This is a genomic window from Streptomyces liliiviolaceus (assembly GCF_018070025.1).
GTDB classification, from domain to species: domain Bacteria; phylum Actinomycetota; class Actinomycetes; order Streptomycetales; family Streptomycetaceae; genus Streptomyces; species Streptomyces liliiviolaceus.
Window position 1 is genome coordinate 230,687 of sequence record NZ_JAGPYQ010000001.1, and the last position, 56,651, is coordinate 287,337.

Annotated in this window: 49 protein-coding genes (1 of these 49 cut by a window edge); 20 read left to right on the top strand and 29 right to left on the bottom strand. The window is 70.6% G+C overall.

What is annotated here, in order from left to right; translation table 11 throughout:
- Positions 1 to 90: 90 nt before the first annotated feature.
- Entirely contained in the window at positions 91 to 804 is a 714-nt protein-coding gene (gene trhA, locus J8N05_RS00990; protein ID WP_210880603.1) for a PAQR family membrane homeostasis protein TrhA, read from the bottom strand.
- Between the two features lie 343 nt (positions 805 to 1,147).
- Between trhA and J8N05_RS00995 the strand changes: the two genes are divergently transcribed.
- A complete protein-coding gene (locus J8N05_RS00995) occupies positions 1,148 to 2,989 on the top strand; it encodes a phosphoenolpyruvate carboxykinase (GTP) (protein ID WP_210880604.1) in 1,842 nt (613 codons plus the stop codon).
- A gap of 124 nt (positions 2,990 to 3,113) precedes the next feature.
- On the opposite strand, the gene J8N05_RS01000 is transcribed toward J8N05_RS00995, so the two are convergent.
- From J8N05_RS01000 to J8N05_RS01020, 5 genes are all read right to left on the bottom strand, one after another.
- Complete coding sequence (locus J8N05_RS01000; RefSeq protein WP_210880605.1) at positions 3,114 to 5,546, bottom strand: galactose oxidase-like domain-containing protein; 2,433 nt, start codon at positions 5,544 to 5,546, stop codon at positions 3,114 to 3,116.
- On the bottom strand, positions 5,546 to 6,802 hold the full coding sequence (locus tag J8N05_RS01005; RefSeq protein WP_210880606.1) for a glycosyltransferase: 1,257 nt from the start codon (positions 6,800 to 6,802) through the stop codon (positions 5,546 to 5,548). Before J8N05_RS01005 ends, J8N05_RS01000 begins: the two co-directional genes overlap by 1 nt.
- Positions 6,799 to 8,541: an ArnT family glycosyltransferase gene (locus tag J8N05_RS01010; protein WP_210880607.1), complete on the bottom strand. Its 1,743-nt coding sequence runs from the start codon at positions 8,539 to 8,541 to the stop codon at positions 6,799 to 6,801. Before J8N05_RS01010 ends, J8N05_RS01005 begins: the two co-directional genes overlap by 4 nt.
- Positions 8,538 to 9,935 carry a glycosyltransferase gene (locus J8N05_RS01015; RefSeq protein ID WP_247706096.1) on the bottom strand — a complete coding sequence of 466 codons (1,398 nt, stop codon included), beginning with the start codon at positions 9,933 to 9,935 and terminating at the stop codon, positions 8,538 to 8,540. The genes J8N05_RS01010 and J8N05_RS01015 overlap by 4 nt, the downstream gene beginning before the upstream one ends.
- Positions 9,936 to 10,134: 199 nt before the next feature.
- Entirely contained in the window at positions 10,135 to 12,165 is a 2,031-nt protein-coding gene (locus J8N05_RS01020) for a thioredoxin domain-containing protein (protein WP_210880608.1), read from the bottom strand.
- Positions 12,166 to 12,501: 336 nt separating this feature from the next.
- On the opposite strand from J8N05_RS01020, the gene J8N05_RS01025 reads away from it, so the two are divergent.
- On the top strand, positions 12,502 to 15,705 hold the full coding sequence (locus tag J8N05_RS01025) for a tetratricopeptide repeat protein (RefSeq protein ID WP_210880609.1): 3,204 nt from the start codon (positions 12,502 to 12,504) through the stop codon (positions 15,703 to 15,705).
- Between the two features lie 127 nt (positions 15,706 to 15,832).
- On the opposite strand, the gene J8N05_RS01030 is transcribed toward J8N05_RS01025, so the two are convergent.
- Both J8N05_RS01030 and mca read right to left on the bottom strand, forming a co-directional pair.
- The gene (locus tag J8N05_RS01030; protein ID WP_247706097.1) at positions 15,833 to 16,108 is read right to left on the bottom strand and encodes a hypothetical protein; all 276 of its coding nucleotides are present in this window, start codon (positions 16,106 to 16,108) and stop codon (positions 15,833 to 15,835) included.
- A 1-nt stretch (position 16,109) separates the two neighbouring features.
- Positions 16,110 to 16,970 carry a mycothiol conjugate amidase Mca gene (gene mca, locus J8N05_RS01035; protein WP_210889937.1) on the bottom strand — a complete coding sequence of 287 codons (861 nt, stop codon included), beginning with the start codon at positions 16,968 to 16,970 and terminating at the stop codon, positions 16,110 to 16,112.
- 147 nt (positions 16,971 to 17,117) lie between these two features.
- Between mca and J8N05_RS01040 the strand changes: the two genes are divergently transcribed.
- Positions 17,118 to 17,510 (top strand): DUF4307 domain-containing protein, encoded by a 393-nt coding sequence (locus J8N05_RS01040; RefSeq protein ID WP_210880611.1) that lies wholly within the window; start codon positions 17,118 to 17,120, stop codon positions 17,508 to 17,510.
- Between the two features lie 257 nt (positions 17,511 to 17,767).
- A complete protein-coding gene (gene greA / locus J8N05_RS01045; RefSeq protein ID WP_210880612.1) occupies positions 17,768 to 18,265 on the top strand; it encodes a transcription elongation factor GreA in 498 nt (165 codons plus the stop codon).
- Positions 18,266 to 18,385: 120 nt separating this feature from the next.
- On the opposite strand, the gene J8N05_RS01050 is transcribed toward greA, so the two are convergent.
- The 3 genes from J8N05_RS01050 to ilvA all read right to left on the bottom strand — a co-directional run bounded on the left by J8N05_RS01050 (position 18,386) and on the right by ilvA (position 21,746).
- On the bottom strand, positions 18,386 to 19,243 hold the full coding sequence (locus J8N05_RS01050; RefSeq protein ID WP_210880613.1) for an ABC transporter permease: 858 nt from the start codon (positions 19,241 to 19,243) through the stop codon (positions 18,386 to 18,388).
- The gene (locus J8N05_RS01055; RefSeq protein ID WP_210880614.1) at positions 19,240 to 20,268 is read right to left on the bottom strand and encodes an ATP-binding cassette domain-containing protein; all 1,029 of its coding nucleotides are present in this window, start codon (positions 20,266 to 20,268) and stop codon (positions 19,240 to 19,242) included. Before J8N05_RS01055 ends, J8N05_RS01050 begins: the two co-directional genes overlap by 4 nt.
- Positions 20,269 to 20,516: 248 nt before the next feature.
- Positions 20,517 to 21,746: a threonine ammonia-lyase gene (gene ilvA, locus J8N05_RS01060; protein ID WP_210880615.1), complete on the bottom strand. Its 1,230-nt coding sequence runs from the start codon at positions 21,744 to 21,746 to the stop codon at positions 20,517 to 20,519.
- A gap of 167 nt (positions 21,747 to 21,913) precedes the next feature.
- Between ilvA and J8N05_RS01065 the strand changes: the two genes are divergently transcribed.
- From J8N05_RS01065 to J8N05_RS01075, 3 genes are all read left to right on the top strand, one after another.
- On the top strand, positions 21,914 to 22,414 hold the full coding sequence (locus J8N05_RS01065; RefSeq protein ID WP_210889938.1) for a MarR family winged helix-turn-helix transcriptional regulator: 501 nt from the start codon (positions 21,914 to 21,916) through the stop codon (positions 22,412 to 22,414).
- Between the two features lie 193 nt (positions 22,415 to 22,607).
- Positions 22,608 to 23,117, top strand: a complete 510-nt coding sequence (locus tag J8N05_RS01070; protein ID WP_210880616.1) for a sigma factor-like helix-turn-helix DNA-binding protein — start codon at positions 22,608 to 22,610, stop codon at positions 23,115 to 23,117.
- Complete coding sequence (locus J8N05_RS01075; RefSeq protein ID WP_210880617.1) at positions 23,114 to 23,365, top strand: hypothetical protein; 252 nt, start codon at positions 23,114 to 23,116, stop codon at positions 23,363 to 23,365. The genes J8N05_RS01070 and J8N05_RS01075 overlap by 4 nt, the downstream gene beginning before the upstream one ends.
- 77 nt (positions 23,366 to 23,442) lie before the next feature.
- Here J8N05_RS01075 and J8N05_RS01080 read toward each other — a convergent pair whose 3' ends face one another.
- Positions 23,443 to 24,597, bottom strand: a complete 1,155-nt coding sequence (locus tag J8N05_RS01080) for a cystathionine gamma-synthase (protein WP_210880618.1) — start codon at positions 24,595 to 24,597, stop codon at positions 23,443 to 23,445.
- Between the two features lie 208 nt (positions 24,598 to 24,805).
- Here J8N05_RS01080 and J8N05_RS01085 point away from each other — a divergent pair, with 208 nt between their 5' ends.
- The 3 genes from J8N05_RS01085 (at position 24,806) to J8N05_RS01095 (ending at position 27,686) form a co-directional block, all read left to right on the top strand.
- Positions 24,806 to 25,924, top strand: coding sequence for a hypothetical protein (locus J8N05_RS01085; RefSeq protein ID WP_210880619.1), 1,119 nt, complete (start codon positions 24,806 to 24,808; stop codon positions 25,922 to 25,924).
- Between the two features lie 419 nt (positions 25,925 to 26,343).
- On the top strand, positions 26,344 to 27,003 hold the full coding sequence (locus tag J8N05_RS01090) for a hypothetical protein (RefSeq protein ID WP_210880620.1): 660 nt from the start codon (positions 26,344 to 26,346) through the stop codon (positions 27,001 to 27,003).
- A gap of 17 nt (positions 27,004 to 27,020) precedes the next feature.
- Complete coding sequence (locus tag J8N05_RS01095; RefSeq protein ID WP_210880621.1) at positions 27,021 to 27,686, top strand: hypothetical protein; 666 nt, start codon at positions 27,021 to 27,023, stop codon at positions 27,684 to 27,686.
- A gap of 72 nt (positions 27,687 to 27,758) precedes the next feature.
- Here J8N05_RS01095 and J8N05_RS01100 read toward each other — a convergent pair whose 3' ends face one another.
- Positions 27,759 to 28,007, bottom strand: a complete 249-nt coding sequence (locus J8N05_RS01100; RefSeq protein WP_210880622.1) for a hypothetical protein — start codon at positions 28,005 to 28,007, stop codon at positions 27,759 to 27,761.
- Between the two features lie 497 nt (positions 28,008 to 28,504).
- Here J8N05_RS01100 and J8N05_RS01105 point away from each other — a divergent pair, with 497 nt between their 5' ends.
- Together J8N05_RS01105 and J8N05_RS01110 are read left to right on the top strand one after the other, a co-directional pair.
- Positions 28,505 to 28,798, top strand: a complete 294-nt coding sequence (locus J8N05_RS01105) for a hypothetical protein (protein WP_210880623.1) — start codon at positions 28,505 to 28,507, stop codon at positions 28,796 to 28,798.
- 6 nt (positions 28,799 to 28,804) lie between these two features.
- Positions 28,805 to 29,353 carry a hypothetical protein gene (locus tag J8N05_RS01110; protein ID WP_210880624.1) on the top strand — a complete coding sequence of 183 codons (549 nt, stop codon included), beginning with the start codon at positions 28,805 to 28,807 and terminating at the stop codon, positions 29,351 to 29,353.
- A gap of 141 nt (positions 29,354 to 29,494) precedes the next feature.
- Here J8N05_RS01110 and msrA read toward each other — a convergent pair whose 3' ends face one another.
- The 3 genes from msrA to J8N05_RS01125 all read right to left on the bottom strand — a co-directional run bounded on the left by msrA (position 29,495) and on the right by J8N05_RS01125 (position 31,782).
- Positions 29,495 to 30,007 carry a peptide-methionine (S)-S-oxide reductase MsrA gene (gene msrA / locus J8N05_RS01115; protein WP_210880625.1) on the bottom strand — a complete coding sequence of 171 codons (513 nt, stop codon included), beginning with the start codon at positions 30,005 to 30,007 and terminating at the stop codon, positions 29,495 to 29,497.
- Between the two features lie 216 nt (positions 30,008 to 30,223).
- The gene (locus J8N05_RS01120; protein WP_210880626.1) at positions 30,224 to 30,775 is read right to left on the bottom strand and encodes a DUF3455 domain-containing protein; all 552 of its coding nucleotides are present in this window, start codon (positions 30,773 to 30,775) and stop codon (positions 30,224 to 30,226) included.
- A gap of 305 nt (positions 30,776 to 31,080) precedes the next feature.
- Positions 31,081 to 31,782, bottom strand: a complete 702-nt coding sequence (locus tag J8N05_RS01125; RefSeq protein WP_210880627.1) for an NADPH-dependent F420 reductase — start codon at positions 31,780 to 31,782, stop codon at positions 31,081 to 31,083.
- Positions 31,783 to 31,924: 142 nt separating this feature from the next.
- Here J8N05_RS01125 and J8N05_RS01130 point away from each other — a divergent pair, with 142 nt between their 5' ends.
- Positions 31,925 to 32,296, top strand: a complete 372-nt coding sequence (locus tag J8N05_RS01130; RefSeq protein WP_210880628.1) for a winged helix-turn-helix transcriptional regulator — start codon at positions 31,925 to 31,927, stop codon at positions 32,294 to 32,296.
- A gap of 54 nt (positions 32,297 to 32,350) precedes the next feature.
- Here J8N05_RS01130 and J8N05_RS01135 read toward each other — a convergent pair whose 3' ends face one another.
- A complete protein-coding gene (locus tag J8N05_RS01135; RefSeq protein ID WP_210880629.1) occupies positions 32,351 to 34,462 on the bottom strand; it encodes a restriction endonuclease in 2,112 nt (703 codons plus the stop codon).
- Positions 34,463 to 34,529: 67 nt separating this feature from the next.
- Positions 34,530 to 34,919 carry a VOC family protein gene (locus J8N05_RS01140; RefSeq protein WP_210880630.1) on the bottom strand — a complete coding sequence of 130 codons (390 nt, stop codon included), beginning with the start codon at positions 34,917 to 34,919 and terminating at the stop codon, positions 34,530 to 34,532.
- A 193-nt stretch (positions 34,920 to 35,112) separates the two neighbouring features.
- Here J8N05_RS01140 and J8N05_RS01145 point away from each other — a divergent pair, with 193 nt between their 5' ends.
- Genes J8N05_RS01145 through J8N05_RS01155 form a run of 3 tightly spaced genes read left to right on the top strand, consistent with a single transcriptional unit; the run spans position 35,113 to position 38,337 of the window.
- Positions 35,113 to 36,195, top strand: a complete 1,083-nt coding sequence (locus tag J8N05_RS01145) for an ABC transporter substrate-binding protein (RefSeq protein ID WP_247706098.1) — start codon at positions 35,113 to 35,115, stop codon at positions 36,193 to 36,195.
- Between the two features lie 46 nt (positions 36,196 to 36,241).
- Positions 36,242 to 37,243 carry a FecCD family ABC transporter permease gene (locus tag J8N05_RS01150; RefSeq protein ID WP_210880631.1) on the top strand — a complete coding sequence of 334 codons (1,002 nt, stop codon included), beginning with the start codon at positions 36,242 to 36,244 and terminating at the stop codon, positions 37,241 to 37,243.
- On the top strand, positions 37,240 to 38,337 hold the full coding sequence (locus J8N05_RS01155; RefSeq protein WP_210880632.1) for a FecCD family ABC transporter permease: 1,098 nt from the start codon (positions 37,240 to 37,242) through the stop codon (positions 38,335 to 38,337). The genes J8N05_RS01150 and J8N05_RS01155 overlap by 4 nt, the downstream gene beginning before the upstream one ends.
- Before the next feature lie 91 nt (positions 38,338 to 38,428).
- On the opposite strand, the gene J8N05_RS01160 is transcribed toward J8N05_RS01155, so the two are convergent.
- Positions 38,429 to 39,469 (bottom strand): NAD(P)-dependent alcohol dehydrogenase, encoded by a 1,041-nt coding sequence (locus tag J8N05_RS01160; RefSeq protein WP_210880633.1) that lies wholly within the window; start codon positions 39,467 to 39,469, stop codon positions 38,429 to 38,431.
- Positions 39,470 to 39,652: 183 nt separating this feature from the next.
- Between J8N05_RS01160 and J8N05_RS01165 the strand changes: the two genes are divergently transcribed.
- Complete coding sequence (locus J8N05_RS01165; RefSeq protein WP_210880634.1) at positions 39,653 to 40,582, top strand: helix-turn-helix transcriptional regulator; 930 nt, start codon at positions 39,653 to 39,655, stop codon at positions 40,580 to 40,582.
- A gap of 289 nt (positions 40,583 to 40,871) precedes the next feature.
- Here J8N05_RS01165 and J8N05_RS01170 read toward each other — a convergent pair whose 3' ends face one another.
- The 6 genes from J8N05_RS01170 to J8N05_RS01195 form a co-directional block, all read right to left on the bottom strand.
- Complete coding sequence (locus J8N05_RS01170) at positions 40,872 to 41,651, bottom strand: globin domain-containing protein (RefSeq protein WP_210880635.1); 780 nt, start codon at positions 41,649 to 41,651, stop codon at positions 40,872 to 40,874.
- Positions 41,652 to 41,738: 87 nt separating this feature from the next.
- Positions 41,739 to 45,002, bottom strand: a complete 3,264-nt coding sequence (locus J8N05_RS01175; protein WP_407699960.1) for a S8 family serine peptidase — start codon at positions 45,000 to 45,002, stop codon at positions 41,739 to 41,741.
- 210 nt (positions 45,003 to 45,212) lie between these two features.
- Entirely contained in the window at positions 45,213 to 45,896 is a 684-nt protein-coding gene (locus J8N05_RS01180; RefSeq protein ID WP_210880637.1) for an ABC transporter ATP-binding protein, read from the bottom strand.
- Between the two features lie 107 nt (positions 45,897 to 46,003).
- On the bottom strand, positions 46,004 to 47,488 hold the full coding sequence (locus J8N05_RS01185; RefSeq protein WP_210880638.1) for an ABC transporter permease: 1,485 nt from the start codon (positions 47,486 to 47,488) through the stop codon (positions 46,004 to 46,006).
- A 190-nt stretch (positions 47,489 to 47,678) separates the two neighbouring features.
- Positions 47,679 to 48,950: a L,D-transpeptidase gene (locus tag J8N05_RS01190; RefSeq protein ID WP_210880639.1), complete on the bottom strand. Its 1,272-nt coding sequence runs from the start codon at positions 48,948 to 48,950 to the stop codon at positions 47,679 to 47,681.
- Between the two features lie 211 nt (positions 48,951 to 49,161).
- Complete coding sequence (locus tag J8N05_RS01195) at positions 49,162 to 49,503, bottom strand: hypothetical protein (RefSeq protein WP_210880640.1); 342 nt, start codon at positions 49,501 to 49,503, stop codon at positions 49,162 to 49,164.
- A gap of 110 nt (positions 49,504 to 49,613) precedes the next feature.
- On the opposite strand from J8N05_RS01195, the gene J8N05_RS01200 reads away from it, so the two are divergent.
- Entirely contained in the window at positions 49,614 to 49,955 is a 342-nt protein-coding gene (locus J8N05_RS01200) for an LAETG motif-containing sortase-dependent surface protein (RefSeq protein WP_247706099.1), read from the top strand.
- 79 nt (positions 49,956 to 50,034) lie between these two features.
- On the opposite strand, the gene J8N05_RS01205 is transcribed toward J8N05_RS01200, so the two are convergent.
- The 4 genes from J8N05_RS01205 to J8N05_RS01220 form a co-directional block, all read right to left on the bottom strand.
- Positions 50,035 to 51,654 carry a DEAD/DEAH box helicase gene (locus J8N05_RS01205; protein WP_210880641.1) on the bottom strand — a complete coding sequence of 540 codons (1,620 nt, stop codon included), beginning with the start codon at positions 51,652 to 51,654 and terminating at the stop codon, positions 50,035 to 50,037.
- Positions 51,655 to 51,794: 140 nt separating this feature from the next.
- Positions 51,795 to 51,998, bottom strand: a complete 204-nt coding sequence (locus tag J8N05_RS01210) for a cold-shock protein (RefSeq protein WP_003969786.1) — start codon at positions 51,996 to 51,998, stop codon at positions 51,795 to 51,797.
- 191 nt (positions 51,999 to 52,189) lie between these two features.
- Positions 52,190 to 53,728 (bottom strand): histidine ammonia-lyase, encoded by a 1,539-nt coding sequence (hutH, locus tag J8N05_RS01215; protein WP_210889941.1) that lies wholly within the window; start codon positions 53,726 to 53,728, stop codon positions 52,190 to 52,192.
- Positions 53,729 to 53,815: 87 nt separating this feature from the next.
- On the bottom strand, positions 53,816 to 54,958 hold the full coding sequence (locus J8N05_RS01220; RefSeq protein WP_247706100.1) for a GGDEF domain-containing protein: 1,143 nt from the start codon (positions 54,956 to 54,958) through the stop codon (positions 53,816 to 53,818).
- Between the two features lie 125 nt (positions 54,959 to 55,083).
- Here J8N05_RS01220 and J8N05_RS01225 point away from each other — a divergent pair, with 125 nt between their 5' ends.
- A complete protein-coding gene (locus J8N05_RS01225; RefSeq protein ID WP_210880642.1) occupies positions 55,084 to 55,932 on the top strand; it encodes an enoyl-CoA hydratase/isomerase family protein in 849 nt (282 codons plus the stop codon).
- Between the two features lie 313 nt (positions 55,933 to 56,245).
- Positions 56,246 to 56,651: the 5' portion of a hypothetical protein gene (locus J8N05_RS01230; RefSeq protein ID WP_210880643.1), read on the top strand. The gene runs 197 nt beyond the window's last position; 406 of the gene's 603 nt are visible here — the first part of the coding sequence; it begins with the start codon at positions 56,246 to 56,248; the stop codon falls past the right edge of the window.

Here is a 56,651-nt window from a genome sequence, read left to right on the forward strand (position 1 = left end):
ATTGTCGGGCATCGGCTCGGGCCCGTGCCATGTCCGGAGCCGGTGCCGTGTCCTGGCCGGGAGGGCCGCCGCCGGGGAGAGCCTCCGTGGCTATCCGTACTGGTAGGCCACCATCGAGATACCGATGTAGTGCGCGATGAACGCCGCGAGCGTGAACGAGTGGAAGACCTCGTGGAAGCCGAACCAGCGCGGTGACGGGTTGGGGCGCTTGAGTGCGTAGATCACTCCGCCGGCGCTGTAGAGGAGCCCGCCCACGATCACCAGGACCAGGACGGCGATGCCGCCGGCCCGCATGAAGTCGGGGAGGAAGAAGACGGCGGCCCAGCCCATCGCGATGTAACAGGGGGTGTAGAGCCAGCGTGGGGCGCCGATCCAGAAGACCCGGAAGGCGATGCCCGCGAGCGCCGCGATCCAGATGCCCCACAGGAGCCATTTCCCCTTGCTCTCCGGGAGCAGCAGCATCGTCAGCGGTGTGTACGAGCCCGCGATGATCAGGAAGATGTTCGCGTGGTCGAGTCTGCGCAGCACGCCGTCCATGCGCGGGCTCCAGGTGCCGCGGTGGTAGATCGCGCTGACCCCGAACAGCAGGCAGGCCGTCAGGACGAAGATCGCGCAGGCCGCACGGGCCCGGGTCGAGCCGGCGAGGGTCGTCAGGACCAGTCCGGAGACGAGGACCGCCGGGAACATTCCGGCGTGCAGCCAGCCGCGCAGTCTTGGTTTGACGGGGTGCGGCAGGGAGAGCGCTTCGGCGACACGGTCGACGACCGGCGATTCCGCTGAGGCGTCGGGGCTGGGCGCAGTCATGCGATCCATCGTACCTACGGAACCGTAAGTTACGTATCAGCCGACCGTCAGAAGTGCGCCAAGTGGCCAGCGTCTCACGCGGGTGTCCGGCGGCGAGTGGTGATGCTCACGCTGCTCAGGTGTGAGGCCCTCTGGACATATGCGCGGACCCGTCGGATGATCAAATGAGTGCGGTCGGCACCGGATGAGCGCCAGGAAGATCGATATCCACCGAAAAGATCGATAAGGGTCGGTAAAAATCCGTGACGATCGGTCACGATCAGTGAGTATCGGTTACGTGAAGCATCCGGGTCGCAGCCCCCACGGGGCACAAAAAACAAAAACCCCTCATCTAGGAGCGATCGTGGCGCGCGACATCGCGGCTCCCTCTTCTTCCGACACCGTCCCCACCCACCATCAGGAACTGATCTCGTGGGTCAACGAGATCGCCGAACTGACGCAGCCGGACAGTGTGGTCTGGTGTGACGGCTCAGAGGCCGAATACGAGCGACTGAGCGAGGAGCTCGTCCGCAAGGGCACCTTCAAGAAGCTCGACCCGATCAAGCGCCCGAACTCCTACTACGCCGCCTCCGACCCGACCGATGTCGCCCGGGTCGAGGACCGGACGTACATCTGCTCCGAGGACGAGGCGGACGCCGGCCCGACCAACCACTGGAAGGACCCCGCCGAGATGCGGGAGGTCTTCCAGGGCAAGGAGGGCAACGGGGGGATCTTCCGCGGCTCGATGCGCGGCCGGACGATGTACGTGGTGCCGTTCTGCATGGGCCCGCTCGGTTCCGACCTCTCCGCCATCGGCGTCGAGATCACCGACTCGGCGTACGTCGCCGTGTCCATGCGCACCATGACCCGGATGGGCCAGCCGGTCCTGGACGAGCTCGGCTCCGACGGTTTCTTCGTGCGTGCTGTGCACACGCTCGGGGCGCCGCTGGAGGAGGGCGAGGCGGACGTCGCGTGGCCGTGCAACTCCACGAAGTACATCTCCCACTTCCCGGAGACCCGCGAGATCTGGTCGTACGGCTCCGGGTACGGCGGCAACGCGCTGCTCGGCAAGAAGTGCTACGCGCTGCGTATCGCCTCCGTCATGGCCCGGGACGAGGGCTGGCTCGCCGAGCACATGCTCATCCTGAAACTCACGCCGCCGCAGGGGGAGTCGAAGTACGTCGCCGCCGCGTTCCCGAGCGCCTGCGGCAAGACGAACCTCGCGATGCTGGAGCCGACGGTCCGCGGCTGGACCGTCGAGACCATCGGCGACGACATCGCGTGGATGCGCTTCGGCGAGGACGGGCGGCTGTACGCGATCAACCCCGAGGCCGGTTTCTTCGGTGTCGCGCCCGGCACCGGTGAGCACACCAACGCCAACGCGATGAAGACGCTCTGGGGCAACTCCGTCTTCACCAACGTCGCCCTGACCGACGACAACGACATCTGGTGGGAGGGCATGACGGAGGAGACTCCGGCCCACCTCACGGACTGGAAGGGCAACGACTGGACGCCCGAGTCCGGCGTCCCGGCCGCCCACCCGAACGCCCGGTTCACCGTGCCCGCCGCGCAGTGCCCGATCATCGCGCCCGAGTGGGAGGACCCGCGGGGCGTGCCGATCTCGGCGATCCTCTTCGGTGGCCGCCGGGCCACGGCCGTGCCGCTGGTCACCGAGTCCTTCGACTGGAACCACGGTGTCTTCCTCGGGGCGAACGTGGCCTCCGAGAAGACCGCCGCCGCCGAGGGCAAGGTCGGTGAGCTGCGCCGCGACCCGTTCGCGATGCTGCCGTTCTGCGGCTACAACATGGGCGACTACATGGGCCACTGGGTCGATGTCGCCAAGGGCAAGGACCAGGCGAAGCTCCCGAAGATCTACTACGTCAACTGGTTCCGCAAGAACGACGCGGGCAAGTTCGTGTGGCCCGGCTTCGGCGAGAACAGCCGGGTCCTGAAGTGGATCGTGGACCGGCTCGACGGGCGGGCCGAGGGCGTCGAGACGCCGATCGGTGTGTTGCCGGCGAAGGGCGCGCTCGACACGGAGGGTCTCGAACTCTCCGAGTCCGACCTCGACTTCCTGCTCACGGTCGACAAGGAGGTCTGGCGTGAGGAGGCGGCGCTGGTGCCGGAGCATCTGAACACGTTCGGTGAGCACACGCCGGTTGAACTGTGGGACGAGTACCGGGCGCTGGTGAAGCGGCTGGGCTGAGGCCCGTCGTTCGTCCTTTGTCCTCAAGCGCCGGACGGGCTGCAAGATCAGCCCGTCCGGCGTCTTTTAGGGGCGCGGGGAACTGCGCGCCCAGCCACGACGCACCCGCACTCTCACTCGCACATCAGCGTCTGACGTCTCCCTTTCCGCACGCCACGCCGTCCCCGTTACGGTCCAGGCGCAGGGGATCGTCCTTGCCGTTGATCTTCAAGGGGCCGTAGTCGTTGGACTTCAGCCAGGCGCAGCGGGCCGCCGTCGTCTTCTTGACCGCGTCCGGGAAGACCGTCGGGACGCAGACGTTGGCCGAGCCGTAGTGGCGGTCGCAGCCCGCGATGGTCGGGCTGACCTTCGCGGCGGCACGCTTCTTGCCGGGCTTCACGACCTTCCCCTCCAGCGAGTCCGCGAAGGAGTGGACGTGGCCCGAGGCGGCCTCCCCCGAGGCGGCGGCCAGGGCGGACGGGCCCTGGAGGTGGACCCACTTCGCCACCGACGGCACCCCGTTCGCGTCGACCGCGAAGAGCATGTACCAGCCGGGCGGGGCGATGTTCGGGTTGCTCGTGACGTTCAGGTCGACGTTGTTGCCGTCGACGGAGAGCGGCAGGTCCACGAAACGCTGGTTCGGGTCGGAGGAGTGGGTCACCGCGGCCGGGCGGATCAGTTCGGCCCGGGCGATGGGCCGGTCGACCGTGATGCGTTGCGTGTCGCCGTACGTCCATTCGTTGTCGATGACCGAGGTGATCGCCGGACGCGGGCCCTTGAGCAGGTAGGGCGGGGTGTAGACGGACACGTTGTGGTTCCAGCTGCCGTTGCCGGGGTTGTCGCCGGTGGCCATCACGCGGCCGTCGGGGAGCAGGAACGCCGACGAGTGGTAGCCGCGGGCCTCGGGGTCGGCGGCCACCGGGTCGAAGGTGTTCGTCGCCGGGTCGTACAGCGACGACTCGTACACCGGGTCGGCGCGATTGTGCAGGGCGCCGCCGGTCTCCAGGACCTTCCCGTCGGGCAGCAGCACGGCGGAGACGTACATCTTGCCCTGGGCGCCGGTCTGCGGGACCTTGCCGTTGCCGAGGTCGACGGTGCCCTGCGGGAGCGGCGGTCCGGCGACGTACGCCGGGTCGGCGGACTTGAGGTCGATGACGTCGGTCAGCCGGTTCGCGTCGGGGTTCGAGTCGATGTTGCCGCCGCCGATGGTGAGGACCTTCTGGTCCTGGGCCGGGGGCAGCAGCACACTGGCCGACTGGTCGCGTTCGTCCTTGCGTTGCAGGCCGGGCACCTGGGTGGTGGTGTTGGCGTCGTAGTCGTAGATCGCCGAGCCCGTGCCGGGGATGTTGTTGCCGAAGGTGTGGCTGCCCGTGTAGAAGAGGCGGCCGTCCTGCATCAGGACCATCGTCGGGTACAGACCCCAGTACGACCAGGTCTGGTTGACCTGCCACAGCGGCAGCCACTTGTTCTCGGCGTCCGACCAGCGCTCGGCCGTGACGGAGCCGGTCGAGTCCTCCTTCAGCCCGCCGAAGGAGAGCACGTCGCCGTTGCCGAGGATCGTCGCCGACGGATACCAGTGCCCGTCGTTCATGTCGTTGGTCTTGTTGTACGTCTCGGTGACGGGGTCGAAGAGGTACGAGTCCTTGTAGCCCTGGTAGCCGATCGTGCCGTCGGCGGACGGATAGCCCTTGTTGCCGCTCATGACGAGGACACGGCCGTCGTCGAGCTGCACATGGCCCGCGCAGAACATGTCCTTGGGCGTGGGGATCTGCTTGTACGTGCCGTTCACCGGGTTGTAGACCGCGCTGGTGAACGTGCCCGCCTCGAACATCTCCTCGCTGTTGCCGGAGCCCGCGATGAGCAGCACCTTGCCGTTGTTGAGGACGACGGAGTGCATGGAGCGGACCGGGTTCTGCGTGGGCAGCACGTCCCAGCGGCCGTTGGCGCACTGCTCGGCCGTGCCGGTGCACACCGGGTCGGGGATCGGGTCGGCGACCTGGTCCATCGTGTAGTCGTCGGTGGTCACGGAGCCGGTGCCGTAGACGGAGACACCCCAGCTGATGCGGTCGGTGCCCGTGGGGACCTCGGGGGTGCGGACCGTCGCCTCGGACCAGTTGGCGCTGATCGGGAGCGTCTTGAGGTCGGTCCAGTACTGCCAGCCGGCGGTCGTGTCGTGCCGGAAGAGCGTGAGGGAGGTGTCCGGGGTGGTCGACCTGTACCAGAGCCCGAGGTCGTACTGCTTCCCGACGCTCACCACCGGCGCGCATTCGGCGGACTCGGTGATCAGCGCCTTGCGGTCGCCCTCGGTACGGCGGGTCAGCTCGACCTTCATGGCCTTGGAGCCGGTGTGGGCGCCGCCGACGGTGGAGAAGGTGAAGTCGTTGTCGCCCCAGCCGGACTTCTCCCAGCAGTACGGCATGCCGTCGCCGCCCGTGCCCGCGGTCTCGAAGCCCGGGTTCTTCACGAGGTTGGCGGCGGAGGCCGGCTGCGGGACGGAGAGGAGCAGCCCCGAGGTGAGGGCTCCGACGGCGAGCAGGGTGGTGGTACGGCGTCTGTGCCGTACGGGTCGTCCGAACATCAGCTGGGTCTCCTTGCTGTGCGGCTCCTTGCGCGGCGGCTCTTCCCGTCCGCCGCTCCTCCTGTGCGCCCTCCCTTGCGTGGCAGATAGACCAGGGCCTCCGTGCCGGCGAACCGCAGGACGAAGGTCGTCACCAGGGCGAGTGCCGTGGCGGTGAGCGCGCCCAGGCCGAACCGGCCCACGAGCAGCGCGATCAGCGGGATGCGCAGTACGAGGTCGGCGTTGGCGAGGAGCGCGAACCGGCCCGCCCTGTCCCACCAGTGCCGGTGCCGCCGCCGGTCCCGGAAGCAGAGATGCTCGATGAGCAGGAAGTTCCAGGCGACGCCGAACTGGTTGGCGACGATCTCGGCGGGCAGGTAGTGCATCCCGGCGGCCGTCAGCGCCCACAGGCCGAGGAGGTTGGGCAGGAAGCCCGTCGCGCCGATCAGCCCGAAGACCACCATCCGGGCCACCGGCGAGGCCGTGCGCAGTCCGGCGAGGTGCCGCAGGAAGCGGATGCCCTCCCGCGCGGTCGACTTGGACTCCCCCGCGAACCGGTCCTGGAAGACGAACGGCACCTCGGTGACCTGGCGGGGCCGGGCCCGTACCGCCATTTCGAGCAGGATCTTGTAGCCGAGGGGCTTCAGCACGTCCGCGGTGACCGCGCTGCGGCGGATCGCGAAGAAGCCGCTCATCGGGTCGCTGATGCCGCGCAGCCGGTGCGGGAACAGTGTCTTCGTCAGCCAGGTGGCGCCGCGTGAGACGGCGACGCGGTAGCCGCCCGCGAGTCCCTCGCGGCTGCCGCCCTTGATGTAGCGGGAGGCGACGACGAGTCCGGCGGGGGCGCGTTCGCCCGCGGCCACCAACTCGGGTACGAGGGAGGGTGGATGCTGCAGGTCGCCGTCCATGACGACGATCCAGTCGGAGGTCGCCGCCCGGATGCCCTCGACGACGGCCCCGCCGAGCCCGCCGACGGGCTGTTCGCGATGCAGCACTGTCACCGGGTACGGGCAGTCGCGGGCGGCCTCGCGGATCACCTCGGGGGTGTCGTCGGTGGAGTCGTCCACGAAGACGACCTCGCAGGGCAGCCGCGCGGGCACGGAGGCGGTGATCTGCCGCAGCAGCTCGCGGATGTTGGCGGACTCGTTGAAGGTCGGCACGACGACGGTGACCGCGCCCGGCTCGGGGAGCGGGGAGGCCGAGCGCAGTGCCGGGTCGCTCAACTCCCCCGGCAGCTCCCCCGGGACGATGGACCCGTCGATGGACTCGTACGTCATCGGTCGCCGCCTTCCGTGACCGTCGCGCCCGTGGAGCCGGCCGCGTCCGCGGAGCCGGCCGCGTCCGTGGAGCCCGCCGTACTCTCCCTGCTCGCCCGGCTCTCCTCGCCGCCGTTCTCGATCCTTCGGATCTCGATGCGGTCCGGGCCCTCGCCGAAGGTGGCGACGGGTGTCGAGTGCTTCATCGCCTGCTTGACGTTGGGCAGGTCGACGGCGTCGCGCCGTACGGTCGGGGAGGCGACGACGTAGTCGAGGTCGCGCCAGCCGCGCGGCATCGTCTTCGTCACCGCGGGGTCGAGGTCGGCCTTGTAGAACCAGATGACGCCGAGGCCGGGCTGGTAGCCGGCGTGCACGAGGTCGAGCCAGAGCGCGTCGTCGACCAGGACGCGGGTGTCCCGGGGGTCGTCGACCTCGGTGGCCAGCCACTTCGAGGCGGCCCGGTAGGGGGCGTTGGCGTCGGTGGTGGCGGCGGTGCGGGCGCCGTCGTACCAGCGCGGCACGACGTACACGGCCGAGACCGCGACGAGCAGCGCCGCTAGCGCGTACCGGCCGCGGGTGACGTACGGGCTCTCGTCGGCGGTACGCCGTCTGCGCAGCACGCCGTGGGCGACGCTCGCCGCGCCTCCGGCGAGGACCAGTGCGAGGAACGGCAGGGCCTGGATGACGTACATCGCGGGCAGGTAGCCGTTCGGGCGCAGGGCGACCAGGGCGAGGACGGCGACGGTCAGGGCGGGTCCGGCGAGCGCCCGCGCGGTGACCGACCAGCGCCAGGTGACCAGGAGGAGCAGTGCTCCGGCCAGGCCGCCCAGCGGCAGGATGCGGTCGTAGTAGAGCCAGGACCGCAGGACCTCGTACGAGCCGGAGCCCGTGTCGAGGATGAAGCCCGAACCGGGCCTGGTCAGCTGGTATTCGAGGCCGTCCCAGAGCGAGACGTGTCCGGCGCCGGGGAACAGCTCGCCCTTGAGGAGGGCGAAGAGCGGGTACGACATGCCGATCAGGACGCAGGCCGTGACGGCGCCGGTGAGGGCGAACTTGCGGGTGTCGCGGTGGCTGTGGCGCCACATGGTGACGAGCACGGCGGGCAGGACGAAGATCATGGTCTCTTTGGTGAGGACCGCCGCCGCCGCGGCGAGTCCCGCGCCGAAGTGGTGCCAGAGATGGCGGCTCGGGGAGGCGGCGAGGCAGAACGCGAGCAGCGTCCACATCACCGCGATGTTGTCGAGGAAGATCTCGCGCTGGAGGACGACGGACAGCGGCGAGAGCCCGAACAGCAGCAGCGCGAGCGCGGCGGCCCAGCGGGGCAGGGACAGACGGCGGGCCAGTACGTAGACGAGGACCGCGCTCACCGCGCTGACCAGGAGCATCACGATCCGCATCGAGCCGACCGTCATCGACTCGGGGCTGAGCAGGGCCGGGATCCAGGTCAGTACGGCTATCTGTATCCAGCCCAGGGGCGGGTGGTCGTACCAGTACGTGTAGTGGGCGAGGCCGTCGCCCTGCTGCACGGACCAGGCCTGGGCGAGGTAGGTGCCCTCGTCGTCGCTGAGGGTCGGGTAGTCGGCGATGTTCCAGCCCTGCACGGCCATGACGGCCACGAGGAGGACGCCGCACAGGATCAGGTCGGCCTTCGAACGGCGCAGCCGGGGCGGGGCCGTTCGAGGTGTCGAACCGGTTTTGGGGACAGGTGTGCGCTGCGCGGGGACCTCGGTAGCGGTCGCCGCGGGGAGGGTGGAGGTCACGCAGGGACGTCCTCTCGGGACCCGCGGGTCACGGCCGCGGCTTCGGTGGCGGCAGCGGTGTCGGCGCCGGGTGCGGTGGCGGTGACCTCGATGGCGGTGGCGATGTCGGCGCCCTTGCCGAGGTCGTCGCCGAAGTCGTGGCCGCGCTCATGGCCGGTGTCGGTGAGGTGCGCTCCGACGTGGCTGGTCAGCTCCCAGTCGTTGCGGCCCCGCTGCTCGCGCCAGACGGCCCGGACGGCCGCTCCGGCGAGGAGCACCTGGTAGAAGGGGCCGCCGACGACGAGCTTGAGGTAGTGGACGAAGCGGACGCGCAGCCCGTACTGCTTGCCGAAGTCGTGCAGTCCGACGAGTTCGAAGACGAAGGTGACGAACGCGGTGACGGCCGGCAGGAAGGTGATGAAGGCGATGCCGACGGGGACGTCGAGGAAGAGCGCGACGGCCACGTTGAGCGGGATGATCACGCCGGAGATCGCCTGGAGGTACGGGGTCATCAGGGTGTAGCGGGCGAGCAGGCGCTGGCCGAAGCCGGGCAGCTGTTTCCAGTCCTTCTTGCGGTAGACCTGGAGGAATCCCTGGTTCCACCGGGTGCGCTGCTTGAGGAGCGACATCAGGCTGCCGGGTGTCTCCTCCTTGGTCACCATGTCGGAGTCGTACGCGACGACGACCTTCTTGCCGACGCTGGAGAGCCGTACTCCCAGGTCGCAGTCCTCGGCGAGGCAGTCGGGGTCCCAGCCGTCGGCCTCCCACAGGACGTCCGTGCGGACGAAGACGGTGTTGCCGCCCAGCGGGATGAAACCTTTCTGCGCATGGAGGTGGAGCCGCGAGCGGAACCAGAAGAAGTACTCCAGGCAGTTGCGCAGGCTGTACCAGCTGGAGTGGAAGTTGATGAGCTGGACGCCGCCCTGGACGACGTCCGCGCCGGTGGTGCGGAAGGCGTGGTCGACGTGCGCGAGCAGCTCCGGGTGGACCTGGTCCTCGGCGTCGAAGACTCCGACGACGTCGCCGCGGCAGTGCGGCAGCGCCGTGTTCATGGCCTTCGGCTTGTTCTTCTTCTCGTGGGTGTCGACGACCACGCGCACCCGCGGGTCACGGGCCTCGGCGCGCCGGGCCACCTCGGTGGTGTCCGGGTCGTCGTGGCCGACGATCACGATGATCTCGAAGTCGGTGTGGCTGGATTCCAGCAGGCGCTGGATCGTGTGGTCGAGGACGGCCTGTTCGTGTCGCGCGGGCAGCAGCAGCGAGAAGGACACGTGCTCGCCCCCGTCCGGACTGCTGAACCGGGTGGAGGCGAGCACCTCGGGCGTGCGCCACGCGTGCATCTGCCACCACAGGGTGAAAGCAGCCATCCAGAAAAGGGCGAGCGAAACGACAGCGATGAAGACGGACGCCAGCAAAAGATCCCCCCAGATCCCCAGAACCCCCTGTCACGACAGCGCGTTACTCCTGTCGTGTCCGGGACAGAGACTATGGGGATTCTGTGAAGTCCGGGAGGTGTTCTGATAAATAGCGTGTTTCGGAATGCTCGGTGGACTAGTAGGACGTATCCGAACACCTGCGCACATCAACCCTCGGCGTGGCGGGTGTCTCCCCTGCTCAGCGCCCCAGTGCCGCCCGGAGGCGGTCGACGTCGGTCGTCGGGGCGTCACAGGTGAAGTTACGGCAGACATACGCCGTCGGTTCATTGTCGACAAGTGACCGGTGTGCGAGGAGGGGCAGTTCGTCACTGTCCGCAGTGCCCACGGCGACGACCGCGCCGGGTGCGGTGGCGAGCAGGGCGGCGCGGTGCAGTTCCCGGGTGGCCGGATCGTCACCCGGTCCGACGACGGCGACCTCGCGCGGCCCGTCCAACTGGGCCTCGGCGGTGGCCAGTCCCCAGCCGATGAACCGCGGGGCGCGCGGCCCGAGCGCCTTGACCACGCCCAACGCCCGCTCGGCGGCGGTCCGGTGGGGCTCCGAGCCGGTCTGGGCCGCGTAGCTCAGCAGGGCGCCGGCCGCCGCGCTCCAGCCGGAGGGCGTGGCGTTGTCGGTCGGGTCCTGCGGGCGCCGGATGAGCTTCTCGGCGTCGGCCGCCGTGTCGTACAGGGCTCCTGACTTGTCGTCGGTGAACTGCACGAGGACGTGGTCGAGCAGGAAACCGGCGAATTCGAGCCAGACGCCCTCGCCGGTGACCGAGGCCAGCGCGAGGAACCCCTCCGCGACGTCCGCGTAGTCCTCCAGCACCCCCGCGTGCGCGCCGACGCGCCCGTCCTTGCTGGTACGGGCGAGCCGCGCGTGCTCGTCCAGATGGAGCCGTACGAGCAGGTCGGCCGCCGCGAGCGCCGCGTCGACGAGGTCGGGCCTCTCGAAGTACGCGCCGGTCTCGGCCAGCGCGGCGATCGCGAGCCCGTTCCACGCGGCGACGACCTTGTCGTCGCGGCCGGGGGCGGGACGGCCGTCGCGCGCCTCCTTCAGGCGGGCCTTGACGGACTCGATCCGTGCGGCGTCGAACACGCCCTCGCTCTGCGGCAGTTGCAGGACGGAGGCGCCCTCCTCGAAGGTGCCCTCCTCCGTCACGCCGAAGTGGACGGCGGCCAGGCGCGCGTCCTCGTCGCCCAGCACGTCACGCAACTGCTGCGGCGTCCACGCGTAGTACGCGCCCTCGACGTGCTTCCCCGTGCCGTCGTCGCTGTCGGCGTCGAGCGCGGACGCGAACCCGCCCTCGTTCGTGCGCAGTTCGCGGACCATGAAGTCGGCGGTCTCCAGGGCGACCCGGCGGGCCAGGTCCGACCCGGTGGTCCGCCACAGATGCGCGTACACGCGGCACAGCAGCGCGTTGTCGTACAGCATCTTCTCGAAATGGGGCACGACCCACGCCCGGTCGACGGAGTAGCGGGCGAAGCCGCCGCCGAGCTGGTCGTAGATGCCGCCGCGGGCCATGTGCTCGCAGGTGTCGGCGGCCATCTGGAGCGCGCCCTCGGACCCGGTGCGGGCGTGGTGGCGCAGCAGGAACTCGACCGCCATGGACGGCGGGAACTTGGGCGCCCCGCCGAAACCGCCGTGGGTGGCGTCGTACTCGCGGGTGAGCCCGAGCAGCGCCTGCGCGAGCTCGCCCTCGCCGGGCAGTTGCGCGTCGCCGAAGCCGATCTCGCGGCCGGCGAGATCGCGCACGATCTTCCGGGCGACCTCGTCGACCTCGTCCCGCCGTTCGGTCCACGCGCCGCGCACCCCTTCGAGGACCTGCCGGAAGGAGGGGCTGCCGTGGCGGGGCTCGGGCGGGAAGTAGGTGCCGAAGTAGAACGGCTCGGCGTCGGGCGTCAGGAAGACGGTCATGGGCCAGCCGCCCTGGCCGGTCGCGGCCTGCACGGCCTCCATGTACACGGCGTCGACGTCGGGGCGCTCCTCGCGGTCGACCTTGACGTTCACGAAGTGCGTGTTGAGGTAGTCGGCGGTCCGCTCGTCCTCGAACGACTCGTGCGCCATGACATGACACCAGTGGCAACTGCTGTAACCGACGCTCAGCAGTACCGGTTTCCCCGTCCGACGCGCCTCCTCGAAGGCCTCGCCCGACCAGGGCCACCAGTCGACGGGATTGTCGGCATGCTGCAGAAGATAGGGGGACGTCTCGTGGGCCAGTCGGTTCGCCATGGGGTCCATCCTGCCGCAGGGGGTGGGGGGCGGCGGGGATCGGAGGGGGCGCGCGGCGGGCGCGGTGGTGCCGGGGGGGCGGCGGGCGCGACGCGAGCACGCCGGACGCCACAGGCGCCCCGCAGGGGCGCGGGGAACTGCGCGACCAGCCCCCACCGCGCCGCAGCCACACCGCAACCCGCGGATCATCCGGTTGCTCCGGGGGTAGGTACTGGGTTCGGCCTGCCCGGATGGGCGTGCGCATGCCAGGGAACACGTCAGTGGGTCCCTCGCCTTCCCCGCTCATCCGCAGGACACTTGACCAGGAAAGCCGTTGTCGGCGGAGGGGGACGCGAAATGCGGGACAGCCATCGGGCGGAGGCCGAACGGCTGTTGGTGCGGGCCGTGGAGGAGGAGGTCCGGCGCTCCGGCGGGCGGGTCGACGGGAGCGTACTGCTGTCACGGGCGCGCGGCTCGCTGGACACGATGGCTCAGTCGGCCACCGAGGAGTACGAGGCCTACACGAAGGCGACGGACGAGGCCGAGGCGGGCCGGCTGACCTTCGGACAGCGCTACGCGCGCGAGGGCGCCGGAACTCCCCTGCTGGTGGCGGCCGTCGCGGCGCTCACGGCCGTGGTCGCGGACCTGGCGCTGGGCGCCGGCACGGGCACAGCGGTCGGCGCGGGCGCGGTCGTCGGCGTCGTGGGCGCCGCGACCACGGTGGCGAAGGTGACGGCCTCCCATCTGCCGGCCGCGAGCCGCCGGGCGGGCGCCCTCGGCCAGCCCGGCGGCCCCGAACAGCTGCGGCTGACCTGGCTGACCGCCCTGGAGGTCCGCGGAATCCGGCCCTTCTTCGACCAGCAGCGCGTGTTCAACGCCGCCACCGGGGCGAAGAAGGGCGCGCCCCAGCTACGGCGTACGGACAAGAGCGCGGCGGCACGGCGGCGCAACGTCCTGGAGCAGTCGTTCGGGCAACTCCCCGAGCCGGTCGGGCCGTTCGCGGGCCGCCGCCAGGAGCTGCTGCGGATCGCGCAGTGGGTGCACGCGGCCCGCGCGAGCACCGAGACCCGGCCGACGGTGGTCGTCCTGCACGGCGCGCCGGGTTCCGGCCGCAGCACCCTCGCGGTCCGCGCGGCGCACGAGCTGAAGGACCAGTTCCGCGGCGCGTGCGTGGTGGACCTGCGGGGCGACAGCGCGGAGGAGTCGCCGCTGAGCACCCGCGACGCGCTGCTGCACCTGCTGAACCGGCTGGGCGCGCCCCGTGAACAGCTCCTGTTCCGTGAGCGTTCCTCGCAGGACCAGCAGGTCAGACGGCTCGCCGAGCTGTACCACCAGCATCTGACCGGCCTGCCGGTGACGATCGTGCTGAACGACGCCAGCGATCTGGAGCAGGTGCGCACGCTCGTGCCGGAGCGCTCCGACAGCCTGGTCGTCGTCACCGCCCGCAAGCCCCTGGACCTGCCCGCCGACCTGCCGGCCTGGGTGCACCAGCTCGCGGTGGAACCACTGGCCGCGCCGGGCGCCGAGGAACTTCTGAAGGCGTCCGCCCAGGACGCCTCGGCCCCGTACGACGCCGAAGCCGCCGACGAGATCAGGGAGTTGTGCGGCGGGCTGCCCCTGGCGCTGCACATCGCCGGCTCGTCCCTCGGCCCGCGCACACCCCGCCGGCTCGCCACCGACCTGGCGGCGTACGGCCCGGTCGAGCCGGTCGAACGCGTGCTGTGGCTGCGCTACACGGACCAGCCGGACCCGGCGCGGCGGCTGCTGCGGCGGCTCGCCCTGGCGGGCCGCGCCTCGCTGGGGGCCGCCGCCGCGGCAGCCCTGCTCGCGACGGACGAGGCGGAGGCGACCCGCCATCTGGAGGCCCTGTCCCGCGCGGGTCTGATCGACCACGTCCGCGGCAGCCGTTACCGCCTGCACGATCTCGTACGGGCCTTCGCGCAGGCCCGCCTCCTCGACGAGGAGGAACCGGCCGAGCGCACGGCCGCGCAGGAACGTCTCATCGTGAACTACGGCGAGCTGGCCGACTCGGTGATCCGCCTGGTCGACGGCAAGACGTCCACGCGCGCCGACCAGTTCGGGCCGCACGGGTTCACCTCGCTGGACGCCGCCCTGCGCTGGCTGGACGACGAGTCGAGCTTCATCACGGCGGCGCTGCGGCACGCGGAGGGCGTGAACCAGGCGGCGGTGCTCAACCTTCTGGGCGCGCTGTGCGACTACTGCCTGCTGCGCGGCGACCTCTACCGGCTGGGCGAGATCAGCGAGTTGACGCAGGCCGTCGACCAGGGACTGCTGGTGCGCTCGGTCCAGTGGCGCACGGGCATCGCGGCCCGTCAGCTCGGCGAGCTCGACAAGGCCCGTACGACCCTGACGTCGGTGGTCGACCTCTACTTCGAGGCCCATCACGACGCGGGCGCGGCACGGGCGTTGTGTTCGCTCGGGATCACCCTCCACCACCAGGGCAATCTCACCGAGGCCGCGCTGAAGCTCCAGGAGGCCCTGGACCTGCAGGCCTCCCCCGCCCTCGCGGCGGACCGCGCCTGGACGATGCACGCGCTGGCGGCCGTGGAGCGCGACCGGGCGAGGCTGCGCGAGGCGCTCGACCTGCTCACGCGGGCCCTGGACCTGCACCGCGAGGGCGAGTCCGTGCACGGCGAGGCCTGGGCGCACTACCAGCTCGGCCAACTGGGCCTGCGCATGGGCGACGTACCGCGCGCCGAGTCCGAACTGCGCGACGCCCTCGACCTGTACGGCCGTACGCGCGACGCCCGCGGCGAGGCCTGGGCGCTGACCCAGCTGGCCCGGGCCCGGCTGGTCGACGGCGACCCGTCCCCCGCCGTGGACGGTCTGCGCCAGGCGGCCTCCCGCCACCGCGAGAACGAGGACGCCCGGGGCGAGGCCTGGACGGTGTACTACCTCGGCCAGTCGCTGGAGGAGACGGGCAACCTCGACCAGGCCGTGCGCGAGCTGGAACGGTCCCGCACGATGTTCTCGCGCATCCGCGACGTCTACGGTCTGGCCTGCGCCCGCCACCACTCGGCACGGGTGACCCGCGACCAGCGCGCCGCGCAGACCGGCTCGCTGCGCAACTCCGGCTTCGCCCGCCAGCTCCTGGTGGACGCGCGCGCCGACTTCCAGCGGATCGGCGTCGCCCACGGGGAGGCGTGGACGTGCCTGGAACTGGCGGTGGTCGACGCGGGCAACGCCCGTACGCAGTCGGCGCTGGCCCTGTGCGACGAGGCGACCGCGCTCTTCGCCTCCTACGGCGACCGCCGCGGCGAGGACTGGGCCCGCTTCCTGCGCTGCACGCTCCTGCCGTACGCCTCACCCGGCGGAGTCGAGGTGGGCACGGCCGTCGCCCAGGAGGAGCTGTCCCAGCTCTCCCGCACCGGCCACCCGTCCCGCGACGGAAAACTGGACGACTACATCGAGGCGTACCAGCTCCTCCTGGAACGGGGAGCCGACCTGGAGTCCGGCTGGCAGGCCTGGCGCCTGGGCATGGTCCCGAACCGGCACGCGCGGGAGGTCATGGGGGTGGTGGTGTCGGCGGAGCGGGCGTGACAGCGCCGTGCACCGCGGCGACCCACGGATGTGGCTGATCCGGCGATGCCTCCCGGGCATCACCGGATCAGGACGCCGACGCGGTCACGGTCGCGGTCGTGATGGCGGTCGCGGTCGCGTCCGGGGCTCAGCCCTTCGCGGGCGAAGCCGTCCCCCCGGAACCCGAACCGCTGCCGGAGCCGGTGGAGCCGGACGTCGCCTTCCCGGAGGGTTCCGCCTTCGGGTCGGCGTCCTCCTTGAAGTCGACCCTCGTCAGCTGCCGGTTCATGCTCTTCATCAGGCCCCATACCGCCAGGGCCATCACCGCGAAGACGATGAAGCCGAGGACACCGGGGGTGACCTTGTTCTCGTCGACCTCCTTGGCGAGGGGGACGAGGTGCGTCAGTGCCAGGCTTGCGCTCATATCAGGCATTGTCGCGGATGCCCGCGAAGAGGTCGTCCTCGGGGAGGGATGTGTCGACGAGGGACTTCGCCAGCTCGTACTCCTCTGTCGGCCAGACCTCCTTCTGGAGCTCCATCGGGACGCGGAACCAGCCGCCCTCGGGGTCGATCTGCGTGGCGTGCGCGATGAGGGCCTTGTCGCGGATCTCGTAGAAGTCCGCGCACGGCACGTGCGTCGTCAGCGTGCGCTCGGCGCGCTCGAACTCGTCCCACCGCTTGAGCCAGTCCGCGTACGGCGACTCCAGGCCGCGGTCCAGCATGGCGTGGTGCAGCGCTTCGGTGCGCGGGCGGTTGAAGCCCTGGTTGTAGTAGAGCTTCTGCGACTGGAACGCCGGGCCGAACTCGGACTCCGGGTACTTCTCGGTGTCGGCCGCGCCCTCGAACGCCACCATCGAGATCTTGTGGGTCATGATGTGGTCGGGGTGCGGGTAGCCGCCGTTCTCGTCGTAGGTGGTGATCACCTGCGGACGGAACGAGCGGATCTTGCGGACCAGCTCGCCGGCGGCCTTGTCGACGTCCTCCAGGGCGAAGCACCCCTCGGGCAGCGGCGGCAGCGGGTCGCCCTCGGGCAGACCCGAGTCCACGAAGCCCAGCCATTCCTGCTTGACGCCGAGGATCTCGCGGGCCTCGTCCATCTCCTTCTTGCGCACCTCGTGGATGTGCTCCTCGACGTACTTGTCGCCCTGCAGCTTGGGGTTGAGAATGGAGCCGCGCTCCCCGCCCGTGCAGGTCACGACCAGCACGTCCACCCCCTCGGACACGTACTTCGCCATGGTGGCCGCGCCCTTCGACGACTCGTCGTCGGGGTGGGCGTGCACGGCCATCAGTCGCAGCTGGTCAGTCAAGACTCAATCCTCAGTAAGTCGGCGCCCCAGTGTGAAACGGCGCGATCGGCCCTCCTATAGTGACCGAACCGGCGGGCGAAAAATTCCGGGCCCCGGACCGGCGGACCCGCCCCGGAAAGGACGATCATGAGTACGGTGCAGCTGCCCGAGGGCCGTTACGGCCGCTCCGCGGACGAGCGCGCCGACCGCAAACTCAAGGTCATCGGTTCCGTGCTCGGAGTGGCACTGCTCGCACTGATCGGCTATTTCGCCTTCCACTACGTGGCCGGCAACAAGATCAGCGCCGAGGTCATCAGTTTCGACGCCTCGGAATCCGCCGTGAAGGTGCATCTTGAGGTCCGCAAGGACTCGGGTGTGACGGGCTACTGCACGATCCGCTCCCAGGCCGAGGACGGCGCCGAGGTCGGCCGCGCGGACTTCCGGTTCGACCAGGACGCGACCCGCGTCGACAAGGTCCTCACGCTGCGCACGACGGCCCCCGGAACCACCGCGGAACTCCTCGGCTGCCACGCGGACTGAGCCGCGGGACGCGTTCACCGCGGGCACTGCCGCACCGTGCGCGCCGTACGGCTCCGTGGCCACACCGGACCACACGCGACACTGACGGATGTCACTCCCGGCACCTCCGCACTGACCTGCGTGGACGTAATTCTGATGGCTTATGTCCTCCCCCTTCGGCCCGTGAATTGTTAGGCTCGTGGTTTCGCCCACCCGAGAAGGAACATTCTTCTGGGTAGGGCGATGCTTTGTATTCCCAGTACCTACGAGGAGCACCTGTGACCCAGACCAGCGAGAACGTCACCTGGCTGACCCAGGAGGCGTACAACCAGCTCAAGGCCGAGCTGGAGCACCTGTCTGGTCCTGCGCGCGCGGAGATCACGGCCAAGATCGCGGCCGCGCGCGAGGAGGGCGATCTGCGTGAGAACGGCGGGTACCACGCGGCCAAGGAGGAGCAGGGCAAGCAGGAGCTCCGGGTGCGCCAGCTGACCCAGCTCCTGGAGAACGCCAAGGTGGGCGAGGCTCCGTCGGCCGGTGGTGCGGTCGCGCCCGGCATGGTCGTCACCATCGCCTTCGACGGCGACGAGGACGACACGCTCACCTTCCTGCTCGCCTCGCGCGAATACGCGAGCTCCGAGATCGAGACGTACTCGCCGCAGTCCCCGCTGGGCTCCGGTGTGAACGGCAAGAAGATCGGCGAGGACGCCCAGTACGAGCTGCCCAACGGCAAGCTCGCCTCGGTGAAGGTCCTCGAAGCCAAGCCGTACGCGGCATAACCCCATCCACGGCGTCGCCCTGGCGAGCCCCCGGTGCCTGCGCGCCGGGGGCTTCTCCGTGCCCGGGCACCGGGGGGCCCGGGCACCGGGGCTCCCCCGCGCCTGCCCGACCGGGGCCGGTCAGCCGTCCGCCTTGCGGTACTTGCGTACCGACAGGGTGCGGAAGACGACGATGATCAGTACGGACCAGATCACCGAGGCCCAGACCGGATGCTGCATGGGCCAGGCGCCGGACTCCACCACGCCCGGGTTGCCGAACAGCACACGGCAGGCCTGCACCGTGGCACTGAACGGGTTCCACTCGGCGATGTGCCGCAGCCAGGGGGTCATCTGGCTGGAGTCCACGAAGGCGTTCGAGATGAACGTCACCGGGAACAGCCAGATGATCCCGCCCGAGGTCGCCGCCTCGGGCGTACGGACGGACAGGCCGATCAGTGCGCCGATCCAGGTGAAGGCGTATCCCAGGAGGAGCAGCAGGGCGAAGGCGGCCGCGACCCTGGCCGCGTTGGTCGGCTCCGCGGAACCGGTGCGCCAGCCGACGAGCAGCGCGACGACCGCGAGGACGAGCAGGGTGATGGACGTCTGCACGAGGTCGGCGACGGTCCGGCCGGTCAGCACCGCGCCGCGGGCCATCGGCAGGGAGCGGAAGCGGTCGACGAGCCCCTTCTGCATGTCGTCCGCGATACCGGCGGCCGATCCCGCGGTGGCGAACGTGACGGTCTGCGCGAAGATGCCTGCCATCAGGAAGTTCTTGTAGACGTCCGGGTCGGTGGTGCTCCCGATCTGCATCGAGCCGCCGAAGACGTACGTGAACATGACCACGAACATCACCGGCTGGATGATCCCGAACAGGATCATCTCGGGGATCCTGGTCATGCGGATCAGGTTGCGCTTGGCGACGACCAGGGAGTCCCGGACGGACTGCCCGAGGGAGCCTCCCGGGGCCACGGTCCGCACGGCGTCGGTGACGGCACTCACTTCGCGGCCTCCTTCTTGCGCTTGGATCCCCTGGACCCCTTGGGTCCCTCGGTGTCGGCGCTCTCGCCGTTCTCCGTGTCCTTCTGCTCGGCGAGGTGGCCGGTCAGGGACAGGAACACGTCGTCGAGCGTGGGGCGGCGCAGACCGATGTCGTCGATCTCGATGCCGCGGGCGTCCAGCTCACGGATGACCTCCGCGAGGAGCTTCGCGCCGCCGGAGACGGGCACGGTGAGCCGGCGGGTGTGGTCCTCGACGGTGGTCTCGCCCTTGCCGAAGCCCCGCAGGACCTCGGTGGCGGTCGCGATGTGCTCGCGGTCGTGCACCACGACCTCCACGCGCTCGCCGCCGGTACGGGCCTTGAGCTGGTCGGAGGTGCCGCGGGCGATGACCTTGCCGTGGTCGACGACGCAGATGTCGTGCGCGAGGTGGTCGGCCTCTTCGAGGTACTGGGTGGTCAGCAGCAGCGTCGTACCACCGGAGACCAGTTGTTTGATGACCTCCCACAGCTGCTGGCGGTTGCGCGGGTCGAGGCCGGTCGTCGGTTCGTCCATGAACATGACCGGCGGCGAGACGACGAGCGCCGCCGCGAGGTCGAGCCGGCGGCGCATACCGCCGGAGTAGGTCTTCGCCGTCCGGTCGGCGGCCTCGGTGAGATTGAACTGCTCCAGCAGCTCGACCGCGCGGACCTTCGCCTGCTTGGACCTCATCTGGTAGAGCTGGCCGACCATGTGGAGGTTCTCACGGCCCGTCAGATACTCGTCGACCGCGGCGAACTGGCCGGACAGGCCGATCGAGCGCCGTACCTCGTTCGGGTGCTTCAGTACGTCGATGCCCGCGACGACCGCTTTGCCGCTGTCGGGCCGGAGCAGGGTGGTGAGACAGCGGACGGCGGTGGTCTTGCCCGCGCCGTTCGGCCCGAGCAGGCCGAGGACCGTGCCCTCCGGGACATCGAGATCGACGCCGTCCAGAGCCCTTACGTCGCCGAAGGTCTTCACCAGGCCTTCGGCATAGATGGCGCCTGGCATGTGAGTCTCCCAAGTGGTTGGGGATCCAGTGAAAAGTGATGGGTGAGCGACTATTTTCGCCCGCTTTGCGCCTTCGGGCGAGTGAATATCGCACCTCACCCCCGGCAGCCTGTGACGAGAGACACACCATAACGCGATGTATCGCGTTTGCTCAAGTGGTTTTCCCAGCCCGGTTCTCCGCGCGTCCCTCCGGGCGCCTTACGTGCGTCCTTCCGCGCGTCCCCCGCCGCGCGCCTCCCCGTCCGACCTCAGTCGATGACCGTGTAGCCCGCCCGCCGCAGCGCCGAGTTCACCTCGGCACAGTGCTCAGGCCCCTTCGTCTCCAGGTGCAGCTCGACCTCCACCTCCGTGAGCCCGAGCCGCGGATCGGTCCGTACGTGACTCACATCGAGGACGTTAGCGTCGACCACTGACAACACCCCGAGAAGCGTGGCCAGGGCCCCGGGCCGGTCCGTCAGCCGCAGCGTGACCGCGAGGTAGCGGCCGTTCGCGGCCATGCCGTGCCGCAGGATGCGCTGCATCAGCAGCGGATCGACGTTCCCGCCGGACAGCAGCGCGACGACCGGGCCCTCGAAGGCGTCCGGTTCGCTCATGATCGCCGCGACCGGGCTCGCGCCGGCCGGCTCGACGACCAGTTTGGCCCGCTCCAGACAGAGCAGCAGCGCGCTGGACAGCGCGTCCTCGGACACCGTACGGATCTCGTCCACCAGGTCGCCGATGATCCGGAACGGCACATCGCCCGGCCGTCCGACCTTGATCCCGTCGGCCATGGTCGCCGGATTCTCGACCGACACCGGGCGCCCGGCCGCCAGCGAGGGCGGGTACGCGGCCGCGCCCGCCGCCTGCACCCCCACGATCCGCACGTCCGGCCGCAGCGCCTTCACCGCGACCGCGACACCCGCGGCGAGCCCGCCACCGCCGATCCCCACGACGATCGTGCGCACCTCGGGGCACTGCTCCAGGATCTCCAGGCCCACCGTGCCCTGCCCGGCGATGATGTCGGGGTGGTCGAAGGGATGGATGAGGACGGCGCCCGTCTCGGCCGCGTACTCCTGCGCGGCGGCCAGCGTCTCGTCCACCACCGTGCCGTGCGTACGCACCTCGGCGCCGTAGTGCATGGTCGCCGCGACCTTCGGCAGCGGGGCGCCCGACGGCATGAACACCGTGGAACGCACCCCGAGCAGCGAGGAGGCCAGGGCGACGCCTTGCGCGTGGTTGCCCGCGCTGGCCGCGACCACTCCGGCCGCCCGCTCCTCGGGGAGGAGCCCGGCGATCCGCACGTACGCGCCGCGCAGTTTGAACGAACCGGTGCGCTGGAGGTTCTCGCACTTCAGGTGGACCGGCGCGCCCACCAGGCCGGACAGGTGCCTGCTGCCCTCCATGGCGGTCATCCGTGCCACACCGGAGAGCATCTTCTGGGCGCCGCGCACATCGTCGAGTGTCACCGGCGGCAAAGGGTCGGCCGTGCGATAGCTCATGGCCGCCAGTCTCGCAGTTCACACCGCGCCCCACCGTTCGTGACCAACGTCCGAGACCGGTTTGCCCAGCGCCCGTACGGCCCGCCCCCCGTCCGCGTACTCTGTCCCCCAACCCAAGCCAGCCCCACGCATGAATAGAGCCCCCGGCCATGCCCACAACACCTGGAATGTCGATGGACATGACGACCGTCGGTGACACCGGTCTTCTCGAAACGCTGCAGCACGAGGTCGCGGTGTTCGCCCGCCGTGCCGAACAGACCCGGCTCGGCGGGGTCGGCCAGGTGCGCAACTCCATGGACCGCGCCGCCTACCTGCTGCTCAACCGCCTCGACAAGGAGGGGCCGATGGGCGTCAAGGCACTCGCCGCGAGCATGGGCATCGACTCGTCGACGGTCACCCGGCAGGTGGCCCCCCTGGTCGACACCGGCCTCGTCAAGCGCACCTCCCACCCGGAGGACGGGCGTGCCGTGGTGCTCCAGCTGTCGCCGCGCGGACTCTCCCGTCTGGACGAAGTCCGTTCCTCCAGGCGCCAGTTGATGGCGGAACTGACCCAGGAGTGGTCGCCCGAGGAGCGCGAGGCCTTCTGCACGCTCCTCACCCGCTTCAACGTCGCGCTCTCCACCCGCATGGCCGCGTCGCCGTCCGCGGAGGCACCGGCGACCTCCTGACCGCCCGCACGCCGCCCGCCACCCGCCACCGCGCCGGGTCGCGCCGTGCCGCACCGGACCGATCCGGGCGTACCGTCTCGTGCCGGCCTCTTGACCAGGGGCCCGCGCCTGGCCTCATATGAAGTCGGGTCCCGGCGTACGCGGCCGTTCACGGCGTACGTCTCCAGGGCCCGGTTGCCCACGGGGAGGCGCGGTGCGAAAGCGGCAGGCGTCCCGGAACGCCCGCCGTGCCCGGGAGTTCGAGGCGTTCGTCGCGGGCGCGGCAGGGCGGTTGCTGCATGCCGCCACCCTGCTCACCGCGGAGCCCCCGGACGACAACCCGCGCGCGCGGCGGCTGCTCACCGCGGCGCTGGCCCACACGTACGCCGTCTGGGACCGTCTGCACGGCGAGGACCCGTACGACCGGACCCGGCAGTATCTGGCCGTGCGCTTCGCGCGCGGGGCCTGGCACCAGTACGGCGGCCTCGGCCGGCCGTACCCCCGTGGCCGCACCGCCCCCGACAGCGCCCTGCGCCACCTCACCCCTCAGGAACGGCTGATCCTCGTGCTGCGCATGTACGAGGGCGTCGCCGAGGAACAGGCCGCCGCGCTGCTGGGGCTGCCCACGGAACGCGTACGGGCGATCTGTGCCCGTGCCATGGCCACGCTGCTGCATCCGCCCCGGGAGGCCGCCCCGCCGGTCCCGAAAGTGGTGCCTTCATGAGCCCCGTCAACCGCAGGGAGGCCGATGTCCGGCGCATCCTGGAGGAACCGCAGCCGTCCGTACCGCCGGAGCTGTACACGGAGGCCGTCCGCAGGGGCGGGCGCATGCTGCGCCGCCGGACGCTCGCCCGGCGGCTGATGTGGCTGGTGCTGTTCGCGGCGACCGTGGCCCTCGTGGTGTGGCTGTCGGTCGCCCAGCCATGGGTGGAGCCGCCGTCGGAGACGACTCCACCGCTGACCGGCTGGTGAGAGGGCCGGCGGCAGCCTCTGCGGAAGCCGCGGCCCTTGGAAGGGGCGCTCAGGACGGCGACCGAACCGCGGTCGGGCTATCCGAGGGCCTGCTTGAGGTCCTCAAGGAGGTCGTCGACGTTCTCGATGCCCACGGAGAGGCGTACGAGATCGGCGGGGACCTCCAGGAGGGAGCCGGCCACGGACGCGTGCGTCATCCGCCCGGGGTGCTCGATCAGGGACTCGACGCCGCCCAGGGACTCGCCCAGGGTGAACACCTTGGCGCGGTTGCAGACCTCGACGGCCGCCTCCTCGCCGCCCTCGACCTGGAAGGAGACCATGCCGCCGAAGGACCGCATCTGCTTGGCGGCGGTCTCGTGACCGGGGTGCTCCGGAAGGCCCGGGTACAGGACGCGCGTCACGCGCGCGTGCCGGGTGAGCATCTCGGCGACCTTGACGGCGTTCTCGCTGTGCCGGTCCATCCGGACGGCGAGCGTCTTGATGCCGCGCAGCACCAGCCAGGCGTCCATGGGGCCGGCGACCGCGCCCATCGCGTTCTGGTGGTAGGCGAGCTCCTCGCCGAGCGCCTGGTCGGCGACCACGAGGGCACCGCCGACGACGTCGGAGTGGCCGCCCATGTACTTGGTCAGCGAGTGCACGACGACGTCCGCGCCGAGCGCGAGCGGCTGCTGGAGGTAGGGGCTGGCGAAGGTGTTGTCGACGACCAGCTTCGCGCCGGCCTCCCGCGCGACGTGCGAGAGCGCGGCGATGTCGGTGATGCCCAGCAGCGGGTTGGAGGGGGTCTCCACCCAGACCGCCTTGGTCTTCGGCGTGATGGCGGCCCGTACGGCCGCGGGGTCGCTGGTGTCGGCGACCGACCACTCCACCCCCCACCGCGAGACGACCTTCGCGAAGAGGCGGAACGTACCGCCGTACGCGTCATTGGGGATGACCACGTGGTCGCCGGGAGCGAGCAGCGTACGCAGCAGGCAGTCCTCGGCCGCCAGTCCGGACGCGAACGCGAGCCCGCGGCGGCCGCCCTCCAGGGCCGCGAGGTTCTCCTCAAGCGCGGTCCTGGTCGGGTTGGCGCTGCGGCTGTACTCGTAGCCGCCGCGCAGACCGCCGACGCCGTCCTGCTTGTAGGTCGAGACCTGGTAGATCGGCGGGACGACCGCGCCGGTGAGGGGATCGGCGGTGTTGCCCGCGTGGATCGCCACGGTTTCGAAGTGCTGACTGATGTGCCTGTCGCTCATGGGCACCGAGGGTAGTGCGCCCGCGGGCATGGTGACGGCGAACGTCCGCCTCCTGGTCCGAGCCCGTCGCCGGGGTTTCCGGTGGAACCGCCCCCTCCGGCCTCCCTCCGCCCTTTCTCCGGCCTTTCTCCGGCCTTCGGCGAAGGTTTTCCACAGGAGCCGCCGCCCTGGTTGGCCAATTGTCGGACGCGTCTGGTTCGCTTGTGGCATGGAAATTCTCTGGGTCCTGATGGCGCTGCTCATGATCGGGTTCGCCGTCGGGCCGATCGTGAACCGCAGGCGTGCCGGTATCCAGCAGGTCGCCCCCGGCGACCCGGACGCGGCCGACCCGGCGAACTACGGTTTCCTGCGCCAGGAGGAGCTGGACATCCGCATGCCCGGCCCCGACCAGGACCTGCTGGAGGTCCTGGACCTGGTGCAGCGCACCCAGGACCACCGCGCCGCGTCACAGCTCCTCGCCGGTACGGAGGCGGAGGGCGAGCGGCGCTGGCAGCGCGTCCAGGCCTTCGCGGGCGCCGCGTCGCTGGAGCTGCAGCAGCGCCCCGGCGGGGTGAGCGACAACCCCGGCGGGCAGTGGCTGCGGGTGTGGCGGGCCGAGCAGCCCAAGGACGCGGGCGGCGCGGCGGTGCACGCGGAGTTCCTGGTGCAGCAGGCGTGGCGTACGTCGTCACCGGGGACGGACGAGTTCCGGATCATCATGGAGGAGGCGCGGGCGGCCTGCGGTGACGCGGCGCTGCTGGCTCCGGGCGACCCGATCCCGTACATCATCGAGCTCTCCGTGGCCCGCGGGCTCGCCTACTCGCAGCCGGAGTTCGAGAAGCTCTGGCTGAAGATCCTGGACCGGGATCCCGCGCACATGGGGGCGCATCTGGCGGCGCTGCACTACTGGTGCGAGAAGTGGCACGGCTCGCGGGAGACGGCGTACTCGTTCGCGGAGGCGGCCGCGGCGCGCGCTCCGCGGGGTTCCCTGCTCGCCGCCATGCCGCTCTTCGCGGTCTTCGAGCACCTCCCCGAGGTGAATCTCGTCAGCGGCTTCTACCAGAGCGAGGTCGTGACCAAGGCGGTCCACGGCGCGCTCTTCGCGGTCCACGCGGCCCGCCCGGACGACCCGATGCTCGCCCACGTCCGCCATCTGCTGGTCTTCTTCCTGGTACGCGGCGAGCGCTGGGCGGAGTCGATGAACCAGCTGGTGCACGTCGACGGCCACGTGGGCGCCCTGCCCTGGACCCTGACCCCCGACCCGGCGGCGGACTACGCGGTGTACCGGGCCCTGTCGGTGGCGGGCTACGAGGCGAACGGAGGAAACCCGGCGACGCTCCCGCACTGAGCACGGCTCCGGCCCGCCCTCCGGAACTCTTCGGAATGCCGGAGGGGTCCGGAAGGTGCCCTCATCACCGAAGCGTCCTGCCAGAGCCTTCATCACGGCGAAGACATGCGGAGGGTGCGTTTCGGGTCCCAGGACAGCGCCGGCGGTCAGCGGTTCGTACGCGCACATCATGTCGTCAGTGGTCCACTCCGCCATGGATGTCCGTACTCACGAGGCGGCACCGTAACAATGCCAAGACGGGCGGGCAGCCGAGTTCGTCAGTCAGCCGGCCAGAAAGAGCTGGTTCCGCCGTGCAGTACATAGCGCCCGCAATGCGGGGCCGGCACCCGATTCGGTCGCGGTGGGAGCGGGCTGCGCAAGCGCGAGGGGCCGGGGCCCCTTTGAGGCCGGTCTTTCGAGGCGAGCATCATGGTCGCGTGATGAAGTCCACGAGGGAGACGCCTCCGGCCGAGCTCTCCGGGCATGAGCCGGAACTCTCGGACTACCAGCGAGCGATGCGGGACCGGCTTCTCGCGGCCCCGGCAGTACCCGCGCCCGAACCCTGGCGGCCCGTCTTCGCCAACGAGTACGGCGTTCCTGTCGGCGGACTTCTCGGGGTCGGCTTCGCGTCGCATCCTGAAAACGGCCATGACCTTGTCATGGTCGTCTCGCACGACGGCCACGGTCTCTTCGACGCTGTCACCGGGGAGAAGATCGCCAGGGATCGCGACCCCGATCCCGAGGACAACACCCCTGATGCGGTCGCCGACCTGACGAGCCCCGGTCTGGGGCCGATCACCGGAAGCCGCGTGCGCATTGCCGGGCTCTTCGGCGGCGGGCTGCACACCACCACTGAAGACGGCTGGACCCTGGAAGTCGTCATCCCGGCCTGGCCGAACGAACGGATCCTGCTGTCGATCGACGGCGGACTCCCCCACGCGGGTCCTCACGGAGAGAAGTGGTGGCACATCTTCCACTCGAACTACTCCACATTCCGCGCAGCCGGCTTCTCCCCCTCCGGCCGAACGATCGCCGTGGCGACGAGCAGTGACCTCACCTTGTGGACCCGATGCACGGACGACCGTCATACCGACAGCTGAGAGAAGCCCGGCCTCGCATGGAAGGGCAGAAGGAGGCGGAGTTGAGCGCTACAGGTGCATGGATTGTCGGCGCGGTGCCTGAACAGACGGTACGGACTGTGCTGAGTGCTTCGGTTCAGCACTCGTCACCGGCACAGATGCACGGTGACGTGAGTGTGGAGCTGGCTTGGTGGCGAAGCAAGGCGCAGGCGTCCATGTTCACTCCGTCGACGAGCTCTCCCGGCGATTGGAGCGCCGACGAGGACGCCCTCCGGCTGAGCGCGTTCTTCGACGCCTGCCACGACGACTCCGACCAGGCGGAGGAGTTGCGTGACACTGTGATGGCCCTGGTTCCCTCCGATGCCGAGGAGGGCTTGTTCGTGGCTACGGCGCGCAAGGCCGACCCGTTCTCCGCCCTGGCTTACGCGCTGGGTCCCGATGGGACGCTTCGGCTGCCGGGCCGGTTCGGGGACTTCCTTCTCGATGCCGGGCAAGTTCGCGCTCAACTGCCCTCAGTCGAGGAGACCCTCGCCCTGACCGGGATCCCACGTCATGACGCGATCGAGCGAATCCACGCGTGGATGACCGGCTTGGGCGACGACCCCGCGCACAACGCGGACGAACTTCTCGACGGCCCGCTCCGCGTCCTCCGCCATGCCGCCCGTACGGGCCAGGGAGTAGCCGGTCAAGTCCGCTGGTACTGACGTGACCGAACACCGCGCGTACCGGGACCCCGAGCGCGACCTATCCGGTCGACTGCCTTTGCGCGACGGCCATCACCGCAAGCGGCCGTCGGTACCGACGAGCGACTCGCACGCGTCGCAGAGCGTCAGCTCGATCCGCCGGGTCTCGCGCAGCGTCCCGGCGGCGCCGCAGCGCTCGCAGACGTGCTCGCTGGCGGCCGTGAACTCAGCCACCAGTGCGTCGAGCCTGTCCATCTCCTCGGACGTCCAGTTCCCGCCCCGCTTCCGTAGCCGGGGAAACGCCTGGAAGGCCAGAACAGCCCACTTCTGTTTGACGGCCACAAGCTCGTACTCTGGGAACTCCGCGACGACCGCCTCGTGGCAGCGCAGCACCAATGGCCACCACCCGGGCCCCACTCCGAGTGGGTGAGCAGGGTCCCTCAGGTGCTCCTTGAGAGGCTGCAGTTCAGCGGCAGGCACATCCGTGGGACGACCACTCATCTTGCTGATTCCGTCATGTCGATCGTGTATACCCATCCGGCATGCATACCGCATCGAGGCCCGCCGTCTGCCGATGCACCGTCGCCTCTGAGCGATCCTCAAGCTGCCGAGGCCGCCCCGATGGCTCACCGGTCGAGTCAGGCACCACGATCAGCAGCGATTGTGCGCACAGCCCGTGCACATGCCGCCCACCGAGCTCCGTCTCTGCTCCGCACCACCTTGACCGGCGGCTCCGAGCAGCGATTGCCGTGCCAAGTGCACCGCGCCTCCCGAAAGGACACGCTCCGCGGGTCAAGCCCATCGGGAAAGTCCGGCCATTCGTCAACCGACGTCATACCGTGAGGTTAGTCATCACCAGCGCGGCCCACGACTGTTTCCCGCGAGCACCGCTAGACGTACGCGGGCATGTCGTCAGCGTCGTCCAGGCCGGGCGTTCGACGCTCCCCTTTCAGCGGGCCAACCGGGAGGAGCGGCACGAGACGGCCTTCCGGTGCAACGAGCTGGTGGAGACGGGCACCGACAGCGAGGTCGTCCGGCAGTACCTCGTGACCGCCGGCGAACCGACGCGCGTCGACTTGGCCGAGTTCGCCTTGCGCCCCGAGCTCTGCACCCCCGTGATGAGTGCGGAGTAGCTGCTGATGGCCGACTTCGCGGAGGGCTGGACCCATCTCGGCGATCTGGGAGTGGCGGTCATGCCCACCACCGGGTTGCACGCCCACGGCGCTCGCAAGGGGTGGCGCTGGGCCACCGACGAGATCACCGACGGCGTCGCGGCTACGGAACAGGACATCGTCGACCTCGGTGACGCTCCGGTCGCGGCCTATCTGCTGGGCCATGTCGTCGACGGGGACGGTTCGCGGGAGCAGGCTGTAGTGGTCGGTGAGATCACGCACACCCGCAGCGGCGGCATCCACTGGGAAGGTGACCTACCGCGGGAGTGCGTGGGCGCACCGGTCTTCATAAGTGTCCGTCTCGGCGGACGCGGTCACCGCTTCAAGCTGGTCCGTGTCGGGGTGGCCGTCCACGCCGATGGTCGTCCCCTTCGACCGCATCCGCGCCGCCCTGGGCGCCCTGACCGACCCCGACCTGCTCTCGGCCCGGCGGGTCGGCGCACCGAAGCGGCGCTGGTGGCGGCGTCGCCGCTGATTCTGACCCGAATAGGGAACCCCGCGCATCCGAGCAGGTGACGGCCCGGGAGCGCCGTGTTCGTCCGTCTCCGCAGGCACCTGCGCCACCGCGAAGAAGAGGGGCCCGTCGGCCACACGTGGTGTGGTCGGCGGCCCCTCTGGCGTTCACTCCACCCGTGGCCGACAGGGCTCCTTTCGCGGTCAGCCCTCCGTGCGGGCCGGAAGGCGCCAGCCCGGGCGGGGGAAGTGGCAGGTGTAGCCGTCCGGGTAGCGCAGCAGGTAGTCCTGGTGCTCGGGCTCGGCCTCCCAGAAGGGGCCGACCGGCTCCACCTCGGTGACGACCTCGCCCGGCCACAGTCCGGAGGCGTTCACATCCGCGATCGTGTCCTCGGCGATCCGCTTCTGCTCGTCGTCCACGTAGTAGATCGCCGAGCGGTAGCTGAGGCCGAGGTCGTTGCCCTGGCGGTTCTTGGTGCTCGGGTCGTGGATCTGGAAGAAGAACTCCAGGATCGTACGGAAGTCGGTCCCCGCGGGGTCGAAGAGGATCTCGATGGCCTCCGCGTGCGTGCCGTGGTTGCGGTACGTCGCGTTCGGCACGTCGCCCCCGGTGTATCCGACCCGGGTCGCCGTCACGCCGGGGAGTCGGCGGATCAGGTCCTCCATCCCCCAGAAGCATCCGCCCGCCAGCACGGCCCTCTGTGTCTGCGCAGCCATTGCGGCCCCTCCAAATGTCAGTCAGCTCGGTCACTCGGGCCGCTCGGCTCGCTCACCACCTGCGTCCATGCCCACTCCCCTCAACGCACGAAGGTTCCGGGCGATTCCGTACCCGTACGAACGAGGGCAGGAACCCCCGGTGTCGTCCGGGAGTCCCTGCCCCTGTTCCGCTCTTCGTTCCGCTCTGACTCGGTCCGTCAGCTCTGCCTCAGCCCGTCACTCGGACGGCTTGTAGAAGGTGTACGTGGCGGAGTACGGGACGCCGATCTGCTCGGTGCCGGTGCAGGCGGTGGTGGGGGCGACGCCGCCGTCGGTGTCGAGGCGCTGGATGTAGGAGACGTCGGCGAAGACCCCGGTGCCGCGGGTGGCGGTGGACTTGAGCAGGAGCTCGGGGATGGTGCCGGTCTTGGGCGAGGTGGCGACGGCGGCGGCGTTCACGGCGCTGCCGTCCACCGTGGACACCCAGACGGGTCCGCGGGAGTGCAGGGCGACCGGGCGGTGGTGCCGGTCGCTCTTCACCGAGAGCGTGGCGGCGGGCTCCAGCAGCTTCCAGGCACCGTCGGTGCAGGTGTACGTCTGGACGCCGGTGGCGGCGAAGACACCGGTGAGCCGGTTGCCGTCCGGGACCTTCAGCGCGTCGGGAACGTCGACGCCGACCCGTACGGGCTGTGAGACCGCGGCCTGGTCGGCCGCCGCGCCGGAGAGCGTGCCGGCGGTCACGGCGGCGAGTGCCGCGGTGGTGAGGAAGAGTCGCTTGGCGAGCTTCATCGGATGCGTCTCCAGAGATCCAGAAATGATGTCTGTACGAGGTCACGAGCGCGGCACGGGCGTGGGTGTGGGCACGGGCGCGGAAGTCGATGCGGGCGCGAACGCGGGCACCGTTCCGCCGTGCGGGAACCGTTGCCAGGACGGCGGACCGGGATGACGACCCGAGCCGCCGGGCTGAGCGCGCGGCACGTGACGGAGAGCAAGGAGTATCACCGGCCCGTTCCGCCTTGGCGAGGGCCTGAGGGGCATACGGCCGGTCACGCCACCGCGGCCCCCGAGGACACCCCTCATGCCCCATCACCTCCTCAAGGGACCTTGGGAATGGCGGAGTTGGGGTCGACTCCCGCGAACGCGAGACCGATGACGAAGCCCGCGACCTCCTCCAGCTGACGGACACGCTCCAGCGACCCCAGGGTCGCCGGGGCTCCGCCGACGTCCCTCACCAGCTCGCCGACGATCCGCAGGGCCGCCGGATCGTCGCCGCACATCGCCACGGTCGCCCGCGGCCGGCCGTCGTCGGCGGCGGGGCTCGTCCACTGTCCGGCGGGGAAGAGGTGGAACGCCTTCACCACATGGGCGCCCGGTGCGAGCCCAGCGATCCGCGTAGCCATCGACTCGCCGCGTTCGGTGAGCAGGTCGCCGACTCCGTGCGCGACGGCGTTCGTGGGGTCGATCAGGGGCGTGCCCGCGAGGACGCCGTCGGCCGCGCCCGCCCGTCCCAGCATGTCCGCGACGCCGTCCCACGACACGGCGAGCAGCACCGCGTCGCGGCCCGTGACCGCCTCCCGCGGGGTGACGGCGAACGCCCCCTGCCCCGGTCGCCCCGGTCGCCCTGGTCGGCCCACGCGTCCCGGTCGACCCGGTCGACCCACGCTTCCCAGTCGTTCGGCGAGCCTGTCCGCCTTGTCCTGCGAGCGTCCGCCGATCCACACCTCGTGTCCCGCACGGATCCAGCCCTCGCCCAGGGCCGCCGCCAGTGTTCCCGTTCCCAGGATCCCGATACGCATCGTCGCCCCCTCCACCTCTCGAACCGTCGTCGTCCGCTGCCGGTCGGGTAGCCACGGTAGGGAGCGCGTCGCGCACCGATCGGTGCGCGACCGACGCGCGATGATGGCGGAACGGGCTGACGCGGAGGCGGGGGAAGCGGACATGACCGATGACGACGCGCACTGCTACGAGCTGGTCGCCGACTGCCGGCTGCGTGCCGCCGCCGAGCTGTTCGCCCACACCTGGGACCCCGTCGTCCTGGCGGCCGTGCGCGCGGGACCGCGCCGGCGCCGTGATCTGCGGGCCGCGATCGGCGGCATCAGCGACAAGGTGCTGACCGACACGGTGCGGCGCCTCCTCGCCAACGGCCTGGTGGACCGGCGGGCCCATGCCGAGGCGCCGCCGCGCGTGGAGTACGCCCTGACCGCGTTGGGGCGGAGCCTGGTCGAGGGCCCCATGGTGGCGCTCGGCCGCTGGGTGACCGAGCACGGCGACGAACTCCTCGAAGCACAGGAGGCCCGAGAGACCTACTAGGCCCATGAAGCCCGTCCATCGGGTCCGGGTCCGGACCCGGACCCGATGGACGGGCTACTCCACCTCTATGCCGTGATCCTGGACCAGCTCCATCAAACCGCCGGTGTACCCCTTGCCACCGAGGACGAAGTCCCAGTCGCCGCCCGCCCGTCGGCGGAAGGAGCCGAGCACCAGCGCGGTCTCGCGAGGTCTCCCGTCGGAGACCTCCAGCTGTCCCAGTTCGGTCATCTCCGGGTCGAGCAGCCGGATCCGGGCGTCGGTGAACCCGGAGAGGTCGGCGTCCGGGTTGACCTCGGGGTCGACCGCGGCCACGAGGACGAACCGGTCCGCCCGCTCCGGCAGCCCGTCGAAGGACACGCAGATCGCGGCCTTGTCGGACCCGGTGGCGGGCAGGGTACGTACCGAACCGTCCGGGGTCTGCGGGTTGTTGAAGAACACGAAGTGCTCGTCGCTGAGGACGCGGTTGCCGGCGCAGACGAGCGCGCACACGTCCAGGGCGACGCTTCCGGTCCAGGACATGCCGAGGACGTTGTAGTCGTCGGGCAGCCGGTCGCCGGTGTCCGGCCGCGCCGCTCCCGCCGACCCCGCCGACCCCGTCACCCCCGCCGCTCCCGCAGCCCGCGCGCCGCCACCACCCGCCCGCTCGCCCTCCCCCAACCGCCCCCGCAGCCCGTGCCGGTGCAGCAGGTCGACGAGCTGGGGGCCGGAGACGAGTTCCAGCGGTTTGCCGTTGGCGAAGGTGTGCGAGCCGGGGCCGAAGCCCGAAGTCGTCACCAGGACGCCCTTGTTGGCCCCGGCGTCCTGCACGGTCCCGTACAAGTCGCGTACGGCGGTGGGCGGGACGGTGTTGCGGTACCGCTTGACCTGTACGACGATCTTGCCGCCCCGGATCGGCGCCGGGTCCAGCGCGTCGACGTCCACGCCGCCGTCGCCGGAGCGCTGGGTCGTCACCGCCTGCATCCCCATGGCCCGGAACAACTCGGCGACGAGGTTCTCGAAGGCGATCGGGTCCATGGCGTACAGGTCGGGTTCCTCGTCACCGCCGTGGGCGACGACACGGTTCCCGACGTCCTGCGGCCGCCGACCGGTCCGTACCGGAGTGAGCTGGTCCGGCCGGGCCGAGAGCTGTCCGCGCAGCGCGTCGGACAGGCAGCTGCCCGCCTCCACCTGCGCGAGGTGCAGCTCGCGGAACGACGAGCGGGCGGCCATGACGGTCGCGAGGAAGATCTGGCCCGGCCGGCCCGTCGTCGGATCATGTCCGTCCACGAAACCGTTCAGGGTCACCGCTTCGAGTGCGCCCAGTTCGTCCGCGGCGAAGAGTTCGTGCAGGACGAGCAGCATGCACTGCGCGAGGACGTCCCGGTACAGCGCCCGCCGCTGACTCACGGGCCGCGGGCTCTCCTTGTCCTGGTCGGTCCCGGCCACGTACCGGACGGACTTGACCTCGGGGACGATGTCGAAGCCGGGCAGCTCCCAGTCCAGCACCAGTTCCCGGGCCGCCGGGTCGTAGGCCGCCGCGACCTGGCGCGGCAGATCCTCCGGCCATGCCGTGGAGGCGTAGAGAGCGGCGGAGAAGTACTCGATCACCGCGTCGGGATCCAGCCGCCGGACGCCCTCGGTCACCTCGGCGACGCCCGCGTTGTGGCGGCGTACGTCGGCAAGCTGAACGTCGGCCCACTGCTGGTACTGCCGCTGGTAGGCGGCCAGTTGCTGCTGCCGGTGCGCCTCCGCGGCCTGGGCGGCGTGCCAGTCGTGCTCGAAGCGCGCCCGGGCCTCGGCCTGTGCCTGGGCCCGGCGGTTGGCGGTCCAGCCGCTCTGCACCTGGTACTGGCCGGCGTCCGGCATGCGTACCGGCTGGGCCAGCGGCCCCGGGGCGAAGGGTTCGACCTCCTCGGGCCGCAGGAGCGAGGACGCCCGGAAGGGGGGAGTCCGGCAGCCCGCGGCGAGCAGGCCCTGCAACGCGGCGACCTGCGCGTCCAGTTCGTCGGTACGGCGTTGCGCCTCGGCCTGCCGGTACTGGCGGTGGCTCTGGGCCGCTCGCCGCTGGTAGGCGAGCGTCTGCTGTTCCGCCCGCCTCCGCTGCCTGGCTTCCGCTTCCAGTTGGCGCTGCTGCTGCCGTTGCACTTCGGCCCACACGCCGACGAAACCAGTAGAGCGACGAGACATGTGCCGCAGGCCCTCCCCAGGACAATGGCAGCCTAAAAGCACATAGTAGGCGTGCCGACCGCCTCATCTACCCCCGCATCCCGCTTCCGTAGGGCCGGGTGAGGATCTCCAGGCTGTGGCCGTTCGGGTCCTCGAAGTACGTGCCGCGACCGCCGTCGTTCGTGTTGATCTCGCTGACGCGGTGGTGGTGCGGGTCCGCCCAGTAGGTGAGTCCGGCGTCCTGGACGCGGGCGAAGATCGTGTCGAAGTCGTCCTCCGAGACCAGGAACGCGTAGTGCTGGGGCGGGATGGACCCGACGGCGTCCATGTAGTCGAGGGTCACCCCGTTCGGGATCCGGACGGGGATGAAGGGGCCGTACGCGGGGCTCACCTCCAGGCCCAGGATGTCGGCGAGAAAGCGGGCGGACGTCTTCTTGTCATGGGCGGCGACGATCGTGTGGTTCAGCTCGACGGTCATCGTGCGGACCTCCTCGGTTCGCCGGTTCGGCAGTTCGGCAGTTTCCGTGTTGCCGTACACATTCACGCTAGGCGACCGCCCGGCGGGACGGCAGCCCCCTGCGGCATACACGGATCAGACAGGTAAGGTAAGCCTTGCCTTAGGCGGCACTCGGTCGCCGGTGATCCAGGCAAACGACATACCGGAGCAAGTTGTGCGCACGTCGGTGGTGAAGACCGTCCTGGCCGTGTCCGTGGTCGGCGGACTGATGGCCGGGTGCTCGGCCTCCGGGGGTTCCGGGGACTCGGGAGCCTCCGGCAGCGGCGGAAGCGGGAGCGGGAGCGGTAAGAACGGCGGCGACCGCAACCTCGTCGCCGGTGCCTCCGAGGGCCCCTCCGCCGCCCCCAGCGCCCTCGCCGACGGCATGGGTACGAAGGCGGCCGACGGCGAGTTCCCCCGTACCGTCGGCCATTTCGAGGGCCGGACCGAGATCGGGAGCGCGCCGAAGCGGATCGCCGCGCTCAGCACCGGGCAGCTCGACGACCTCCTCACCCTCGGAGTCGTACCGGCCGCCACCACCCGCGCCGACAACGCGGGCCTCGTACCCGACTACCTCGCCAGAGCCTTCCCGCAGTACAAGAAGGCTCTGGCGAGGACGACCGACGCGGGGACGCGGACCGCGCCCAACCTGGAGACGCTGGCCGCCGCGAAGCCGGACCTCATCCTCGCCAACGACTCGCTCGGCGACCTCTACCCCAAGCTGTCGAAGATCGCCCCCACCGTGATCACCGCGGGCAACGGCGTCAACTGGAAGCGGGACCTGCTGCTCGTCGGCGACGCCGTCGGCAAGGGCGAGCAGGCTCGGAAGCTCCTCGACGAGCACGCCGAGGACGCCGCCGCGGCGGGCGCGAAGACCGGCGGGGCGGACACCTCGGTCTCCATGGTGCGGTTCACCCCCGACCGGACCCGGATGTTCGGCGTCTCCTCCTTCACCGGCTCGATCGCCGTCGACATGGGGCTGGGCCGGCCCGAGTCCCAGCGGTTCAAGGCCATTTCGCAGGACATCGGAGCCGAGAGCATCGATGTCGCCGACGGCGACTGGATCTTCTACTCCGTGCAGGGCGACGAGGGGAGGACCGACGCGGGCAGCGTGCTCGCGGGACCGCTGTGGAAGTCGATGAAGGCGGTCGGGGCCGGGCACACCGTCAAGGTCGACGACGACCCCTGGTACCTGAACGCGGGCCCCACGGCGGCACGCCTGGTCGTACGACAGCTCACCGACTCCCTCGGCAAGTAGCGGCGGACGGCGAACGGCAGACGAGCAGAGGCGCGAGAGACCACCCGTGAGAGACCGTCCGACCGTACGCGTCGCCTGGCTGGCCACCGCCCTCCTCCTCGCCCTCGCCACGGTCGCCCTGAGCCTCGCCGTCGGCACCCGCCAGGTGCCGCTGTCCGCCGTGCTCGACGCGCTGGTGCACGGCGGCGGCTCACGGGACGCGCTGGTCGTACGGTCGCTGCGGCTGCCCCGTACCGAGGTCGGGCTCGCCGCCGGGGCCGCGCTCGGCCTCTCCGGGGCGGCACTTCAGGCCGTCACCCGCAACCCGCTGGCCGACCCGGGGATCCTCGGGCTGAGCCAGGGGGCTGCGGCCGGGGTGGTGTTCGCGATCGCGGGCGGCCTCGCGAACGGCTTCGGCGGCTACGTCTGGTACGCCTTCACGGGCGCCGTGGTGGCCGCGTTCCTGGTGTACGCGGTGGCCTCACGCGGCCGGGGCGGCGCCTCCCCGGTGAAACTCGCGCTCGCCGGTACCGCGCTGTCCGCGATGGTGGCCGGCGCCACCACCGTGGTCCTGACGTCGAGTTCGGCGACGCTCGACCAGTTCCGGTTCTGGCAGGTGGGCGCGTTGAGCGGACGCGACGCGGGGACGGTCGGCAGGATGCTGCCCTTCCTCGCGGCGGGCACGCTGCTGGTGCTCGTCTGCGCCCGCGGCCTGGACGCCCTCGCGCTCGGCGACGACACCGCCCGCGCCCTGGGCCACAGGGTCCAGCTCGTACGGGGTGGTGCGGCGCTCGGGGCGACGGTCCTGACCGCGGCCGCGGTGGCCGCCGCCGGCCCGATCGCCTTCATCGGCCTCGCCGTCCCGCACCTGGCCCGCCGGCTGGTCGGGGGCGGCCACCGCTGGGCACTCCCTCTGTCCGCCCTGCTCGGGGCGGCGCTGCTGCTCGCGGCGGACGTCGCGGGCCGGGTCGTACGGGCCCCCGCGGAGGTACCGGCGGGCGTGATGACGGCACTCGTCGGGGTGCCGGTACTGGTGGTCCTGGTACGCCGGAAAGCGGTGGCGGTATGACGACGGCACCCCGGGAACGCCCCCGCGACCCCGACCAGGCCCGCAACCCCGACCACGCCCGCTACCCCGACTCGGCGGGCCTCGTCGCGATCCGCCGAGGCTCCCTCTCCCTGCTCCTCCACCGCCGCTCGGCAGCGGTCGTGGCCGTGCTCGTCGTCCTCCTCGCGGGGGTGATGCTGCTCGCGGCCTGCGTCGGCCAGACGTACGTTCCACCGGGCGAGGTGTGGCGGGTCCTGCGCGGCCACCCGGGCCCGTACGACCTGGTCGTCGGTGAGCTGCGAGTACCGCGGATCGTGCTCGGGGCGCTGGTGGGTGCCGCGCTGGGCATGTCCGGGGCCCTTGTGCAGACCGTCACGCGCAACCCGCTGGCCAGCCCGGACGTCATCGGCGTCGGGCACGGGGCGGCGGCCGCGACGGTCCTGGCGCTGGCCACCGGTACGGTCGCCTCGCCGGGCGCGCTCCCGGCCGTCTCCGTCGCGGGCGGTCTCGCGGCGGCCGCGCTCGTGTACGTGCTGGCCTGGCGGCACGGTATGCAGCCCAGCCGTTTCGTACTGACCGGGGTGGGCATCGGCGTGGCCCTTTCCGCGGTCGTCCAGCTCTACCTCACCGAGAGCGAACTGGCGGCGGCCGAGCAGGTCAAACTGTGGCTGACCGGCAGCCTCAACGGACGCGGCTGGGACCAGGCGGTCCCCCTGACCTGGGTCCTGCTCCTGACCCTGCCCGCGCTGGTGTGGGCGAGCCGGGCGCTGCGCCCGCTGGGCCTGGACCCCGACACGGCCGCGGCGCTCGGCGTCCGCGTGCACCGCACGCAGCTCGCGCTGACGGTCCTGGGCGTGATCCTCGCGGCGACCGCCACGGGGGCGGCGGGCCCGATCGGCTTCATCGCCCTCACGGCCCCCCAGCTCTCCCGCCGCCTGACCCGCTCGCCCCAGCTCCCCCTCACGACGTCGGCCCTGACAGGCGCGCTGATCCTGGTAACCGCGGACCTGACCGCCCGCACGCTGATGCCCCCACTGGAAATCCCGGTGGGGGCACTGACAGCACTGGTGGGCGGCCCGTACCTGCTCTGGCTACTGACCGCTCCGAAGAGTTGAAAGGCAGGGGCGCAGCCCCGCCCTTCAGAGGCGCGGGGAACTGCGCGACCAGCCACAGCGGACCCGCAGAGAACAACGCACCCGAGCGGAGCTAAATCGTGGCCGCGTCGATCACGAACCGGTACCGCACATCACTGCCGAGCACCCGCTCATACGCAGCATTGATCTCACTCGCACTGATCAGCTCGATCTCCGCCCCGAACCCGTGCGCGGCACAGAAGTCCAACATCTCCTGCGTCTCGCGAATCCCCCCGATCCCCGACCCGGCAAGGGTCTTGCGCCCCCCGATCACGGAGAACAGGTTCAGGGACACCGGCTCCTCGGGCGCCCCCACGTTCACGAACGCGCCATCGGTCCGAAGCAGGGACAGGAACTTGTCCAGGTCCAGCGGAGCGGAAACGGTCGAGAGGATCAGGTCGAACGACCCCCGCAGTTCCTCGAAGGTCTTGGGGTCACTGGTCGCGTAGTAGTGGTCGGCGCCGAGCTTCAGCCCGTCGTCCTTCTTCCGGAGCGACTGCGAGAGCACGGTCACCTCCGCACCGAGCGCGTGCGCGATCTTGACGCCCATGTGCCCGAGGCCGCCCATGCCGAGGATCGCGACCTTCTTGCCGGGCCCGGCGTTCCAGTGCTTGAGCGGGGAGTACGTGGTGATGCCGGCGCACAGCAGCGGCGCGGCCTCGTCGAGGGCCAGGCCCTCGGGGATACCGACGGTGAAGGCCTCGTCGACCACGATGTGGGTCGAGTAGCCGCCGTAGGTGTTCTCGCCGCTGCGGTCGACGGCGTTGTACGTGCCGGTGTTGCCCTCGACGCAGTACTGCTCAAGGCCAGCCTTGCAGTTCTCGCACTCGCGGCAGGAGTCGACCATGCAGCCGACGCCGACGCGGTCGCCGACGGCGAACTTGGTGACACCGGAGCCGACCTCGGTGACGATGCCGGCGATCTCGTGGCCGGGGACCATCGGGAAGATGGCCTCGCCCCAGCCTTCACGGGCCTGGTGGATGTCGGAGTGACAGATACCGGCGAACTTGATCTCGATGAGGACGTCCTGCTCGCCGACCGGGCGACGCTCGATGGTGGTGCGCTCCAGCGGAGCCTTGGCGGCGGGGGCGGCGTATGCGGCGACAGTGGTCATGCGGAGGGTTCTCCTAAGGAGTGGATCTGCGCCCGGCCTGCCTTCCGGCCGGGTACGGCGTCCAGCCTGCTCCGCCTGCCTGTTTTCACCCAGACCACGGTGTTTCGTACGTCCACTGGTCCTACTACTGGCGGGGGCAGGCTCGCAGGCGTACGACCGTGTAGCAGCGTGAATACTGGACGTATGGACGAACAGCCCTCTCAGGAGCCCACCGGCGGGACCGGCCAGGAACCGGGACGGCGGCTGGACCGGCGCGCCGAGCTCAGCGAGTTCCTGCGCACCCGCCGGGCCCGGCTGAAGCCGGAGGACGTCGGGCTGCCGGACTTCGGGCGGCACCGCCGGGTGCCGGGGCTGCGCCGCGAGGAGCTGGCGCAGCTGGCCGGGGTGTCCGTGGCGTACTACACCCGCCTTGAGCAGGGCAACGGACGGAACGTGTCGGCGGAGGTGCTCGACGCGATCGCCCGCGCCCTGCGGCTGACCGGCGCGGAGCACGCGCATCTGACGCATCTCGCGAAGCCCAAGCAGCACAAGAAGAAGGTGTCGGCCCGGCCGCAGCAGGTGCGGGTCGCCATGCGGCAGCTGATCGACTCCTTCGACAGTGTGCCCGCGTACGTCGTGGGGCGGCGCTCGGACATCCTCGTGTGGAACCGGATGGCGGCGGCCGTCTTCGGGGACTGGTCCCAGACACCGGCGCAGGAGCGGAACTGGGCGCGGATGGTGTTTCTGCGGCCCGAGTACCGCGAGCTGTTCGTGGAGTGGGAGCAGAAGGCGTCCGACATGGTGAGTTTTCTGCGGATGGACGCGGGCTGTCATCCGGACGATCCGCGGTTGTCGGCGCTCGTCGGGGAGCTGTCGGTGAAGAGCGAGGAGTTCCGGCGGTTGTGGGCGACGCATGACGTCAAGGAGAAGAGTCATGGGGTGAAGCGGCTGCATCATCCTCTGGTGGGTGAGCTGACGCTTTCCTTCGAGACGTTCAAGCTCGTCGACGACGAGGAGTTGTCGATGGTGACGTATCACCCGGAGCCGGGGTCCGCCTCTGCCGAGGCGCTCCGTCTGCTGGCCAGCTGGGGCACGGACGCGGTCCAGGCGGGCACGTCGGCGCCGAGGCAATAGCTTTTTTTCCCTCGCCCCCGCCGCCCCTACCCATTCCCGTAACCACCTCAGGGGCTCCGCCCCCGAACCCCCGCTCCTCAAACGCCGGAGGGGCTGAAATGAAATCCCCGGCGGGGCTGCAAGCCGAAAGACAGGGGCGCAGCCCCGTCTCAAGGGGCGCGGGGAACTGCGCGACCAGCCCCCACCGGCCCGCAGACGAACACAGCCCGGGGCCGGGGCGCAGCCCCGCCTTTCAGGGGCGCGGGGAACTGCGCGACCAGCCCCCACCGGACCCGCCGCCGGAATCGTCTCAGGCCCCGCCCTCCCGGTACGGCGGAGCCGAACCCCACGACCATTGCGGAACCGGCTGCTCGGCCGGCGGCGTCGCGTCCGGGCCCGAGAAGTACACGGCCAACCGCGTCCCCCACTCCGCGTAAGCGAGAAACGCGGACCGGAACTCCGCGTCGGAAGGCAGCCCCGCGTCGTCCGCCGCGTCCTGCAACAGGTTCACCCACCGCCGCCGCTGCACCTCGGTGATGCCCTTCCCCAGGTGCTTGGCGACCATGTGCCCGTGCCCTCCTTGCGTCTCGGAGTAGACCGGCGGCCCCCCGAAGACCTCCCCGAACCAGGACGCCACATGCGCCGCGTGCTCGGCGGCGAGCCCTTCGAAGACGGGGGCCAGGACGTCGTCCTTGAGGACCTTGTCGTAGAACACCTCGGTGAGGCGGCCGAAGGCCTCGGCGCCCCCGGCCCAGGCGTACAGCGTGGGCACGGCCGCCCCCGTCCCCCGTACCGTCGTCGGCTTGTAGTGGCGGGTCTCCTCCACGAACCGGGAGAAGGGGCCGATCTCGGCGACGAAGTCGGTGAACAGCTCGGACTCGCGGAACCCCTCGACATGGTCCTCGGTGGACGTCCAGGTGATCCGGAGCACGTAGTGCTGGAAGTCGTCCTCGCAGCGGGCCAGCTCGTAGTCGACGCACTGCGGGGCGGCCGCGAGGTGCGCGGCGGCCCGGGAGTACGCGGCGAGGAACAGCGCCGACTGCTCCTCGGGGATGAGGTAGCGGATGTATTCAACGGTGTGCGCGGTCATACCCCCCGCATACCCGGACGGCCCGCCGGCAGCTCTGCTTCCGGCGGGCCGTTCTTACGCGTCAGCGGTCAGTGGGCGACCCTTCGGTCACTTCCCGTAGTACGCGTTGTAGATCGAGATCGTCGACTTGTTCCCCTTCTTGTCGGCGATCTTGGCGTGGAACGAGATCCCCTTGCCCTTGGCCGGGTTGGTGATCGCGATCTTGCCGTTCTTGACCGTGACCTTCTTCCAGGTCTGGCCGTAGTCGTACGACACGTACACCGACAGGGACTTCAGGTTCGAGCCCGCCGCCGAGCCCTGGACGGTCACCGGGACGGAGACCTTCTTGTCCGCCGGGGCCCTGCTGTCCAGGCCGACGGCCGCGTCGAAGCGGATCGAGGACGCGGGCAGCTTGGCCAGGTCGGCCTTCTTGGAGCGGAAGGTCCAGCTGGCGTCGACGCGGGTGGAGGCCGCGGCGACCTTGACGGTCCGCTTGACCGAGGTCGTCAGCTTGTACGCGGCGTCACCGGCCGGGACCTTGAAGGTGCCGTCCCCGACCAGCGGGTCGCTGTTCGAGCCGACCTTGGCGCCGTTGCGGTAGAGGGTCGTGGTGACCGACGAGTAGAGCGAGGAACCGGAGTGGGTCTTGCCGTCGGCGAACAGCGGCAGGTAGCCGTAGATGCCGTTGCCCTCGCGGTACAGGCCGAAGGTGGAGCTCAGGCGCGGGCCGAAGACCGCCGTGTTGAAGGTCTTCTCGTAGCTCTTGCCGGCCGCCCACGTCTGCGGGGTGCCGAGCGTGTAGAAGGCCTCGACGATCGGCCAGCCCCATTCGTCGACTCCGCCGTGCTGCTCGAATTCGAGGTTCCACCTGACCCCGCCCGCGGTGGACACGTGCACGGTCCGCGTGCCGGGCAGCGTCTGCTGGACGCTGATCGCGGAGGAGCCGGAGCTGCCGGGCAGCGAGCCCCAGGCGGTGAGCGCGCCCTTCTTGCCGCTCGCCGAGGCGCCCAGGCCGGTCTTCACCGTGGCCAGCTCGCTCGCCTTGTAGTGCTTGGTGTAACCGGTGGCGACCTGCTTGACCTTGGCGCCGGCGGTGGTGTCGTACTCCTCGGCGGGCTTGGTCCAGTGGCCGTCCCACTGCTGGTACAGCGAGCCGTCCGTGATCTGCGGACCGGCGTGCGCGGAACGGAAGTTGGCGTACGTGTCCAGCCACCAGCCGAACGAGTAGCTGCTGTTGCCGACGTCCAGCGTGTAGTCCGCGGAGGCGAACTCCGACGTGGCCGCCGCGTCGGGCACGGTGATGTCGACCGGCTTGGCGGTCCGCGCGTCCACCGTGATCGTGGCGCTCTTGGTGACGCTCAGCTTCGGCTGGGCCACCCAGTCGGCGCCCTTGGCGAAGTCCTCCGGGTCGACGAAGAACGCCGAGTCGAGGATGTAACCGCCCTTGGGGACACGGACCTTGACGGTGCCGGACGCGTCGTAGGGCGAGTACCACTTCTCCTTGGAGAGCCCGGAGACCCCGGAGAGGTTGGCGTTGTAGTACTTGGCCGCGTTGCCGTCGCGGTCGATGAACTTGAGCGTGAGGTCGTACGACTCCACCTCGCGTTGCACCGCCGCCGCCGTGCGTACGCTCTGGCCGCCGCCGGTCGCCGTCACGTACGCGGAGTAGGCGCCGTCGACCGTGCCGCCCAGCTTGCTGTTGGCCGTGAGGTCGGCGGAGGCCGTGCCGCCCGCCGGGACGGTCAGCGTCTTGGCGCCGAGCGTGAAGAAACCGGCCGGAGCGGCCTGCCCCTTCGGGTCGGTGGCCGCCACCGCGAGGTTCAGCGTGACGTCGGTCTTGCCGAGGTTGCGGTAGGTGACCTTCTTGGTGACCGGGGTGTCGTCGGTGTGCGGCCACTGCTGGACGCCGAAACTCACCGACGAGGGGTCGGCGACGACGGTCTGCTTGATGGCCTTGTCGACCTGGATGCGGCCCGAACCCTGCTGGAACGGCGTGTACGTGCCGCCCTTGGCGGAGCCCGTCAGCGCGCCCTTGAGCTCGGCGTACGTCCAGTCGGGGTGCTGCTGCTTGAGGATCGCCGCGGCGCCCGCGACATGCGGGGTGGCCATCGACGTACCCGAGATGGTCACGTAGCCGGCCGGCTTCTCGCCGACCTCCTGGGCGATGACGCTGCCCGGGGCGGAGGCGGCCGTGATGTCCACGCCGGGCGCGGTCACGTCGGGCTTGATCTGCCCGTCGAGGCCGGGGCCCCGGCTGGAGAACGAGGCCAGCTTGTCCTTGTCGTCGACGGCGCCCACGGTGAGCGCGGCCTCCGCGCTGCCCGGGGAGCCGATCGTCTGCTCGCCGAAGTCGCCCTCGTTGCCCGCGGCGATGGCGAAGAGGATGCCCTTCTCCTTGGACAACTTGTTGACCTGCGCTTCGAGCGGGTCGATGTCGGGGGTGTCCCCGCCGCCGAGGCTGAGGTTCACGACGTCGGCGCCCTGTTCGGCCGCCCAGTCCATCCCGGCGAGGATGCCGGAGTCGTCGCCGTAGCCGGTGTCGTCGAGCACCTTGCCGTTGAGCAGCCGAGCACCGGGCGCGACGCCCTTGTACTTCCCGGCCGACTTGGCGCCCGTACCGGCCACGATGGACGCGACGTGCGTGCCGTGGCCGTACTTGTCGGTCGCGTCGGGGGCGGCGGAGAAGTTCTTCTCGGCGACGACCTGGTTCTTGAGGTCGTCGTGGGTCGCGTCGACACCGGTGTCGAGGACGGCGACCTTGATGCCCTTGCCGTCGAAGCCAGCGGCCCACGCCTTGTCGGCGCCGATCTGCGGAACGGACTTGTCTAGGCTGGCCTTGCGGACCCCGTCGAGCCATACGTGGGCGATGCCGGAGGCGGTGCTCGCGCCGCCGAACCGGGTGTCGGTGACCGCGGCCCACAGGTCGGGCGCGTCGCCCTTGGGCGTCAGCACCGCGTCCGCGTTCAGCGACGTGAGGGTCCTGCGGACCTTGGTGTCACCGGCGTCACGGACGTCCGCCTTGGCCGCCGCGGCGGTGCCGCGGTAGCCGACGATCAGCTTGAGGCCCTGCTTCTGCGCCTTGCGGCCGGCCGCGGTGCTCAGCTCGGTGACGTCGAAGAGCCGCCGGTCGAGCTTGCCGTCGGCTATCAGCCGTGCCGCGTCGGCCGGCACGACGAGGGTGTGCCCGTCGGCCTTGCGTATCTGGACGGGTATCCCCTCGCGGCCCTTGGCCCGCTCCAGGCCGAGGACACGGCCCTTGGCGTCGACGACGACACGGTCGCCGGTGATCAGGGTGACGCGGTGCTTGGGCGTGGCCCGTACGGCCTGGTCGGCGGCCGTACGCTCGGGCTGTGCCGACGCCGGGCTGGTCATGCCCGCCGCCAGGGCCACGGCTGACGCCGCGGCGATCGTGGCCACGCACGCTCTTTTCACTTGTCTGCGCAAGTCTCCCCCTGGAGATCAGGTCCGGGATGAACCCCCGTTCACCCGGCCGGGGGGCATTCCGTACGCATGCTCGCGCGTAACCCCCCGGAATACTCAGTATGCCGGGGGGTGAACGGGTGCTCAATAGCGAGACGACCGTCAGGAGTTCGCGTTTTCCTTGACGGTGATCTTCCCCTTCCGGATCGTGGCGACCCTGGGGGCCTTTTTCGCGAGCGCGGAATCGTGCGTGACCATGATGAAAGTGAGCCCGTGCTCCTTCCACATGGTGTCGAGTACGTCCATGATCTCGTCGCGCATCGACTCGTCGAGGTTGCCGGTCGGTTCGTCGGCGAGCAGCACCTTCGGCTGCTTGACCAGGGCACGGGCGATGGCGACGCGCTGCTGCTGACCGCCGGAGAGTTCGGCGGGCAGATGTCCGGCCCGCTCGGCGAGCCCGACGGACTCCAGTGCGGCGGCCGCCCTTTCCCGCCGTTCCCGCACCTTCACCTTCAGCGGTACGAGGGCGGTCTCCACGTTCTCCTGGGCGGTGAGCGTGGGAATGAGATTGAAGCTCTGGAATACGAATCCGATGTTCTCGCTGCGCACTTTGGTCAGTTTGGTCTCGGACAATCTGGCGAGATCTGTTCCGTCCAGCTCGATGCTTCCGCCGGTGGGGCGGTCGAGGCCGCCGAGCATCTGGAGGAGGGTGGATTTTCCGCCGCCGGTGGGGCCCTGGATGACCAGGCGGTCGCCGTCCGCGATGGTCAGGTCGACGCCGGCGAGGGCGTGGACGGTCTCCTTGCCCCGCTTGTACTGCTTGGTGATGCCTTTGAGTTCGTACACGTGTGGCTCCTGGGCCGGGCGCTCCGCCGGGAGGGGGCGCGGTATGAAAAGGTGCGGGCCGTCCGGGGCTGGTCGCGCAGTTCCCCGCGCCCCTGACGGGGCGCGGGCTACTCGACCCGGCGCAGTGCGTCCGCCGGGCGGAGGCGGGAGGCGCGCCAGCCGCCGAACGCGCCGGCGATCAGGCCGCCCGCCACGGCGAGGCCCACCGCGATCGCGATCGTGTCGAGGGCGACGGGTGCCGTGAGGGTCACGTCGAGGGCCTTGGCGGCCGCCTGGCGGGCCGGGCCGCCCATGCCGCCGCCACCGGGGCCCCCACCGCCGCCGGGGCCGCCCATGCCCCCGCCCGTGGAGGCGAGTTCGGCCTGGAGCGTCGGGCTGATCGCGGTGACGGCGTACGCGCCGCCGAGACCGAGCGCGATCCCGAGGACACCGCCGACCAGTCCGTTGACGACGGCCTCCCCGACGACCTGCCGGGTGACGCGGCCGGACTTCCAGCCGAGCGCCTTCAGCGTGCCGAACTCCCGTACGCGACGGGACACGGCCGAGGAGGTGAGCAGTCCCGCGACCAGGAACGCGGCCACGAGCACCGCGATCGACAGCCACTTGCCCACGTTCGAGGCGAGGTCGGACGCGGTGGACAGGGACCCGGACACCGTGTCCGCGAGGTCGGCGGAGGTCGTCACCGTCGTACCGTCGATGTTCTTCTGGATGGTCGACTTGACGCTGTCGATCTGCTGCGAGTCGGACGCCTTGACGTAGATCGTGGTGACCTTGTTCTTGGAGTCGCTGATCGTCTGCGCCTGCTTGAGCGGGATGTACAGGTTGGCCGCCGCGTCGCCGCTGTCGGGGGTCGCGATGCCGATGACCTTGTACTTGACGCTCTTGACGGTGACGGTGTCACCGAGGGCGAGCTTCTTCTCCTTGGCGTAGGACTTGTCGGCGACGACGACCTTCGCGTCGGTCTCCGAGGTCTTGAACGTACGGCCGCTGGTGATCTTCGAGGAGGTCAGCGGGCCGAGGTCCGGCTTGGTGACGTCCGTGCCGTACACCGAGTAGTTGTTGACGTCGAAGTCGGCGCCGCCGCCCTCGACGCGGCCCTGCGGGGACTGCTGGGCACCGGGGCCGCCGCCCTGCCCGTTGCCACCGCCGCCGCCCTGCTGCTGGTCCTGCCGGAACTCGCCCCGCTGGAACTGTCCGCTGACCTTGATGACCTGGAGGCTGAGCCCGCCGACGGCGTCCGAGACGCCCTTCTGCGTATCGACCTTGGAGACCGTGTCGGCCGCCAGGGTCTGGAAGCCCTGCACCATGACGCGGTCGCTGCTCTGCTCCTCGTCGGAGTCACCGTCCCGGGCGTCGAACTGGAAGCGCGGGCGCTCGCCCGTGTTCGACTGGGCCTGGGCCGCCTTGGTGACCGTCATGTCCGTGCCCAGCCCGTACAGCGACTGGAGGACCTTGCCCTGCGCCTTCTCCATGCCGGACGACACGGAACTGACCACGATGACCAGGGCGATGCCCAGGGCGAGTCCGGAGGCGACGACGAGCGCCGCCTTTCTGCGGCGGCGCAGTTCGCGCCTCAGATAGGTGAAGAACATGGCCGCAAGCTAGGGACGGCGTGTGATGGAGGGATAAGCCCCGCATAAGAGAAGGATGAGAAGGCTGTGCAGAACCCCGGAAAGGCCCGCCAGCGGGCTGTGCGGGCACCGGGAAGGCTGTGAAAACGCCGAGGGCGGCTGCTCGTGATGAGCAACCGCCCTCGGGACGAGGAGTGTTCGGGCCGGAGGATCAGGCGGCCGAACCGGCCTTCCACGCCGCCCAGTCCAGGTTCCAGCCGTTGAGGCCGTTGTCCGGGGCGACGGTCTTGTCACCGGTGTTCCGCACGTCCACGACGTCACCGACGATCGAGTGGCTGTAGAACCAACCACCGGGTGAGTTCGTGTCGTTGGCACCCTTGGTGTCCGACAGGCCCACACAGCCGTGGCTGGTGTTGACGCTGCCGAAGATGGACTTGGCGCCCCAGTAGTTGCCGTGGATGAACGTGCCGGAGTTCGACAGACGCATCGCGTGCGGGACGTCCTTGATGTCGTACTCGCCCTTGCCGTCGTCGTCCGTGAAGCCCACGGTCGCGCCGTTCATCCGGGTCTCCTTGAACTTCTCGGAGATCACCATCTGGCCCTGGTACGTCTTGTTCTCGGGCGAGCCGGCCGAGATCGGGATGGTCCGGATCGTCTTGCCGTCCTGCGTGACCTTCATCGTCTTCGTCTTGGCGTCGACGATCGAGACCTGGTTGCGGCCGATCTTGAAGGTGACCGTCTTCTGCTGCACACCGAACACGCCGTCCGCGCCCTCGACACCGTCGAGGTTCAGCTTCAGGGTGACGGTGGAGTTGCCCTTCCAGTACTCCTCGGGGCGGAAGTCCAGGCGGTTGGCGTTGAACCAGTGCCCGACGACCTCCTGGCCGCTGGTCGACGAGACGGTGATGCCCTTCTGGACGTCCGCCTTGTTCGTGATCGCCTTGTCGAAGTTGATCGAGACCGGCATACCGACGCCGACGGTGGAACCGTCCTCGGGCGTGAAGTTGCCGATGAAGCTGTTGGCCGGGGAGACCGTCGTGAACGACGCGTTCTCGTGGGCGGCGCGGCCGTCCGAGTCCTTGGCCGTCGCGGCGATCTTGTAGGCGGTGGCGCGCTCCAGCTGACCGCTGGGCTTCCAGCTCTTCTTGTCGGCGGATATCTCGCCCTCGACGGCGGCACCGGCCGCCGTCTTCATGGTCACGTCGCTCAGTGTGCCCTTGGTCACAGTGACCGCGGCGGCGTTGTTGATGGAGGCGTTGTCGGAGCCGTCCTTGGGCGTGATCTTGATCTGGGCCTCGGACGTCTTCTTCGCCGCGGCCTCGTCGACCTTCGACTGCGAGGAGCCGTCCCCTTCGTCGTCGCCCTTGGGGTTGTCGCCGCCCCCTCCGCTGCACGCAGAGAGCATCAGCACCCCGCCGAGCAGTGCGGACGCGACCGTCAGGCCCTTGCGCCGCTTACTGTCCGTCATCACACGCTTCTCCATCGTTGCCGAATCCCCTGAACCACGAGAGTCCCCGTAACACCAATTAACGCTACGACCGGTTCGTCCCGTTCCACATCCATCACGGGTGTGGGGCATGCCACGTCGATCCTCAGGGATACGCCTGGTGCGGGTGTCGGTCACTGCGTCCCCTGAGACGACAGAACCCCGGGTGGCGGTTGCCGCCCGGGGTCATGAATTCTCCCGAGCGGTGTCAGCCGGTCGCTTCTTTCTCGTCCGAGGCGTCATCATCCTCGTCCAGGTCCCAATCCGGCGAATCGGGGTCGTAGTCGATGTGCTCGCTGCTCCACGAGGCCTGGGCGAGTTCGACCCCGGGCAGGTCCGCGACCAGGTCGAACGGGTCGACGAGGTACGCGAGGGCCTCGGCCGTGTTGTGCGTCACGGTGCTCTCGGCGTGGGCCCGTTCGTCGGCCGGGATCTCGGAATCCTCGGCCATGCGGGTCAGCGCCGCCTTGGTCAGCGCGTTCTCGTCGTCGACCTCGACGACCAATTCGACGTGCAACCGCACAAAACGTGATGTCTCAGGTGTGCTCATACCTCGGAGCGTACGGCTCTTGGCCACCGTGACTTTCCCGTGACCCGCACCTTTCACTAACATCGCCCCACACGGCCAATTCGCCAGCGTCACAAGGGGATCGATATTCCGTGTCCGCACGTCGATCGTTGCTGACCGCCACCGCTGCGGGGACCCTCCTGGGTGCCCTGTGGTTCGTCCCGTCCGCCAACGCGACGGACGACAAGCCGGCGGAGCACACCACACAGACGACGACCACGACGGTGGTCCGCACAGCGGCACACACCTCCACGAACACGACGGAGGAGACCGCCACAGACACGACTGAGACGACAGACACGACCCAGACCCGCCTGGCCGACACGGGAAGCTTCGACACGACCCCGTACGTGGCGGGCGGCACGCTGTTCCTGGCCCTGGGGGCGGGGTTCGTCGTCTACTCGGTCCGCAGGGAGCGCATGACGGAGTTCTGAGCCCCGTCAGGGGCGCGGGGAACTGCGCGACCGGCCACGACGAACCCGCAGCCGCCGCTCGACAAGTCCCCCCGCCCCGTCAGGCGGACCGACGCCCACCCTGCTGCCCACCGCGCGAACGCGACGCCGCAGCGCCACCGCGCCCCCGGGCCGCACCTCCGGCACCGGACCCGGTACGAGCACCGCCGCCACCGGCTCGCGTACCGGCGGACCGGGCGCCGGCGGCAGCCGCCCCGCGGCCACCCCCGCCACCACCCCGCCGCGCCCGCGACTTCCCCTGCGACGGCTGGGCGACCGCAGGCTCCGGTACGGGGATGACGACGGGCACCCCGGAAGGCTCCCGCGCCCCGGTGATCCGTACGAGCTCCTCGTCGCCGGACCTGACGCGGGCCGTGTGCGGGCTGATGCCCGCGTTGGTCATCAGCTGGGTCATGTCCCGCTTCTGCTCGGGCAGGACCAGCGTGACGACGCTGCCGGACTCCCCCGCGCGGGCGGTACGGCCGCCGCGGTGCAGGTAGTCCTTGTGGTCGGTCGGCGGGTCGACGTTCACGACGAGGTCGAGGTCGTCGACGTGGATGCCGCGCGCCGCCACGTTGGTCGCGACGAGGGCCGTCACCAGACCGTTCTTGAACTGGTCGAGCGTGCGGGTGCGCTGCGGCTGCGAGCGTCCGCCGTGCAGGGCGGAGGCGCGTACGCCGCTCGCGAGCAGCCGCTTGGTGAAGCGGTCGGCCGAGCGCTTGGTGTCGACGAAGAGGATCACGCGCCCGTCGCGGGCGGCGATCCGCATCGCGACGGCCTTCTTGTCCGTCTCGTCGGCGACGTGCAGCACGTGGTGCTCCATCGTCGTCACCGCTCCGGCGGAGGGGTCGACGGAGTGCACGACGGGGTCCGTGAGGTACATCCGCACGAGCCGGTCGATGTTCTTGTCCAGGGTCGCCGAGAACAGCATGCGCTGGCCGTCCGGCTCGACCTGGTTCAGCAGACCGATGACCTGCGGCATGAAGCCCATGTCGGCCATCTGGTCGGCCTCGTCGAGGACGGTGATCGACACCTGCGCGAGGGTGCAGTCGCCCCGGTCTATCAGGTCCTTGAGGCGCCCCGGCGTGGCGACGAGCACCTCGGCACCGCGCCGCAGCAGGGCGGACTGCTTGCCGATGGAGAGGCCGCCGACGACGGTCGCGAGGCGCAGGTTCACGGCCGTGGCGTAGGGCGTGAGCGCGTCGGTGACCTGCTGCGCGAGTTCGCGTGTGGGCACCAGGACGAGCGCGAGCGGCGCCTTGGGCTCGGCGCGGCGGCCGGCGGTGCGGGCGAGCAGCGCGAGACCGAAGGCGAGGGTCTTGCCCGAGCCGGTGCGGCCCCGGCCGAGGATGTCCCGTCCCGCGAGGGAGTTGGGCAGCGTGGCGCCCTGGATCGGGAAGGGGTCGGTGACACCCTGGGCGCTGAGGGTCTTGCCGAGCGCGGCCGGCATGTCCAGCGCGTCGAAGGACTCGACGGAGGGCAGCGCGGGCGTGAGCGTCTGCGGCAGGGTGAACTCGCGCGGCGGGGCGGCCGGCGCGATCGGCTTCTTGCGTGCGTTTCTGCCGCCGCCGTTGGCGGGGGCCGCCTGGCCTCCGCCGCGTGTGCCACGAGAGCCGCGGGAACCCCGGGAATTCGCCGGGCGTTGGCCGGCGGGTCGTTCAGGACGTTCGGATCGAGTCATGCTGGATCGGGAATTCCTTCCTGGGCCGCACGGATTCCCGTGCATTCACGGTTTCCCGTGCTCAAGGACACACGGACAGCACAAGCCGGGGCCCGCACCCGAAGGTGCGGGCCCCGGCTCGCGTGATGCGCGTCCCGGAATTAGGCGGGAACGATGTTCTCCGCCTGCGGGCCCTTCTGGCCCTGCGTGACGTCGAAGGAGACCTTCTGGCCCTCCTGCAGCTCACGGAAGCCAGAGGTGGCGATGTTGGAGTAGTGGGCGAAGACGTCGGCGCCGCCGCCGTCCTGCTCGATGAAGCCGAAGCCCTTTTCGCTGTTGAACCACTTCACGGTGCCAGTAGCCATGTCATTTCTCCTTGGATAGGTGTGGCTCCCATCCGGAAATGACCGGAAAAACAAAACGCGCCTGAGAGAGAATCCTTTCAGGCGCACAAGTTAATGGGTACCAAAAACGTTTCGCTATGAACCCTAGCACACGAAGTGGCGGGGCTGCCGTGACGCACACGACAGCCCCGCCACTTCGTACGAGAATTCCGTCAGGACAGCGGTCCCGTCACCGGTTCCACGGCCGCGACGAGGCCTCCGGAGCGGACGAAGGCGTCCGCCGCGGCGAGGTCAGGGGCGAGGAAACGATCCGGCCCGGGGCCCGCCACTCCGGCGGCCCGCACGGCGTCGATGACGGCCCGCGAGGCCGGCGCGGGCGTGAGTCCGGCGCGCAGTTCGACGGCGCGCGTGGCGGCGTACAGCTCGATGGCGACGATCCGGGTCAGGTTGTCGACGGCCGTGCGGAGTTTGCGGGCGGCCGACCAGCCCATCGAGACGTGGTCCTCCTGCATCGCGGAGGACGGGATGGAGTCGGCGGAGGCGGGTACGGCGAGCCGCTTCATCTCGCTGACCAGGGCGGCCTGCGTGTACTGGGCGATCATCAGGCCGGAGTCGACGCCCGCGTCGTCCGCGAGGAAGGGCGGCAGCCCGTGCGAGCGGTTCTTGTCGAGGAGCCGGTCGGTGCGGCGTTCGGCGATGGAACCGAGGTCGGCCGCGACGACGGCGAGGAAGTCCAGCACGTACGCGACCGGGGCGCCGTGGAAGTTGCCGTTCGACTCGACGCGCCCGTCGGGCAGGACGACCGGGTTGTCGACGGCGGAGGCCAGCTCGCGGTCGGCGACCAGCCGGGCGTGGGCCATGGTGTCGCGCCCGGCGCCGGCGACCTGCGGGGCGCAGCGCACGGAGTACGCGTCCTGTACGCGCGGCGCGTCGTCCTGGTGATGGCCGGTCAGCTCCGAACCCTTCAGCACGGCCAGCATGTTGGCGGCGCTGGCGCTCTGGCCGGGGTGCGGCCGGATGGCGTGCAGTTCGGGCGCGAGGACCTTGTCGGTCCCGAGGAGCGCCTCCAGGCTGAGGGCGGCCGTGATGTCGGCGGACTTGTAGAGGGTGTCGAGGTCGGCGAGGGCCATGATCAGCATGCCGAGCATGCCGTCGGTGCCGTTGAGGAGGGCCAGCCCCTCTTTCTCCCGCAGCTCGACGGGCTCGATGCCGTGCGCGGCGAGCAGTTCGCCGGCCGGACGGACCACACCGTCCGGGCCCTCGGCGTCCCCCTCCCCCATCAGGGTCAGGGCGCAGTGGGAGAGCGGGGCGAGGTCGCCGGAGCAGCCGAGCGAGCCGAACTCGTGGACGACCGGGGTGATCCCGGCGTTGAGGACGTCGGCCATGGTCTGCGCGACGGAGGGGCGCACCCCGGTCCGGCCGGAGCAGACGGTCTTCAGCCGCAGGAACATCAGCGCCCGGACGACCTCGCGTTCGACGCGCGGCCCCATCCCGGCGGCGTGCGAGCGCACGATGTTGCGCTGCAGCTGCGCCCGCAGTTCCGGGCTGATGTGCCGGGTCGCGAGGGCTCCGAAGCCGGTGGAGACGCCGTAGACGGGTTCGGGTTTGGCGGCCAGCGCCTCGACGATCTCGCGGGCCGCGGCGAGCGCCGCCACCGCCTCACCGGAGAGCTCGACCCGAGCGCCGCCGCGCGCCACGGCCAGCACGTCGGACGCGGTGACCCCGCTCGTCCCCACCACCACAGAGTGCATATCCATATTCAGGAGCGTACGCAGTGAATGCGATGGTGTCACTAGTGGATGCGGGGTTGGGTCCTTACTTCCGGGTCGACCGGGCGCCTACCGCCGCCCCCGGAACCGCCGTCGTTCGGCCGCCGCGGGCGGGGGCGCGTCGGCGAGGCGTACGACGGGATCGTCGGGGCCCTCACGGCCGGCGACGACGGGCTTGGTGGCGCGTACGGCCTTGGCGCGGTACTGGGCCGCGTCGGCGAGGCGGAAGAGGCGGCGGGCCGAGCGGACGGGCCCGAGGGGATCCCCGGTCGAGGCGATCCCGCACGCCACCCCCTCACCCAGCTCCAGCTCACCGGCCCGGCGGCACAGCTCCTCGCCGACGCGGACCACCTCGTCGGCGGCGGGGCCCACCGCGACCAGGCAGAACTCGTCACCGCCGAGGCGGGCGGCGAGCGTGCCGGGCAGCATCGCGCCGCACAGGGACAGCACCGACCCGAAGCGTTCGAGGAGCCGGTCGCCGACGGCGTGCCCCCGGGTGTCGTTGACACGCTTGAGCCCGTTCAGATCGCACACGACAAGACTCACGACCACGCCCTGCGCGCGATGGCACTCGATGGCCTCCTCCAGGCGCGTGTCCACGGCCCGGCGGTTGGCGAGTCCGGTGAGCGCGTCGGTGAAGGCGAGCCGCCGGGCCTCCTCCAGCCGTTCGGTCTGCGCGATCCCGGCGGCTACCACGGAGGCGAGCACGGTCGCGAAGTCGGCGTCGGCACGGCCGAAGACGGGCGCGCCGGCCGAGCGGGCGACATACAGCTCGCCCCAGGCGCGCCCGTGCAGCACGATCGGCGCGACGACGCAGCAGCCGCGCCCGCGCCGCCGCAGCGCGGCCACCCTCTGATGGCAGTACTCGGCGCTCCCGGCGGCCGAACCGTCCGCCGTCTCGACCCAGGCGTTGGGCTCGCCGCCGCCCACCCAGCGCTCGTGCAGGAACTCGGTGATCTCGGGGAACTGATGGACGGGGTACGTCTCCGACTCCGGGAACTCCTCCTCGCCCGGGGCCCGCTCCCCCGTGTTCGCCAGGACCCGCAGTCGCCCCAGCTGCCGCTCCCACACGGACAGCGCGGCGAAGTTCCCGCCCAGCGCCCGGCGGGCCCCGTCGGCCGCCGCGCGCCACGACTCACGCGGGGCGTGCGCGGCGGCCATGCCCTGCGCCAGCGCCACCACGGCCCTCAGTCGCACATCGTCACCACCCATTACCCTAGGTTAGGTAGGTTTGTACGACTATGAGAGGTCGACGCGGCGAACAGGGGTTTCCTCGCGGGCGCCCCGCTGGGATGATCGCCCCGGAAGTTAACCCACGTTAACCGGGGAGCATCGACATGACGGAGCAGGACGGCAACGGGCCCGACCAGGCGGATCGAGCGGACCAGGACTCGCCGCGACGGTTCGGGGAGTACGTGGCGGTGCGGCGCCCTGCCCCGTACGTCGCGGAACTCTCCCTGGACCGGCCCAAGGCCATGAACGCCGTGTCGTCCGCGATGGCCCGCTCGATCGCCGCGGCGTGCGAGGCGCTGGCCGCCGACCGGGACGTACGTGCGGTGGTGCTGACCTCGACGCACGAGCGGGCGTTCTGCGTCGGCGCCGACCTCAAGGAGCGCAACTCCTTCACGGACGCCGACCTGGTCCGTCAGCGGCCCGTCGCGCGGGCGGCGTACACCGGGGTGCTGGAGCTTCCGATGCCCACCGTGGCCGCCGTGCACGGCTTCGCGCTGGGCGGCGGTTTCGAACTGGCCCTGGCCTGCGACCTGATCGTGGCGGACGGCACGGCCGTGGTGGGCCTGCCCGAGGTGTCGGTCGGGGTGATCCCGGGCGGCGGCGGTACGCAGCTGCTGCCGCGCCGGGTGGGGGCGGCGCGGGCCGCCGAGCTGATCTTCTCCGCTCGGCGGGTGGAGGCCGTGGAGGCGCGGGAGCTGGGGCTGATCGACGTTCTCGCCGACGATGGCCGGGACCGGGCGGAGGCGCTGGCGCTGGCCGGGCGCATCGCCGGCAACTCGCCCGTGGGGCTGCGGGCCGCGAAGCGGGCGCTGCGGCTCGGGCACGGGCTCGATCTCCGGGCCGGCCTGGAGATCGAGGACGCGGCGTGGCGGTCGGTCGCGTTCTCGGGGGACCGGGCGGAGGGGGTGGCGGCGTTCAACGAGAAGCGCCGCCCGGTGTGGCCCGGTGAGTAGATTCCTCGCCCCCGCCGCCCCTACCCGTCCCGACACCGACTCAGGGGCTCCGCCCCCGAACCCCCGGTCCTCAAACGCCGGACGGGCTGAAAGATCCGCGGACCGTCCGCACATCTCCAGCCCGTCCGGCGTTTGAGGACGAGCGCGTAGCGCGATCGAGGGGGGCTAGGGGGCGCAGCCCCCATGTGTGGATGGGAATGGGTACGGGCGGCGGGGGCGAGGGAACCCCGTTCGGGTGACGTGTCGTCGCATACCGCCCGAACCCCCACCCGCGTGCATAACCTGCGCACCGGGGACCGGGGGAGGGGTCAGCATGACGGACACGGCAGCGACGGACACGGCAGCGCAGACGGACCCGACGGCCACCACACCCCGCGGCCGCCACCGAAAACCCCGCCCCCACCGCCCCCTCCTGACATCCGGCGCCCTGGCCCTCGCAGCCGGCGCCCTGGGCATGCTGCGCCTGGCGGTCCCCACCCCGTCGGAGGCGAACGGCGAACGCGTGGAGGCCACGGACCTGGACCCCAGCGCGTCCACCCTCCCCGAGGCCCCGGCACGGGACGACCCGCCGACGGGACCGGAGACGACCACGTCCCCCTCCGCCACGACGCCCGCCGGCACACCCCGCACGCACCCGGGACCGGAGCGATCGAACACACCGAGCCAACCGAGCCCGACGGCCCCGGCACGGACACCGGTAAGGACACCGGTGAGGACGA

Bases quoted from the DNA above. Each gene is read 5' to 3' on its own strand.
- J8N05_RS01190 (WP_210880639.1), bottom strand. From the start codon at position 48,950: ATGGAGAAGCGTGTGATGACGGACAGTAAGCGGCGCAAGGGCCTGACG.
- J8N05_RS01040 (WP_210880611.1), top strand. From the start codon at position 17,118: ATGAGTACGGTGCAGCTGCCCGAGGGCCGTTACGGCCGCTCCGCGGAC.
- J8N05_RS01135 (WP_210880629.1), bottom strand. From the start codon at position 34,462: ATGTCTCGTCGCTCTACTGGTTTCGTCGGCGTGTGGGCCGAAGTGCAA.
- J8N05_RS01055 (WP_210880614.1), bottom strand. From the start codon at position 20,268: ATGCCAGGCGCCATCTATGCCGAAGGCCTGGTGAAGACCTTCGGCGAC.
- J8N05_RS01165 (WP_210880634.1), top strand. From the start codon at position 39,653: ATGGACGAACAGCCCTCTCAGGAGCCCACCGGCGGGACCGGCCAGGAA.
- hutH (WP_210889941.1), bottom strand. From the start codon at position 53,728: ATGCACTCTGTGGTGGTGGGGACGAGCGGGGTCACCGCGTCCGACGTG.
- J8N05_RS01065 (WP_210889938.1), top strand. From the start codon at position 21,914: ATGTCGATGGACATGACGACCGTCGGTGACACCGGTCTTCTCGAAACG.
- J8N05_RS01195 (WP_210880640.1), bottom strand. From the start codon at position 49,503: ATGAGCACACCTGAGACATCACGTTTTGTGCGGTTGCACGTCGAATTG.
- J8N05_RS01005 (WP_210880606.1), bottom strand. From the start codon at position 6,802: ATGACGTACGAGTCCATCGACGGGTCCATCGTCCCGGGGGAGCTGCCG.
- mca (WP_210889937.1), bottom strand. From the start codon at position 16,970: ATGGCCGTGCACGCCCACCCCGACGACGAGTCGTCGAAGGGCGCGGCC.
- J8N05_RS01025 (WP_210880609.1), top strand. From the start codon at position 12,502: ATGCGGGACAGCCATCGGGCGGAGGCCGAACGGCTGTTGGTGCGGGCC.
- J8N05_RS01125 (WP_210880627.1), bottom strand. From the start codon at position 31,782: ATGCGTATCGGGATCCTGGGAACGGGAACACTGGCGGCGGCCCTGGGC.
- J8N05_RS01130 (WP_210880628.1), top strand. From the start codon at position 31,925: ATGACCGATGACGACGCGCACTGCTACGAGCTGGTCGCCGACTGCCGG.
- J8N05_RS01085 (WP_210880619.1), top strand. From the start codon at position 24,806: ATGGAAATTCTCTGGGTCCTGATGGCGCTGCTCATGATCGGGTTCGCC.
- J8N05_RS01220 (WP_247706100.1), bottom strand. From the start codon at position 54,958: ATGGGTGGTGACGATGTGCGACTGAGGGCCGTGGTGGCGCTGGCGCAG.
- J8N05_RS01205 (WP_210880641.1), bottom strand. From the start codon at position 51,654: ATGACTCGATCCGAACGTCCTGAACGACCCGCCGGCCAACGCCCGGCG.
- J8N05_RS01170 (WP_210880635.1), bottom strand. From the start codon at position 41,651: ATGACCGCGCACACCGTTGAATACATCCGCTACCTCATCCCCGAGGAG.
- msrA (WP_210880625.1), bottom strand. From the start codon at position 30,007: ATGGCTGCGCAGACACAGAGGGCCGTGCTGGCGGGCGGATGCTTCTGG.
- J8N05_RS01120 (WP_210880626.1), bottom strand. From the start codon at position 30,775: ATGAAGCTCGCCAAGCGACTCTTCCTCACCACCGCGGCACTCGCCGCC.
- J8N05_RS01000 (WP_210880605.1), bottom strand. From the start codon at position 5,546: ATGTTCGGACGACCCGTACGGCACAGACGCCGTACCACCACCCTGCTC.
- J8N05_RS01090 (WP_210880620.1), top strand. From the start codon at position 26,344: ATGAAGTCCACGAGGGAGACGCCTCCGGCCGAGCTCTCCGGGCATGAG.
- J8N05_RS01225 (WP_210880642.1), top strand. From the start codon at position 55,084: ATGACGGAGCAGGACGGCAACGGGCCCGACCAGGCGGATCGAGCGGAC.
- J8N05_RS01160 (WP_210880633.1), bottom strand. From the start codon at position 39,469: ATGACCACTGTCGCCGCATACGCCGCCCCCGCCGCCAAGGCTCCGCTG.
- J8N05_RS01075 (WP_210880617.1), top strand. From the start codon at position 23,114: ATGAGCCCCGTCAACCGCAGGGAGGCCGATGTCCGGCGCATCCTGGAG.
- J8N05_RS01185 (WP_210880638.1), bottom strand. From the start codon at position 47,488: ATGTTCTTCACCTATCTGAGGCGCGAACTGCGCCGCCGCAGAAAGGCG.
- ilvA (WP_210880615.1), bottom strand. From the start codon at position 21,746: ATGAGCTATCGCACGGCCGACCCTTTGCCGCCGGTGACACTCGACGAT.
- J8N05_RS01020 (WP_210880608.1), bottom strand. From the start codon at position 12,165: ATGGCGAACCGACTGGCCCACGAGACGTCCCCCTATCTTCTGCAGCAT.
- J8N05_RS01030 (WP_247706097.1), bottom strand. From the start codon at position 16,108: ATGAGCGCAAGCCTGGCACTGACGCACCTCGTCCCCCTCGCCAAGGAG.
- J8N05_RS01140 (WP_210880630.1), bottom strand. From the start codon at position 34,919: ATGACCGTCGAGCTGAACCACACGATCGTCGCCGCCCATGACAAGAAG.
- J8N05_RS01095 (WP_210880621.1), top strand. From the start codon at position 27,021: ATGGAAGGGCAGAAGGAGGCGGAGTTGAGCGCTACAGGTGCATGGATT.
- J8N05_RS01155 (WP_210880632.1), top strand. From the start codon at position 37,240: ATGACGACGGCACCCCGGGAACGCCCCCGCGACCCCGACCAGGCCCGC.
- J8N05_RS01110 (WP_210880624.1), top strand. From the start codon at position 28,805: ATGGCCGACTTCGCGGAGGGCTGGACCCATCTCGGCGATCTGGGAGTG.
- J8N05_RS01175 (WP_407699960.1), bottom strand. From the start codon at position 45,002: ATGACCAGCCCGGCGTCGGCACAGCCCGAGCGTACGGCCGCCGACCAG.
- J8N05_RS01080 (WP_210880618.1), bottom strand. From the start codon at position 24,597: ATGAGCGACAGGCACATCAGTCAGCACTTCGAAACCGTGGCGATCCAC.
- trhA (WP_210880603.1), bottom strand. From the start codon at position 804: ATGACTGCGCCCAGCCCCGACGCCTCAGCGGAATCGCCGGTCGTCGAC.
- J8N05_RS01210 (WP_003969786.1), bottom strand. From the start codon at position 51,998: ATGGCTACTGGCACCGTGAAGTGGTTCAACAGCGAAAAGGGCTTCGGC.